Annotated in this window: 52 protein-coding genes (2 of these 52 cut by a window edge); 26 read left to right on the top strand and 26 right to left on the bottom strand. The window is 73.3% G+C overall.

What is annotated here, in order from left to right:
* From CP984_RS07240 to CP984_RS07225, 4 genes are all read left to right on the top strand, one after another.
* Positions 1-1,079 carry the 3' portion of a gamma-glutamyltransferase family protein gene (locus tag CP984_RS07240; RefSeq protein ID WP_003981974.1) on the top strand. 766 nt of this gene lie to the left of the window's left edge, so only the last 1,079 of its 1,845 coding nucleotides appear in the window; its start codon lies beyond the left edge, outside the window; the stop codon is at positions 1,077-1,079.
* A gap of 91 nt (positions 1,080-1,170) precedes the next feature.
* A complete protein-coding gene (locus tag CP984_RS07235; protein ID WP_003981973.1) occupies positions 1,171-2,067 on the top strand; it encodes an inositol monophosphatase family protein in 897 nt (298 codons plus the stop codon).
* 49 nt (positions 2,068-2,116) lie between these two features.
* On the top strand, positions 2,117-3,526 hold the full coding sequence (locus tag CP984_RS07230; RefSeq protein ID WP_031024430.1) for a phytoene desaturase family protein: 1,410 nt from the start codon (positions 2,117-2,119) through the stop codon (positions 3,524-3,526).
* Positions 3,527-3,623: 97 nt separating this feature from the next.
* Positions 3,624-4,409, top strand: a complete 786-nt coding sequence (locus CP984_RS07225) for an ArsR/SmtB family transcription factor (RefSeq protein WP_003981971.1) — start codon at positions 3,624-3,626, stop codon at positions 4,407-4,409.
* An 8-nt stretch (positions 4,410-4,417) separates the two neighbouring features.
* Here CP984_RS07225 and CP984_RS07220 read toward each other — a convergent pair whose 3' ends face one another.
* On the bottom strand, positions 4,418-5,326 hold the full coding sequence (locus tag CP984_RS07220) for a PDR/VanB family oxidoreductase (RefSeq protein WP_003981970.1): 909 nt from the start codon (positions 5,324-5,326) through the stop codon (positions 4,418-4,420).
* 24 nt (positions 5,327-5,350) lie between these two features.
* Positions 5,351-5,980 carry a pyridoxamine 5'-phosphate oxidase family protein gene (locus tag CP984_RS07215; RefSeq protein ID WP_003981969.1) on the bottom strand — a complete coding sequence of 210 codons (630 nt, stop codon included), beginning with the start codon at positions 5,978-5,980 and terminating at the stop codon, positions 5,351-5,353.
* Between the two features lie 158 nt (positions 5,981-6,138).
* Here CP984_RS07215 and CP984_RS07210 point away from each other — a divergent pair, with 158 nt between their 5' ends.
* The 3 genes from CP984_RS07210 to CP984_RS07200 all read left to right on the top strand — a co-directional run bounded on the left by CP984_RS07210 (position 6,139) and on the right by CP984_RS07200 (position 7,934).
* Entirely contained in the window at positions 6,139-6,762 is a 624-nt protein-coding gene (locus CP984_RS07210) for a TetR/AcrR family transcriptional regulator (RefSeq protein ID WP_003981968.1), read from the top strand.
* An 85-nt stretch (positions 6,763-6,847) separates the two neighbouring features.
* Positions 6,848-7,405 (top strand): GNAT family N-acetyltransferase, encoded by a 558-nt coding sequence (locus tag CP984_RS07205; protein WP_003981967.1) that lies wholly within the window; start codon positions 6,848-6,850, stop codon positions 7,403-7,405.
* A gap of 7 nt (positions 7,406-7,412) precedes the next feature.
* The gene (locus CP984_RS07200) at positions 7,413-7,934 is read left to right on the top strand and encodes an O-acetyl-ADP-ribose deacetylase (protein ID WP_003981966.1); all 522 of its coding nucleotides are present in this window, start codon (positions 7,413-7,415) and stop codon (positions 7,932-7,934) included.
* A 31-nt stretch (positions 7,935-7,965) separates the two neighbouring features.
* On the opposite strand, the gene CP984_RS07195 is transcribed toward CP984_RS07200, so the two are convergent.
* A complete protein-coding gene (locus CP984_RS07195) occupies positions 7,966-8,727 on the bottom strand; it encodes a GNAT family N-acetyltransferase (RefSeq protein ID WP_003981965.1) in 762 nt (253 codons plus the stop codon).
* Positions 8,728-9,027: 300 nt separating this feature from the next.
* On the opposite strand from CP984_RS07195, the gene CP984_RS07190 reads away from it, so the two are divergent.
* Positions 9,028-10,503, top strand: coding sequence for a DNA-3-methyladenine glycosylase 2 (locus tag CP984_RS07190; RefSeq protein WP_003981964.1), 1,476 nt, complete (start codon positions 9,028-9,030; stop codon positions 10,501-10,503).
* Positions 10,504-10,510: 7 nt separating this feature from the next.
* Positions 10,511-11,092, top strand: coding sequence for a methylated-DNA--[protein]-cysteine S-methyltransferase (locus CP984_RS07185; RefSeq protein ID WP_003981963.1), 582 nt, complete (start codon positions 10,511-10,513; stop codon positions 11,090-11,092).
* Positions 11,093-11,113: 21 nt separating this feature from the next.
* On the opposite strand, the gene CP984_RS07180 is transcribed toward CP984_RS07185, so the two are convergent.
* From CP984_RS07180 to CP984_RS07150, 7 genes are all read right to left on the bottom strand, one after another.
* Positions 11,114-11,977: a nucleotidyltransferase domain-containing protein gene (locus tag CP984_RS07180; RefSeq protein WP_003981962.1), complete on the bottom strand. Its 864-nt coding sequence runs from the start codon at positions 11,975-11,977 to the stop codon at positions 11,114-11,116.
* A 24-nt stretch (positions 11,978-12,001) separates the two neighbouring features.
* A complete protein-coding gene (locus tag CP984_RS07175) occupies positions 12,002-12,934 on the bottom strand; it encodes an LLM class flavin-dependent oxidoreductase (protein WP_003981961.1) in 933 nt (310 codons plus the stop codon).
* 61 nt (positions 12,935-12,995) lie between these two features.
* Positions 12,996-13,490, bottom strand: coding sequence for an NUDIX domain-containing protein (locus tag CP984_RS07170; protein WP_003981960.1), 495 nt, complete (start codon positions 13,488-13,490; stop codon positions 12,996-12,998).
* 51 nt (positions 13,491-13,541) lie between these two features.
* Positions 13,542-14,822, bottom strand: a complete 1,281-nt coding sequence (locus CP984_RS07165; protein WP_158182443.1) for a tyrosinase family oxidase copper chaperone — start codon at positions 14,820-14,822, stop codon at positions 13,542-13,544.
* A 143-nt stretch (positions 14,823-14,965) separates the two neighbouring features.
* Positions 14,966-15,712, bottom strand: a complete 747-nt coding sequence (locus tag CP984_RS07160) for a MinD/ParA family ATP-binding protein (RefSeq protein WP_003981958.1) — start codon at positions 15,710-15,712, stop codon at positions 14,966-14,968.
* A gap of 4 nt (positions 15,713-15,716) precedes the next feature.
* Positions 15,717-16,091, bottom strand: a complete 375-nt coding sequence (locus tag CP984_RS07155) for a CU044_2847 family protein (RefSeq protein WP_003981957.1) — start codon at positions 16,089-16,091, stop codon at positions 15,717-15,719.
* 108 nt (positions 16,092-16,199) lie between these two features.
* Entirely contained in the window at positions 16,200-17,921 is a 1,722-nt protein-coding gene (locus tag CP984_RS07150; protein WP_003981956.1) for a BCCT family transporter, read from the bottom strand.
* Between the two features lie 179 nt (positions 17,922-18,100).
* On the opposite strand from CP984_RS07150, the gene CP984_RS07145 reads away from it, so the two are divergent.
* Positions 18,101-19,225, top strand: a complete 1,125-nt coding sequence (locus tag CP984_RS07145; RefSeq protein ID WP_030179835.1) for a glycerate kinase family protein — start codon at positions 18,101-18,103, stop codon at positions 19,223-19,225.
* A gap of 165 nt (positions 19,226-19,390) precedes the next feature.
* Here the strand turns inward: CP984_RS07145 and pssA are convergent, their stop codons facing one another.
* The 9 genes from pssA to CP984_RS07100 form a co-directional block, all read right to left on the bottom strand.
* Complete coding sequence (gene pssA / locus CP984_RS07140) at positions 19,391-20,254, bottom strand: CDP-diacylglycerol--serine O-phosphatidyltransferase (RefSeq protein WP_003981814.1); 864 nt, start codon at positions 20,252-20,254, stop codon at positions 19,391-19,393.
* Positions 20,241-20,888: a phosphatidylserine decarboxylase gene (locus tag CP984_RS07135; protein WP_003981813.1), complete on the bottom strand. Its 648-nt coding sequence runs from the start codon at positions 20,886-20,888 to the stop codon at positions 20,241-20,243. The genes pssA and CP984_RS07135 overlap by 14 nt, the downstream gene beginning before the upstream one ends.
* 169 nt (positions 20,889-21,057) lie before the next feature.
* On the bottom strand, positions 21,058-22,266 hold the full coding sequence (locus CP984_RS07130) for an acyl-CoA dehydrogenase family protein (RefSeq protein ID WP_003981812.1): 1,209 nt from the start codon (positions 22,264-22,266) through the stop codon (positions 21,058-21,060).
* A gap of 1 nt (position 22,267) precedes the next feature.
* Positions 22,268-22,789 (bottom strand): MaoC family dehydratase, encoded by a 522-nt coding sequence (locus tag CP984_RS07125; RefSeq protein ID WP_003981811.1) that lies wholly within the window; start codon positions 22,787-22,789, stop codon positions 22,268-22,270.
* A gap of 5 nt (positions 22,790-22,794) precedes the next feature.
* A complete protein-coding gene (locus tag CP984_RS07120; protein ID WP_003981810.1) occupies positions 22,795-23,784 on the bottom strand; it encodes an HpcH/HpaI aldolase/citrate lyase family protein in 990 nt (329 codons plus the stop codon).
* The gene (locus CP984_RS07115; RefSeq protein ID WP_003981809.1) at positions 23,781-25,793 is read right to left on the bottom strand and encodes a protein meaA; all 2,013 of its coding nucleotides are present in this window, start codon (positions 25,791-25,793) and stop codon (positions 23,781-23,783) included. Before CP984_RS07115 ends, CP984_RS07120 begins: the two co-directional genes overlap by 4 nt.
* 31 nt (positions 25,794-25,824) lie before the next feature.
* Positions 25,825-27,162 (bottom strand): crotonyl-CoA carboxylase/reductase, encoded by a 1,338-nt coding sequence (ccrA, locus tag CP984_RS07110; protein WP_003981808.1) that lies wholly within the window; start codon positions 27,160-27,162, stop codon positions 25,825-25,827.
* Positions 27,163-27,574: 412 nt separating this feature from the next.
* Complete coding sequence (locus tag CP984_RS07105; RefSeq protein WP_030179831.1) at positions 27,575-28,387, bottom strand: TetR family transcriptional regulator; 813 nt, start codon at positions 28,385-28,387, stop codon at positions 27,575-27,577.
* Between the two features lie 136 nt (positions 28,388-28,523).
* Positions 28,524-30,386 carry a 3-hydroxyacyl-CoA dehydrogenase family protein gene (locus CP984_RS07100; RefSeq protein WP_078575371.1) on the bottom strand — a complete coding sequence of 621 codons (1,863 nt, stop codon included), beginning with the start codon at positions 30,384-30,386 and terminating at the stop codon, positions 28,524-28,526.
* A gap of 357 nt (positions 30,387-30,743) precedes the next feature.
* Here CP984_RS07100 and CP984_RS07095 point away from each other — a divergent pair, with 357 nt between their 5' ends.
* On the top strand, positions 30,744-31,370 hold the full coding sequence (locus CP984_RS07095; protein ID WP_003981805.1) for a HEAT repeat domain-containing protein: 627 nt from the start codon (positions 30,744-30,746) through the stop codon (positions 31,368-31,370).
* Here the strand turns inward: CP984_RS07095 and CP984_RS07090 are convergent.
* Entirely contained in the window at positions 31,270-31,752 is a 483-nt protein-coding gene (locus tag CP984_RS07090) for a GNAT family N-acetyltransferase (protein WP_003981804.1), read from the bottom strand. The genes CP984_RS07095 and CP984_RS07090 overlap by 101 nt on opposite strands.
* 88 nt (positions 31,753-31,840) lie before the next feature.
* Between CP984_RS07090 and CP984_RS07085 the strand changes: the two genes are divergently transcribed.
* Together CP984_RS07085 and CP984_RS07080 are read left to right on the top strand one after the other, a co-directional pair.
* Positions 31,841-32,614, top strand: coding sequence for an SDR family NAD(P)-dependent oxidoreductase (locus CP984_RS07085; RefSeq protein ID WP_043978894.1), 774 nt, complete (start codon positions 31,841-31,843; stop codon positions 32,612-32,614).
* Between the two features lie 109 nt (positions 32,615-32,723).
* Positions 32,724-33,074, top strand: coding sequence for a MerR family transcriptional regulator (locus CP984_RS07080; protein ID WP_003981802.1), 351 nt, complete (start codon positions 32,724-32,726; stop codon positions 33,072-33,074).
* Positions 33,075-33,087: 13 nt separating this feature from the next.
* Here the strand turns inward: CP984_RS07080 and CP984_RS07075 are convergent, their stop codons facing one another.
* Positions 33,088-34,098 carry an Rv2578c family radical SAM protein gene (locus CP984_RS07075; RefSeq protein ID WP_003981801.1) on the bottom strand — a complete coding sequence of 337 codons (1,011 nt, stop codon included), beginning with the start codon at positions 34,096-34,098 and terminating at the stop codon, positions 33,088-33,090.
* A gap of 309 nt (positions 34,099-34,407) precedes the next feature.
* Between CP984_RS07075 and CP984_RS07070 the strand changes: the two genes are divergently transcribed.
* Together CP984_RS07070 and CP984_RS07065 are read left to right on the top strand one after the other, a co-directional pair.
* Entirely contained in the window at positions 34,408-34,854 is a 447-nt protein-coding gene (locus CP984_RS07070; RefSeq protein ID WP_003981800.1) for an SRPBCC family protein, read from the top strand.
* Between the two features lie 350 nt (positions 34,855-35,204).
* Entirely contained in the window at positions 35,205-37,697 is a 2,493-nt protein-coding gene (locus tag CP984_RS07065) for an MFS transporter (RefSeq protein WP_003981799.1), read from the top strand.
* A 90-nt stretch (positions 37,698-37,787) separates the two neighbouring features.
* Here CP984_RS07065 and CP984_RS07060 read toward each other — a convergent pair whose 3' ends face one another.
* A complete protein-coding gene (locus tag CP984_RS07060; protein ID WP_003981798.1) occupies positions 37,788-38,633 on the bottom strand; it encodes a dioxygenase family protein in 846 nt (281 codons plus the stop codon).
* 118 nt (positions 38,634-38,751) lie between these two features.
* Positions 38,752-39,705 (bottom strand): helix-turn-helix domain-containing protein, encoded by a 954-nt coding sequence (locus tag CP984_RS07055; protein ID WP_030179817.1) that lies wholly within the window; start codon positions 39,703-39,705, stop codon positions 38,752-38,754.
* A 372-nt stretch (positions 39,706-40,077) separates the two neighbouring features.
* Between CP984_RS07055 and CP984_RS07050 the strand changes: the two genes are divergently transcribed.
* The 8 genes from CP984_RS07050 (at position 40,078) to CP984_RS07015 (ending at position 51,731) form a co-directional block, all read left to right on the top strand.
* Positions 40,078-42,594, top strand: a complete 2,517-nt coding sequence (locus CP984_RS07050; protein ID WP_003981796.1) for a SpoIIE family protein phosphatase — start codon at positions 40,078-40,080, stop codon at positions 42,592-42,594.
* 52 nt (positions 42,595-42,646) lie between these two features.
* Positions 42,647-43,369 carry a class I SAM-dependent methyltransferase gene (locus CP984_RS07045; RefSeq protein ID WP_003981795.1) on the top strand — a complete coding sequence of 241 codons (723 nt, stop codon included), beginning with the start codon at positions 42,647-42,649 and terminating at the stop codon, positions 43,367-43,369.
* Positions 43,370-43,558: 189 nt separating this feature from the next.
* A complete protein-coding gene (locus CP984_RS07040) occupies positions 43,559-44,143 on the top strand; it encodes a hypothetical protein (protein ID WP_003981794.1) in 585 nt (194 codons plus the stop codon).
* Between the two features lie 203 nt (positions 44,144-44,346).
* Complete coding sequence (locus tag CP984_RS07035) at positions 44,347-45,180, top strand: M55 family metallopeptidase (protein ID WP_151416133.1); 834 nt, start codon at positions 44,347-44,349, stop codon at positions 45,178-45,180.
* A 13-nt stretch (positions 45,181-45,193) separates the two neighbouring features.
* A complete protein-coding gene (locus CP984_RS07030; RefSeq protein WP_030179811.1) occupies positions 45,194-46,537 on the top strand; it encodes a M20/M25/M40 family metallo-hydrolase in 1,344 nt (447 codons plus the stop codon).
* Between the two features lie 72 nt (positions 46,538-46,609).
* Positions 46,610-48,604, top strand: coding sequence for a S9 family peptidase (locus CP984_RS07025; protein WP_003981791.1), 1,995 nt, complete (start codon positions 46,610-46,612; stop codon positions 48,602-48,604).
* Positions 48,601-49,566: a S66 peptidase family protein gene (locus CP984_RS07020; RefSeq protein ID WP_003981790.1), complete on the top strand. Its 966-nt coding sequence runs from the start codon at positions 48,601-48,603 to the stop codon at positions 49,564-49,566. The genes CP984_RS07025 and CP984_RS07020 overlap by 4 nt, the downstream gene beginning before the upstream one ends.
* A 263-nt stretch (positions 49,567-49,829) precedes the next feature.
* Positions 49,830-51,731 carry a CocE/NonD family hydrolase gene (locus tag CP984_RS07015; protein WP_003981789.1) on the top strand — a complete coding sequence of 634 codons (1,902 nt, stop codon included), beginning with the start codon at positions 49,830-49,832 and terminating at the stop codon, positions 51,729-51,731.
* A gap of 42 nt (positions 51,732-51,773) precedes the next feature.
* Here CP984_RS07015 and CP984_RS07010 read toward each other — a convergent pair whose 3' ends face one another.
* From CP984_RS07010 to CP984_RS07000, 3 genes are all read right to left on the bottom strand, one after another.
* Positions 51,774-51,968 carry a ferredoxin gene (locus CP984_RS07010; protein WP_003981788.1) on the bottom strand — a complete coding sequence of 65 codons (195 nt, stop codon included), beginning with the start codon at positions 51,966-51,968 and terminating at the stop codon, positions 51,774-51,776.
* Between the two features lie 49 nt (positions 51,969-52,017).
* Positions 52,018-53,205: a cytochrome P450 gene (locus CP984_RS07005; RefSeq protein ID WP_003981787.1), complete on the bottom strand. Its 1,188-nt coding sequence runs from the start codon at positions 53,203-53,205 to the stop codon at positions 52,018-52,020.
* Positions 53,206-53,492: 287 nt separating this feature from the next.
* The gene (locus CP984_RS07000; RefSeq protein WP_003981786.1) at positions 53,493-54,101 is read right to left on the bottom strand and encodes a TetR/AcrR family transcriptional regulator; all 609 of its coding nucleotides are present in this window, start codon (positions 54,099-54,101) and stop codon (positions 53,493-53,495) included.
* 44 nt (positions 54,102-54,145) lie between these two features.
* Between CP984_RS07000 and CP984_RS06995 the strand changes: the two genes are divergently transcribed.
* The 3 genes from CP984_RS06995 to CP984_RS06985 all read left to right on the top strand — a co-directional run.
* Positions 54,146-55,117 carry a DUF2867 domain-containing protein gene (locus CP984_RS06995; RefSeq protein WP_003981785.1) on the top strand — a complete coding sequence of 324 codons (972 nt, stop codon included), beginning with the start codon at positions 54,146-54,148 and terminating at the stop codon, positions 55,115-55,117.
* Between the two features lie 45 nt (positions 55,118-55,162).
* Positions 55,163-55,924 (top strand): 4'-phosphopantetheinyl transferase family protein, encoded by a 762-nt coding sequence (locus CP984_RS06990; RefSeq protein WP_003981784.1) that lies wholly within the window; start codon positions 55,163-55,165, stop codon positions 55,922-55,924.
* Between the two features lie 400 nt (positions 55,925-56,324).
* Positions 56,325-56,970, top strand: partial view of a CoA transferase gene (locus CP984_RS06985; protein ID WP_003981783.1) — the beginning only. It continues 845 nt past the right edge of the window; the window shows 646 of its 1,491 coding nt (coding positions 1-646); the start codon lies at positions 56,325-56,327; the stop codon falls past the right edge of the window.

Raw genomic sequence — 56,970 nt, 5'->3', positions numbered from 1 at the left:
CTACGTACGAGGACCCGGTGACGTACGACTGGAACGGGTGGACGGTGGCGAAGGCGGGGGGCTGGTCGCAGGGGCCCGCTCTGCTCCAGCAGCTCGCTCTGCTGCCGCCGGAGCTGCCCGCGTACGGGAGTCCCGAATATGTGCACCTGCTGGTCGAGGGGTGCAAGCTCGCCATGGCCGACCGTGAGGCGTGGTACGGCGACGCGGCCGAGGTGCCGGTCGCGGCGCTGCTGAGCGATGACTACAACGCGGCGCGGCGGGCGCTGATCGGCGAGCACGCCTCGTACGAGCTGCGGCCCGGCAGCCCGGACGGCCGTACGCCGCGGCTGAGCAAGCACGCCCTGGCCGTCGCGGCGGGCGAGGACGCCGGCGAGGCGCCGGGCGCCGCCGGTGCGGGCGAGCCGACGGTGGCGACGGCCGACCGTCCCGGCGCGGCTCCCGCCATCGCGCCCGAGGTCGACCGGAGCGGCGCCACGCGCGGCGACACCTGCCACATCGACATCGTGGACCGCTGGGGCAACATGGTCTCCGCGACGCCCTCCGGCGGCTGGCTCCAGTCCAACCCGGTGGTCCCGGCGCTCGGGTTCCCGCTCGGCACGCGCCTCCAGATGGCCTGGCTGGAGGAGGGGCTGCCCAACTCGCTCACCCCGGGGCGCCGTCCGCGCACCACGCTCACGCCCTCGCTGGCGCTGCGCGACGGGGTTGCGGTGATGGCGTTCGGTACGCCCGGCGGTGACCAGCAGGACCAGTGGCAGATGCACTTTCTCCTCGCCGCGACGCTGCGCGCGCCGGTACGCGGCGGCCTCGACCTCCAGGGCGCCATCGACGCGCCGAACTGGCACAACGACTCCTTCCCCGGCTCGTTCTTCCCGCGCGCCATGGTGCCGGGCAGCGTCACGGTCGAGTCCCGTATCGGTCCGGACGTGATCGGGGAGCTGCGGCGGCGCGGGCACCGGGTGACGGTGGGCGACGCCTGGTCGGAGGGGCGGCTGTCGGCGGTGGCGCGGGACCCGGAGACGGGGGTGCTGTCGGCGGCGGCGAACCCGCGCGGGATGCAGGGGTACGCGGTCGGGCGGTAGACGGGGCGCGCCCCTCGGTCCCGGACGCCCGGCATCCGGAGTTCACCTCCTGTCCAGGCGCCGTGTCAGTGGGGCGTGGTTCGATGGAGTCATGATCGAAGCAATTCGTACGGACACGGGAGACACGACGGACGAGACGGGCGGCGCCTCCATACACACGGCGGACGAGGTGCTGCGCGCGCTGGACGCGGCCGCCGTCGAGGACGCCGTCCGCAAGGCGGCGGCGGCCGAGATCATGCCGCGGTTCCGGCAGCTCGCCGCCCACGAGGTGGTGGAGAAGAACGGCCCGCACGACCTCGTCACGGTCGCCGACCGGCTCGCCGAGGAGCAGCTGACCGCCGCCCTGACGAGCCTGCTGCCCGGCTCGCTGGTCGTCGGCGAGGAGGCGGTGCACGCCGACCCGGCCGTGCTCGGCGCGCTGCGCGGCGACGCGCCGGTGTGGATCGTCGACCCGGTCGACGGCACCCGCCAGTTCGTGCACGGCGACCCGGGCTTCGCCACGCTCGTCACCCTGGCGCTGCGCGGCGAACTGCTCGCCTCCTGGACGTACGCCCCCGCCCTGGACCTGATGGCGGTCGCCCGCCGCGGCGCGGGCGCCGAGCTGAACGGGCAGCCGCTGCGCCCCGGCTCCCCGGCGCCCGGCGCGGTGCTGGAGGTGGCGATATCGCACTACGACTTCACCGACGACGAGCAGAAGCGGGTCCTGGCCCTGCTGGAGACCGACGGCGTCGCCCCGCGCCCCTGCGGCTCGGCGGGCCTGGAGTATCTGCACATCGCGCGCGGCGAGCTGGACGCGGTGGCCTTCAGCTGGGAGAACGCCTGGGACCATGCGGCCGGGCTGCTGCTCGTCCACGAGACGGGCGGTGCGAGCGGCACGGTCGCCGGCGAGCCGTTCCGTATAGCCGGCGGCAACGCGCTGCCGTTCACCGCGGCCCGGGACGCGGCGACGGCCCGGCGTATCCTCGGACTGCTGGCGGCCGCCGACTGATCCTCAAGGGCGAGGGTCGCAGACGAGGGGAGTGGCGCAGGTGCCGACGATGCTCGATGCCGTGGTGATCGGGGCGGGCCCCAACGGGCTGACCGCGGCCGTCGAACTGGCCCGCCGCGGCATGGCCGTCGAGGTCTTCGAGGCGCACGCCACCATCGGGGGCGGCGCCCGTACCGAAGAGCTGACGCTGCCCGGCTTCCGGCACGACCCCTGTTCGGCGGTGCACCCGCTCGCCGCGGGCTCGCCCGCCTTCACCGCCATGGGCCTGGAGCGGTTCGGCCTGCAATGGCTGCACCCCGACATCCCGATGGCGCACCCCTTTCCCGACGGCACGGCCGCGGTGCTCGCCCGTTCCGTCGGCGAGACGGCGATGTCCCTCGGCGCGCACGACGCCGGCACGTACCGCAGACTCCTCGCGCCGTTCCTCGGCAAGTGGGACTCCCTGGCCGCGGACTTCCTGCGGACGCAGTGGCTCGGCCTGCCGCGCGACCCGGTGACGTACGCCAGGTTCGGCCTGGCCGCGGCCCAGCCGGTCGCGCTCCTCGACCGGCGCTTTCGGGATCAGAAGGCGCGCGGCCTGTTCGCCGGGCTCGCCGCCCATGTCATCGCCCCGCTCACCAGCCCCGGCACGGCCGGTGCCGCCATCATGTTCGCCCTCGCCGCGCACGCGGGCGGCTGGCCGGTCCCGCGCGGCGGCTCGCAGGCCGTCCCCGACGCCCTGGCCGCGCTGCTGCGCCTGCACGGCGGTGTCGTGCACACGGACTTCGAGGTCAAGCGGCTGGACGACCTGCCCCCGGCCCGTGCGTACATCTTCGACACCTCGCCGACCGCCCTCGCCCGGATCGCCGGGCTCGGCAACGCCTATCGCGGCGTACGGTACGGCCCCGGCGTCTTCAAGATCGACTACGCGCTGTCCGGCCCGGTGCCGTGGACCTCCGCCGAGGCCCGCCGGGCGGGCACCGTGCACCTCGGCCCCACCAGCGGCGAGATCGGCACCGCGCTGCGCGCCGCCGCCGACGGCCGCGCCCCGTCCGTACCGTTCCTGATCACCTCGCAGCCGAGCCTGATCGATCCCACCCGCGCCCCCGAGGGCAAACACACCTTCTGGGTGTACGGCCATGTCCCGCACGGCTGGGAGGGCGACGCCACGGAAGCGGTGGAACGCCAACTGGAGCGCTTCGCGCCCGGGTTCCGCGACCTGGTGCTGGCCCGCGCCGTCGCCGGACCGCCCCAGCTGGCCGCCCGCAACGCGAACTACGTCGGCGGCGACATCTGCGCCGGCTCCGCCGCGGGCCTCGGCCTGGTCATCCGCCCCAAGCTCGCCCGCAACCCGTACACCACCGCCCATCCGGCGGTCTTCCTGTGCTCCCAGTCCGCCCCGCCCGGCCCCGGCGTGCACGGCATGGCGGGGCACCACGCCGCCAGGGCGGTCTGGCGGCGCCTGCGACCCGTCCGCTGACCGGGCCGGCTCTCCCACCTGCTGAAACACCTCGTTTGCCACTCCCGGCTTGACGTGCAACCAAACGGTTGCCAATCTGAAGGTGAGGGGGTTGGCAATGGACGAGGTGTTCAAGGCGCTCGCCGACGCGAGCCGCAGGCGGCTGCTGGACCGGCTGAACGAGCGGAACGGGCAGAGCCTGCGCGAGCTGTGCGCGGGACTGGAGATGAGCAGGCAGGCGGTGTCCAAGCACCTGGCGGTGCTGGAGGGCGCGGGTCTGGTCACCACGGTCCGGCACGGCCGGGAGAGGCTGCACTACCTCAATCCCGTACCCATCCACGATCTTGCCGACCGCTGGATCGGCCGGTACGAGCGGGGCCGGATGGCCGCGCTCGGCAATCTGAAACACGCCCTGGAAGGAACGGCGATGAGCAAGCCCGAGTTCGTCTACACGATCTACATCCACACCACGCCCGAGAAGCTCTGGGAGGGCCTGACCAGCCCGGAGTTCCTGAAGCAGTACCACGGCGGCTGGGCGCCCTCCTCCGACTGGAAGGCCGGCTCGAAGGTGCTGTGGCCCATCGAGGACGGCGGCGAGCCGCAGGACCTCGGCCAGGTCGTCACCGAGTCGGAGCCCGGCAAGCGGCTCGCCTACACCTGGCACACGCTGCAGCCGATGCACCAGGAGATGTTCGGCATGAGCGACGCGGAGTTCGCCGAGGCGGTCAAGGAGCGCTCGAAGGTCGCCTTCGACATCGAGCCGGCCGAGGAGCCGGAGCTGGGCGTGAAGCTGACCATCACCCACGACGGCTTCGACTCGGCCGACTCCAAGATGCTGGAGGGCGTCAGCGGCGGCTGGATCATGATGCTGTCGGAGCTGAAGACGATCCTCGAAAGGGGCTGACCCGCCGCTCAGAGGTCCAGCACCAGCCGCGGCCCCAGCGCCCGCGACACGCAGGCGTACATCCGGCCCTCGGGGGCGCCTATGTCGTCCCGGTGCTCGGGCTCCCCGTCCAGGACGCGGAGTTCGCAACTGCCGCAGACGCCCTCGCGGCAGCCGGACGGCACCGGGAACCCGGCGTGGTTCAGGGCGTCCAGCAGCGATTCGTCGGCCGGCACCGGGACGGTACGCGCCGATCGCGCGCACACCGCGTCGAACGCCGTGTTGGGCGCGAACACCCTGGGCAGCGGCTGGAACCGCTCGGCGTGCAGCCGCCCGGCGGGGAAGGCGGCCTCCGCCGCCGCGAGCATGGAGGCCGGGCCGCAGCAGTAGACCAGGGTGCCGGGTTCCAGACCCGCCGCCAGTGCGTCGAAGTCCGGCCTGCCGTGCTCGCGGGTGGCGACGATACGTACGGCATCCCCGTAGGCGGCGCGCAGTTCACCGGCGAAGGGCATGGCGTCGACCGAAGGCCCCGCGTACACGAGCGAGGCCGGTATGCCCGCCGCGGTCGCCGCGCGCAGCATCGGCAGGACGGGCGTGATGCCGATCCCGCCCGCGAGGAAGAGGTAGCGCGGCGCGGGCACGAGGGGGAAGTGGTTGCGCGGCAGGGACACGTCCAGCGTGCGGCCCGGGCGCAGGAAGCGGTGGATGTATTCGGAGCCGCCCCGGCTGAGCGGGTCGTACCGTACGGCGACGCGGTAGGTCCCGCGGTCCGCGGGGTCGCCGCACAGGGAGTACTGCCGGGTCAGCCAGTTCGGCAGGGCCACGTCGACATGGGCGCCCGGCTCCCAGGGAGCCAGCGGGCCGTCGGCGCCGCGCAGCACGAGCGAGACGACGTCGTCGGTGACCGGGTCGAGGCGTTCGAGGAGGGTCCGCTGCATCGGTGAATTCCCTTTCCGGCAGGGTCAGAAGAGCTTCCGGTACGACTCTTCGAGGACGGCTTCGAAGTGCTGCGGGTCGATGTCGCCCCCGAACTGCGCGGCGGCGATCTCACCGACCGACGGCAGCTCGTCGGCGAGGGCCTGGCTCGCCGGGTCCCACAGCCGGGACCGCAGCAGCGCGCGGCCGCAGTGGAAGAATGCCTCGGTCACCTCCACGACGATCGCCAGCACCGGCGCCTTGGCCTCGGTGCGCATCCGGGCCAGCACATCGGGCTCGTCGGTGGGGTAGGCCCGGCCGTTGACCCGCAGCGTCTCCGACATCCCGGGCACCAGGAAGAGCAGCCCCACCTCGGGGTTCTCCGCGATGTTGCGGAACGAGTCGGCGATCCGGTTGCCCGGCCGGTCGGGTATCGCGAGCGTGTGCTCGTCGAGGACCTTCACGAACCCCGGGTAGTCGCCGCGCGGCGAGCAGTCGGCGCGTCCGGCCGCGTCCGCCGTGGCCAGCGACGCGAAGGGCGAGTGCGCGATGAAGCGGCGGGCGAACGCGTCGATGTGGTCGATCTTCTTGTTCTCCAGCATGGGCTCGGGCTCACCGAGCAGGGCGCGGACCTCGTCCGGGGGCAGCCGGCGGGGGCGGGTGGCTACCTGCGTCATGAAGGCTCCTTCCAGGAGGGGCGGCACGGCGGGGGCGCGGCGCGCCCGTACGCTCGACCGGCAGCGGCAACGGCCGCTCCGCCGCAGCTCATGACACTATTGTGAGTAATTGCTCAGGTCTCTGCCACTCGCATTCGAGAGGCTGCTCAGGAGGTGTCATGGCGCCGGACCACCGGGGACTAACGCCACGTAAACAGCCACGCCAGGCCCGCGCCGAAGCCACCCGGCAGCGCATCCTCACCGCGGCTGCTCACGTTTTCGCCGAGTACGGCTACGCCGCGGGGACCACCAACCGCATCGCAGCACGGGCGCGGGTCTCGATCGGATCGCTGTACCAGTACTACCCGAACAAGGACGCGATCCTGGCGGAGCTGCTGATCCGGCACCTCGACGCCGGGGCCGCCGCCGTCGGGGAGCGGCTGGACGGGCAGCTGCCCGACTCCCTCGAAGAGACCATCCGGCTCTTCGTCCGCACCTCGATCGACAACCACCTGGACGATCCCCAACTGCTGCGCGTCATGGCCGAACAGGGCCCCCGGACCCCGGAACTCCTGGACAAGGTCGCCCGGCACCACCGGGCGCGAGTCGCCTCCGTCCAGGCGCTGTTCGAGCGCCATCCGCAGGTCCGGGTGGCGGACACCCACGTCGCCGCCCGGCTCGCCGTGGCCACGATCGAACTCCTCGCCCACCAGCTCCTGGCGGCACCCGACCCCGTGGACGTCACCCGGTTCGAGAACGAGCTGGTGGCGATGCTCACCGGCTACCTCACGACGGAACGCTGACGGTACGGGCGCCCGCGGCACCGGCGGGCGCCGCGGCAGGAAATCCCGGTGCGGTCCGTCCGCCGCGCGTGGTAATCCCCTTGCCATGAGCGATCTTCAGACGGCACGGCTGGTGCTCCACCCGCTCACCGTCGCCGAGGCGGAGCGGCTGGCGGCGCGTACCCCGGCCGCCGGGGACCGGTGGGCGCCCGGCTATCCGGCGGACGGCGACGTCGAGTCCGCCACCGACTTCCTGCGGCGCTGCGCGGCCACCGGCAACCCGCGGCCCTTCGGCGACTACGAGATACGCCGCCGGGCGGACGGGCTGGTCATCGGCAGCCTGGGCTTCAACCGGCCGCCCGCCGCGGACGGCAGTGTGACCGTCGGCTACGGCCTGGTCCCCGCGGCACGCGGCCACGGATACGCCACGGAGGCCCTGCGCGAGCTGCTGCGCCTCGCCAGGGAACGCGGCGTCACCTGCGTCAAGGGCGACGCCGACCACGACAACGTCGCCTCCCAGCGCGTCATGGCCGCCGCCGGAATGCGGCCGGCGGGCGAGGACGAGCGGGTGAAGTACTTCGAGATCGCCTGGCCCGCCCCGGCGGCGAGTCCGGCCGGGCCCCCGGACCCGTCCGCCGCCGGCGACCGGGACACCGGGCCATGATGGACGTATGACCGCATCCGCACCCGCCCTCACCCTCGTCGCCGGCGACATCACCGAGCAGCCGGTCGACGCCGTCGTGAACGCCGCCAACTCCTCGCTGCTGGGCGGCGGGGGAGTGGACGGCGCGATCCACCGGCGCGGCGGCCCGGACATCCTGGCCGAGTGCCGCGCGCTCCGCGCCTCCCACTACGGCAAGGGCCTGCCCACCGGACAGGCCGTGGCGACCACGGCGGGCCGCCTGCCGGCCCGCTGGGTGATCCACACCGTCGGCCCGGTCTGGGCGAAGTCCGAGGACCGCTCGGACCTGCTCGCCTCCTGCTACCGCGAGTCGCTGCGGGTCGCCGACGAGCTGGGCGCCCGCACCGTCGCCTTCCCGGCGATCTCCGCCGGGATCTACCGCTGGCCGCTGGACGACGCGGCCCGTATCGCGGTCGGGACGGTACGGGCCGCGAAGACGTCCGTGGCGGAGGTGCGCTTCGTCCTGTTCGACGAGCGGGCCTACCAGGCGTTCGCCGCGCAGGTGGGCTGACCGGCCGCGAAGCGGGCCCGCCGGGCGCGGCTCAGTGCCAGGCGAACCGCGCCGACACGCACGGGTCCTCGTTGCGGTACCCGAGCCGGTCGTAGAGCCGCTCGGCGGGCGCGTTGTCGGCCAGCTGCCACAGCGTGCAGAAGCCGTGCCGCCGTACGGTGTGCCGGGTCAGCCACGAGGTCAGCGCGGCCCCGAGGCCCTGGCCGCGCTGGGCGGCGTCGGTCGCGACCGACGCCATCAGCGGCGCGCCGCTGTCCCGCAGGCTGCTCATCGCGCCGCACGCCACCAGCCGCCCGTCCGCGTCGCGGATACCGGCCCACAGGCTCACGTCCGCCGAACCGGGGCCCGTCGAATGGGCCGGACTGTGCTCGTTGAGGAAGGCGAGCAGCTCCCCGTGATGGCTCTCGTCGAGCGCGACCACGCGGTCCTCCGCCGGGTGGACGGCCGGTTCCTCCAGCGTCCAGCGGAAGACCCACTCGACCACGTCCGTCACCGCGAGATGGCGGCCGACCAGCGTCTCGGTGCCGCGCGGCCCGGTGAACTCCCGTACGCCGTCGGGAAAGCCCTGCGCCGCACGCAGCACGAGACCGGCGGCGGCGTCCGCCTCGCCGACGCTCCATACGTGCCCGCGGACGGCGTCGAGCCAGGCGACGGCGCCGGTGTTGCACCAACTGGTCCGGTCGGCGGGCCGCTGCCGCGCGGCGCCGAAACGCAGGAGGGCGGCGCCCTCCTGGAGCTGAAGGCCCTGGGTGAACAGGTCCTCGGTCCGGGGGAGAAGAGTCGTTGCCTGCATCACTCTCTGAGAAGGACGTAGCGGAGGGAACGACTCCGGACACGCTGGAGGCGCGGCCGGAACCGTTCGTCTGAAGTAGGGGGTCCCGGCAGCGGCAGCGCACGCGTGCGCGCCCGGCCAACCGGGTCGCCCACTCTCGCACACCGCCCCCGGACCGGCGCAAATTCGCGGCGAGTGCCGTATGCCACGTCGGGTTGGACCGCCATTTCCGCCCTCTTATCTCCGGACCGCCGCAGGTCACCGAACACTGATGTCGGAAAACCGCCAGCCCGGCGCCCGCGGCTGCCCGATCCTGGACCCATGCACACCGACTTCGAGCGCTGTCTGCGCGCCGTCCGGTCCAAGGACGCCCGGTTCGACGGGTGGTTCTACACGGCGGTACGCACCACGCGCATCTACTGCCGCCCCAGCTGCCCGGTCGTGCCGCCCAAACCCGAGAACATGACCTTCTACCCGAGCGCCGCCGCCGCGCAGCAGGCCGGCTACCGCGCCTGCAAACGGTGCCGCCCGGACGCCAGCCCCGGATCGCCGCAGTGGGACGAGCGCGCCGACTGCGTCGCGCGCGCCATGCGGCTGATCGCCGACGGCGTCGTGGACCGCGAGGGCGTGCCGGGGCTGGCCGCCCGCCTCGGCTACAGCACCCGCCAGGTCGAGCGGCAGCTGCTCGCCGAGCTCGGCGCCGGGCCGCTCGCGCTGGCCCGCGCGCAGCGCGCCCAGACCGCGCGGCTGCTCATCGAGACCACCGAACTGCCCATGGCCGACGTGGCGTTCGCCGCCGGCTTCGCCAGCATCCGCACCTTCAACGACACGGTGCGGGAGGTGTTCGCGCTCGCGCCCACCGAACTGCGGCGGCGCGCCCGGCCGGGCACCGGCGCGGCGGCCCTGCCCGGCACACTCGCCCTGCGGCTGCCCTTCCGGCAGCCGCTGTGCCCGGACAACCTCTTCGGACACCTGGCCGCGACCGCCGTGCCGGGCGTGGAGGAGTGGCGGGACGGCGCGTACCGGCGCACGCTCGCCCTCCCGTACGGACACGGCATCGTCGCCCTCACCCCGCGCGCCGACCACATCGAATGCCGGCTCTCCCTGACCGACCTGCGCGATCTGGCGGGGGCCATCGCCCGCTGCCGCCGGATGCTCGACCTGGACGCCGACCCGGAGGCGGTGGACGGGCTGCTGGGCGAGGACCCCGTACTGGCCCCGCTGGTCCGCAAGGCACCGGGGCGGCGGGTGCCGCGCACGGTGGACGCGGACGAGTTCGCGGTACGGGCCGTCCTGGGCCAGCAGGTGTCCACCGCCGCGGCGCGTACGCACGCGGGCCGGCTGGTCACCGCGTACGGCCGGAAGATCGACGACCCGGCGGGCGGCCTCACCCACCTCTTCCCGGCCCCCGCCGAGCTGGCCGCACTGGACCCCGAGACGCTCGCCATGCCGCGCACCCGGCGCGCCACCCTCACCACGATGATCACCGCTCTCGCCGACGGTACCGTCCAGCTCGGCGTCGGCAGCGACCGCGACCGGGCCCGCGCCCAGCTGGCGGCGCTGCCCGGCGTGGGCCCCTGGACCGTCGAATGCATCGCCATGCGGGCCCTCGGCGACCCCGACGCGTTCACACCGACCGACCTGGGCCTGCGCCGCGCCGCCGCCGGCCTCGGACTGCCGGCCACCCCGGCGGCGCTGATACGGCACTCGGCACGCTGGCGCCCGTGGCGCGCGTACGCCGTCCAGTACCTCTGGGCCACCGACGACCACCCCATCAACCACCTCCCCACCGACTGAGGCCACCATGCCCACACCCGGTTCCGCACCCTCTTGCGCACCCGCTCCCGACGGCGGCACACGCCGCCACGCCCTGCTGCCCGACACGCCGTACGGCCCGCTGACCCTCGTGGCCGAGGGCGACGCGCTCGTCGGCCTCTACATGACCGACCAGCGCCACCGCCCGCCCCAGGAGTCCTTCGGTCTGCCGGAGGACATCACGGAGCCGCCCTTCGCGGCGGTCGTCCAGCAACTGCGCGCCTACTTCGACAGCACGCTCACCGACTTCGACCTGCCCCTCGCCCCACGGGGCACGCCCTTCCAGCGCCGCGTCTGGGACGCCCTGCGCGAGATCCCGTACGGCGCGACACTCTCGTACGGACAGCTCGCCGAACGCCTCGGCAAGCCCTCCGCCGCCCGCGCGGTCGGCCTGGCCAACGGCAAGAACCCGATCGGCATCATCATCCCCTGCCACCGCGTCATCGGGGCGAGCGGCAGCCTCACGGGCTACGGCGGTGGGCTGGACCGCAAGCGCCGGCTGCTGTCCTTCGAGCGGGGCGGCGCCGAGCGGGGAGACGGCGTGCGGGGGCAGGAGCCGCTGTTCGAGTGAGGCGAGGGGCCATCCGCACCCTCAGCCCGCGCTCTCCACCACCGCCCGTACGTCCGCCACCAGCTCCTCCGCCGCCTTCAGCGAACGCGCCAACTCCGGCCCCGTACGCCCCAGCCCGCCCAGCAGCGCGCTCGCCCGCTCCTCGAAGCCGGGCGGCGCGTCGGGCAGGGCAGCGGCGGCGGCGAGCGCGCCCTTCTCGTTGATCAGCCAGGTCCGGTGGTGGGCGTGCAGGGCCTGGGTCAGATCGCCCACCGCCCGCGCCAGGCACAGCGCCGCGTGCAACGTGTCCGCCGCCGCCTGCGACTTGCCCGCCATGGCTACGGAAAACCCGGCGTCCCAGACCGCCGTCCCGGTCAACGCGCCCCGCAGCGGCTCCGGATACTCCCGCATCTCCGCCTTCAACCGCCCCAGTTCACCGGACGGATCGGCCAGGACACGCGCCAACGCCAGCTCACCCGCGTACGCCGGAGACCAGAACCCCATCGGATGCCCCACCTGAGCCCCGATCTCGAACCGCCCCGCCCGGCACTCCCGCCACACCTTCCCCACCCGGTCCACATCCCGCAACAACCAGTCCACCTGCCGCCCATCCGGCATCACCAGCCAAGCCCCACCATTCACCCAGTCACCCCAGGCCCCCGGCCCGTGAATCTCCACCGGCACACCCGTGACCTCGGCGGCCAGCTCCGCGAGAGCGGCGAGATCGGGCTCACCGCGGTAGTAGAGGCCGAGATCCCAGTCGGAGTCGGGCCGGTGAGTGCCCCGGGCCCGGCTGCCGCCCAGGGTTACGCCGATGATGCCGGGGACTTCGGTGAGGGCGGGGGCTCCGTGGTCGGTCCAGTAGTTCTCGTGCGGCTCTTCGCGGCGGTCCGTGCTCTCCCTCATGCCGGGCAGCCTACGGCGCGGCGCTCACCGCAACAGCTCCCGCACCTCCGCCAGCAACTCCACCTGATCGCGCCAGTCCCCGCCCGCGACCGTCATCAGCACGCGGGAGACGCCCGCGCCGCAGTAGTTGTGCAGATGCTCGGCGGCTTCCCGGGTGCTGCCGGTCACGGGGACCTCCGCGTAGCGTTCGGAAGTGGTGCCGTTGGCCTTGGCCAGGTCCCGTGCGAGGTCGGGGCGGGTGGGGAGGTCCGGGGACGTGCCGAGGGCGCCGATGGTGCCGACTATGACGGTTGGGGCCGGGCGGGCGAGGGCGGCGGCTAGTTCGGCCAGGTGGACGGTGCTTGCGGCCACTTCGGCGGGTGGGGCCAGGGTGGGGTACCAGCCGTCGCCGAGGCGGGCGGCGCGGCGTATCGCGCTGCGGGTGTTGCCGCTGATCCAGATGGGCGGCATTGGTGCGGCGGGGAGCAACTCGGGTGTGACAGTAGGGTGTTCGGGCGGCAGTGGGTCCCGATTGCCTGCGAGGAGGCGTGGCAGCAGCCGTAGTGTCGCGTCGGTGCGGCGGCCCCGTTCCTCGTACGGAACGCCCGCAGCCGTCCAGCGCGCGCGTCCGCCGCCCGTGCCCACGCCGAGCACCAGGCGGCCGTCCGCGACGTACTGGAGGCTCGCGATCTGCTCGGCGGCCCGGGGCGGCGACTGGAGTGCCGGTGCGTAGGCCGTGCTGACGACGGTGATGTGGTCGGTCGCCGCGGACACCGCCGCCACGGCCACCGCGGGGTCCAGTGACGGTTCACCGGCCGGGGCATCCCGGTGGGCGACGAGGTCGAGTCCGGCCCGTTCCGCGTGCCGGGCCGCCTCGGTGAGGGGGAGTTTCTGCTCGCGCCGCACGGCGGGCGACGGCAGTACCACGCCCACCGCCAGGCGGCCCGGCGGGATCGCCGCATCCGGGAAGAACGTCATGCGGTGACGATGCAACCTCAAGGGGACTTGAAGTCAAGGGGAGGTGGGTGCCGGCCGGGCGTCAGGAGGCGGCCGGTGCGATGCCGTCCTCCAGCTCGACCGGTCCGCGTCCGTCCGCCAGCGCGTCCAGCGCGGCCCGCATGCGCAGGGCCATCGGGGCGGACAGCCGGGGGTGCGCCTCTTCCCAGGTCAGCAGGGACCAGGACAGCAGCTCGGTCTCCTGGAGGCGGATGGCCGCCAGTTGGTCCGCGTTCAGCACGCCGCCGTCGTACAGGTACGACACCAGCGGCGGGCGGCCGGGGCCGCGTACCCAGTCGATGGCCAGCAGCCGGCCCGGCTCGACGTCCAGGCCGATCTCTTCGGCGGTCTCCCGCCGCGCGGCCTGGCGGGGCGACTCGCCCGTGTCCGACTCGACGGTGCCGCCGGGCAGGATCCAGGTGTCGCGGTAGTTCGGCTCGACGTACAGCACCCGGTCGTCGGCGTCGCGGAAGATGACACCGGCGCCCGCGAGCACACGGGGGAGACCGGCGATATAGGTGGCGTAGTCCGTGGTCATACGGTGAGCGTAGTGGGGACGGACGGGGCGCTTGCTGGGGCGGGCGGCCGCTCAAGTGTCGTAGCGGTAGAAGCGGGTGTGGTCCAGGAGGTCGGCGGGGGTCATGGTGTGCCAGGGGGCCAGTGGTGTGTGGAGGCCGGGGACGCCGTCGGCGGGCTCCAGGGGGAGATAGTGGGGGACGTCGGGGTGCCGGCGCTGCCAGTCGGCCCAGATCTTGTCCACGAAGCAGTGGTGGAGGTAGAAGACCGGGTCGTTGGGCGAGGCGAGGAAAACCATGTGGCCGCCGACGAAGACGTGGGCGGAGCCGTGCAGCTTGCCCCAGGTCCGCTCCCACGGGAACTTCGCATAGCCCTCCAGATGGTTGCGGAAGCTGCGGTACGGAGGGGTCGCACCGCTGCGGTGGTTCCACGGCGGGCAGTCGTAAACCGGGAGTGCGAGGGCCGCCTCCAGTTGCCGGGCCGTCGAGAGGGTGCCGGGCGGGCGCAGCTCGCGGGTCAGGAAGTCCCGGTCGTCCTGGGTGTAGTAGCCGTTGGCCCACACCACGTCATGGCCGGTGGGCCGGATGTTGACGCCCAGCCGCCAGCCGTTGCGCCGGGCGAAGGGCCCCGTCGTCACCTGCCGGTCGCCGGGCCGCCCGTCACCGCCCAGGAAGTCGTCGGCCCACAGCGGCGAGTGCGGGTCGCGGTCGCTGGTCCAGTCCCAGTACGGCAGCGTGACGCCGGGGTCGACCGCGCGCAGGGCCTGCTCGAAGTAGAGGAGGAACTGCCGGTGCCAGGGGAGCAGGGAGGGCGTCAGGTGCGCGGTGCGCCGCCCGTGGTCCCGGTGGATGTAGTCGTGGGAGTTCACCATGACGTGGACGGCGACCATCGCGTCGTACAGGCCCCGCCGCTTGGTCTCCAGGACGGCGTGGACGAAGCGCCGCCGCTCCTGGGCGGTCATCGCCAGGTGGTTCTTGCGGATGTACGGGCGGGCGGGCGGCGTGAGGCCGGGCGGGACCACGGGGCCTTTCCACGTGCGGACGGGCGGGGTCGGCAGCAGCCGGGCGCCGTGCAGCCGTCGTACGGCGCGGCGCGCGGCCTCCAGCGGGGTGCGGTCGAAGCCGTAATGGCACAGGGGGGACAGGTAGGCGTTCTGCCCCATGCACATCAGCTGGAGTTCCCGGTCGTCGATCGTGACGCGGGGGACGCCGTGGGCGGCGCCGGCGCCGATGCGGATGGTCCGGCCGAGGTAGCGCTCGGTGTACGGGCGCGGGCCGTACGAGCCGGCCGCCGCGGGCAGCAGGGCCGCGGCACCGGCTGCCGTGGCGCCCAGGAACACGTCGCGTCGTCGCACCAGGCACTCCCTCGTCCGGCGGTGGCCGCCCGGCCGTCGGCGGCCGGTCCTGTCCGGAGCCTCACCCGTCCCGGGGGCCCGGATGCCTGGTCCTCCCGAATGCATTCGAACAGGGGATGGGCTGAACACAGGCCCGCCCCGGCTCACCGGCCTTCGAGGAGCAGCGCCGCCAGCCGCAGATACGCCCGGTACGTCTCCGGGGCCAGCCAGGACAGCTCCACCACGCTGCCGGTGGCCAGGTGGCTGTCGCGCGGCACCATGACCACGTCCCGGCAGCGCGAGGCGAGCGCGTGCACGGAGGCCGGGTCCAGCGTCCAGCCGGCCTCCGGGCGGCTGTGGTTGAGCACCACAACCGCGTCCGCCGCCAGATGCGGCAGGCCCGCCGTCAACAGCCGGTCCATGGCCTGCTGGGCGTGCGTCAGCCCGGCCGGGTCGGCCCGGGACACGATCACCACCCGGTCGGTGCGGTACAGCACCGCCTGCGGGAACCGGTCGGTGTCGGCGAGGACGACGGGACAGTACCGCTCCGCCGGCGCGGCCACTTGCGCATAGTCCCAGTCGGTGAACTGATCGGGCGGGCCGAACCGGTGGACGGGGTCGTTGGCCAGCACCAACAGGCCCGACCGGTGCTGCGAGACGAACAGCCTGAAGACGTCGAAGCTGTGCACCTCGCCCGCGGAGTGCGCCAGCTCCGTCAGCCGGGCCGCGGTGTTGCGGTAGACGCGCCGCGCGAGCGCGATGTTGACCACGTGGGCGCAGGTCAGCAGAGACCGGGCGGCGAGCTGGACGCCCGCGCCCGCCGTCCGGGCCGTGTCGTCGTGCACCACTTTGACCAGCGCCCCGCGGGCGTCCGCCGAGGGCGCGTCCGCGGGCACCGTGAACCAGCCCATGGCGTCAGTCCCGCACCGGGAACTGCCAGCTCGCCGAGACGGTCATGCTCGCCTGCTCGCCGGTGCCCACCACGCCCAGCTTCAGGTCCTGGCCGATCTGCACGCCGAAGGTGACGGCCAGCTCCTGGGGCGGGTCGGGCGTGGCCAGCACGGCGTCGCGCACCTGCTGGAGCACCGGCCCCAGCGGACTGAGCACGGCCCGCAGCGCGTCGGACGCCAGGGTGGTGACCCGGTCGCCCCTGCCCACCGGCGTGACACCGCCGATCCCGCCGGGCAGATCCGGCCCGTCCGCGCCCCCGGCCGGTTCGCCGACGGGTGCCAGCGCAACCCGGACCATGGCCTCGCCGAGCGGAAACTCCACGTAGTCGTAATGCGGCACAGCCTCATTGTGCTGATCAAGCCGCCCTGGGAGAAGGTGCGTTCACCGGTCGGTTCGGTTCCGGTACGCGGTGGCGGCGCCGTCCGGCGGGACGCGCCCCAGGAGCGCTCACGGACCCGGCGTGCCCTGCCCCGGCGTCTCCGGGTCGTCGCCCGACCGCTTCGCGTCGGCCGCGCGGCGCAGGCGTGGGTGGCGGGTGCGGCCGCGGTCGGTGATCTCCTCGCCGACGATGGTGCGTACGGCGTCCCGCAGGCCGTGCATCGCGGGGTGCCGGGCGGGGCCGGCACCCGGGTCCTCGCGCAGTTCCTTCAGCAGCGCCCAGCACAGCGCCAGCATCACGAACACGAACGGCAGCGCGACCAGGATCGTCGCCGTCTGGAGCGCGCCGAGCCCGCCCGCCACCAGCAGCACCGCGGCGACCGCGGCCATCAGGATGCCCCAGGTCACCACCAGCCAGGTACGCGGATGCAGCGCGCCGCGGCTGGTCAGCGAGCCCATCACCAGGGAAGCGGAGTCGGCGCTGGTGATGAAGTACGTCATCACCAGGATCATCGCCACCCACGAGGTCACCGCCCCGGCCGGCAGCGCGTCCAGCATGCCGAACAGCGACGCCTCCGCGTCCTTGGCGTTCTTCGCCAGGTCCGCCACGCCGCCGGCGTCCAGCCGGATCGCGCTGCCGCCCAGCACGCAGAACCAGATCATGGTCGCGCCGCTGGGCACCAGCAGGACGCCGATCAGGAACTCCCGTACGGTCCGCCCGTGCGAGATCCGGGCGATGAACGTGCCGACGAACGGGGTCCAGGACAGCCACCACGCCCAGTAGAAGATCGTCCAGACGCCCAGCCAGTCCGCGTCGGTGAACGCGCCGGTCCGCGAGGCCATCGGCAGCAGGTCGGCGAGGTAGCCGCCGACGCTCGCCGGGATGCTGTCCAGGACGTACACGGTCGGGCCGAGCAGGAAGACGAACAGCATCAGCAGCGCCGCCAGCACGATGTTCAGGGTGGACAGCCACTTGACGCCCTTGTGCAGGCCGGAGAACGCCGAGGCCACGAACGCGGCGGACAGCGCCACGATGATCACCAGCTGGACGGTTGTGCTGTCCGCCGTGCCCGTGGTGATGTTGAGCCCCTTGCTGACCTGGAGGGCGCCCAGGCCCAGGCTGGTGGCCGTGCCGAAGACGGTCGCGAAGACGGCCAGCAGGTCGATCAGGTGCCCCAGTCGTCCGCCGGCCCGCCGCTCGCCGATCAGCGGGACGAAGGCGGAGCTGAGCCGGTTGCTGCGGCCCTTGCGGAAGCCCGCGTACGCCAGGGCCAGGCCCGCGATGCCGTAGATGGCCCACGGCGTCAGGGTCCAGTGGAAGAACGAGTACTCCAGCGCGGTACGGGCCGCGGCGCCGGTGTGCGGTGTGACGCCGCTGGCGGGCGGCGGGGAGACGTAGTGCTGCAGCGGCTCGCCCACGCCGTAGAACATCAGGCCGATTCCCATTCCGGCGCTGAACATCATCGCGATCCACGCCAGATTGCTGAATTCCGGCTCCGCGTCGTCCGTGCCGAGCCGGACCCGGCCGAATCGGCTGAAGGCGATGAGGACGCACAGCACGAGAAAGACATCCGCCGCTACCACGAACAGCCAGCCGAAATTCCCCAGAACCCAGTTCAGCGCGGAATCGGTGACCGATTCGAAATTCTTTTTGCCCAGCGCCGCCCAGGCGACCACCGCGAGTACCGCGGCCACTCCGACGCCGACCAGAACGAGGTCGGGCGGCGGATCGTGCTCCGCGCTGCCGGGCCCGGAATGCGGCGTCGGTTCCTCGGACGTCTGCACGCTCATGACGTCCCACTATGACCGGAAAAACGGTTGTTCCGTCGGATTGGCGCGCCGCCGCTCCCTGTTCGCCGGCCCCCGCGCCGGATAAGGTTGCAGCGGCGCGACTGCCAGTTCGAAAGCAAGGGGAAACAGTGGCGGACGCAGCAAGGACACCGGCGGCAGACCGGGACCGGGCACCGCGGGTGCTGGTCGCCGCGGACAAATTCAAGGGTTCGCTCACCGCCGTCGAGGTCGCCGAGCACGTCACGGCCGGGCTCCGCCGGGCGGTACCCGGCCTGGCGGTGGAGTCCGTCCCGGTCGCGGACGGCGGCGACGGCACGGTCGCGGCCGCCCTGGCGGCGGGCTTCGCACGGCACGAGGTCCGGGTCACCGGCCCCGTCGGCGACCCGGTGACGGCCACCTTCGCGCTCCACGAGGACGGCACGGCGGTGGTCGAGATGGCGGAGGCGTCCGGCCTCCAGCACCTGCCCGAGGGGCGCTTCGCACCGCTCACGGCCACCACGTACGGCACCGGCGAGCTGCTGCGCGCGGCGCTGGACGCGGGCGCCGGCCGGATCGTCTTCGGCGTCGGCGGCAGCGCCACGACCGACGGCGGCGCGGGCATGCTCGCAGCCCTCGGCGCCCGCTTCCTGGACGCCGCGGGCGACCCGCTCCCACCGGGCGGCGGCCCGCTGCGCGATCTGGCCACCGCCGATCTGACGGGTCTGGATCCCCGGCTCGCCGGTACGGACGTGGTCCTCGCCAGTGACGTGGACAACCCGCTCACCGGGCCGAAGGGCGCGCCCGCCGTCTACGGGCCGCAGAAGGGCGCGAGCGAGCAGGACGTCGCGGCGCTGGACGCGGCCCTCTCCCATTACGCCAAGGTGCTGGAGACCGCGGTGGGGCCGCGCGCCGCGGAATGCGCCCTCGCGCCCGGCGCGGGCGCGGCGGGCGGCATCGGCTACGGCGCCCTGGTCGGCCTGGGCGCCACCTTCCGTCCTGGCATCGACGTGATGCTGGAGGTGCTGGGCTTCGGCCCGGCCCTGGCCCGCGCCACCTTCGTCGTCACCGGGGAGGGTTCGCTGGACGAGCAGACCCTGCACGGCAAGGCCCCGGCCGGCGTCGCGGCGGCGGCCCGTGCCGCGGGCCTGGACGTGGTGGCGGTCTGCGGGCGCCTGGCCCTGCCGCCCGAGGCGCTGGGCCGGGCCGGCATCCGCCGCGCCTACCCGCTGACCGACCTGGAGCCGGACCCGGCGCGCTGCATGGCCGAGGCGGGGCCGCTCCTGGAGCGCGCCGCGGAGGCCCTGGCCCGGGATTTCCTGCGGTGACGGCGGGACGGTGTGGTGACCGTACGGCGCTGACCCGAATGCCAGGGGGCGCGGCAGGCGCCTGAGCGCGCCCTGTGCACCTCCCGCGCTTCCGGATACGACAAAAGGCCCCCGCCGAGCTGCTGCGCCCGGCGGGGGCCTCTGTCGTCCGAAGGCCGGTGGCCGCTACTGGATCTGCTGTACCTGCGCGCTGCGCGCCTCGCGGCGGTTGTCGCGGAAGGTGTTGACCCGGCGGGCCGTCGCGAAGACCGGGATCATCGCGCCCAGCACGATCTGCAGGGCACAGCCGGTCTGCAGGAGGGTCTGGCCGCCGGGGGCGTCCAGCGCCCAGGCCGCCAGCATGCCCATGCTCAGCACGATCCAGCTGAGCATCGCCACCGCGAGCCGTCCCCGCGGCTTCGGGTACTCGACCCGGCTCACCATCAGCCAGGCCACGCCGATGATCGCCAGCAGCGTCGGTACGAAGGGCAGCTCCAGCAGCACGATCGCGACGACGGTCAGGGCGCCGAACGGGCTCGGCATGCCCTGGAAGATGCCGTCGCGCAGCGTCACGCAGGAGAACCGGGCCAGCCGCAGCACCACCGCCAGCAGCACCACCACCGCCGCGACCACCGAGACCCGCTGGTGCGAGTCCGGGGCGACCATGCCCCAGGTGACGACGAAGTACGCCGGCGCCAGCCCGAAGCTGATCAGGTCGGAGAGGTTGTCGAGCTCGGCCCCCATCGCCGAGGCGCGCAGCTTGCGCGCGACGAGCCCGTCGAACAGGTCGAAGATGGAGGCCAGCAGCATCAGGATCACCGCCATGGCGGCGCTGTGCCGTGCCATCCCGCCGTCGTCGTGGCCCGTCAGGTGCGGGATCAGCACGCCGGTGGTGGTGAAGTAGACGGCCATGAAGCCGCAGATGGCGTTGCCCAGGGTGAGGGTGTCCGCGATCGACAGCCGCGTGGACAGCGGCATGTCGTCGGCCACGTCCTCCTCGTCGACGTCCGCGACCCAGCCGGGCTGTGTGTCGGAATCAATCACGGTCAAGGCGTGTCACCCCCGCGGTGGTGGCCTGGCCGACCTCGACCGCGGCCTCGACACCCGCCGGGAGGTAGACGTCGACGCGCGACCCGAAGCGGATCAGGCCGATGCGCTCGCCCTGCTCCACCTTGGTGCCCTGGGGCACGTACGGGACGATGCGGCGGGCCACGGCACCGGCGATCTGCACCATCTCGATGTCGCCGAGCTCGGTGTCGAAGTGCCAGACGACCCGCTCGTTGTTCTCGCTCTCCTTGTTGAACGCCGGGACGAACCCGCCGGGGATGTGCTCCACGGACGTCACCGTGCCGGCCAGCGGCGCGCGGTTGACGTGGACGTTCAGCGGGCTCATGAAGATCGCGACGCGAGTGCGTCCGTCCTTCCACGGCATGATGCTCTGCACCACGCCGTCGGCCGGGGAGATGACCCGGCCCTGAGCGATCTCGCGCTCAGGGTCGCGGAAAAACCACAGCATGCCCGCCGCCAGGGCGGTGGCGGGCACGGCGGCGGCAGCCCAGCGTCCCGAGCGACGGGAACGGGCCAGGCTGACCGCTGCCGTCGCGACGGTCGGCAGAAGCCACGGCGACGCTCCGCGCGCGAGGCGGACGCGACCGCGTTGTGCAGAGGATTGGCTGTGGGGCATGGATGACCTTCGTAGCGGAGGATGCCGCATATGCAATGGGGGACGGCGGCTTTCCCGGGATGGTATCGGTTGCGGGCGGCAACTGGCCAAGAGCCAGAGCCAATCCGTGGCCGAACAACGATGACCGGGTGTGATCTTCGTCCTGAAGAAATCACCCCAAATCGGGCATTCACCCCTGGATTCGGTACTCCTCCAGTAGCCGCCGGCCGATGATCATTTTCTGGATCTCGGCGGTTCCCTCACCGATGAGGAGCATCGGTGCCTCCCGGTAGAGGCGCTCGATCTCGTACTCCTTGGAGAAGCCGTAGCCGCCGTGAATGCGGAACGCGTCCTCCACCACCTCCTTGCAGTACTCGGAGGCCAGGTACTTGGCCATGCCCGCTTCCAGGTCGTTTCGCTGCCCGGAGTCCTTTTTGCGCGCGGCGTTGACCATCATCGCATGGGCGGCTTCCACCTTTGTCGCCATTTCGGCAAGTTTGAACTGAATCGCCTGGTGCTGCGCGATCGGCTTGCCGAAGGTGTGCCGCTGCTGTGCGTACGAAACGCCCAGCTCGAAGGCGCGCTGCGCGACACCGCAGCCCCGCGCGGCCACGTTCACCCGGCCGACCTCGACGCCGTCCATCATGTGATAGAAGCCACGTCCGGTCGCGCCGCCGAGGACCCGGTCGGCGGGGACGCGCAGCCCGTCCATGATCAGCTCGGTGGTGTCGACCCCCTTGTAGCCCATCTTGTCGATCTTGCCGGGGATGGTCAGGCCCGGCCGCACCTCACCGAAACCGGCCTCCTTCTCGACGAGGAAGGTGGTCATCGACTTGTGCGGCGGGGTGCCCTCGGGATGGCCCTCGTCCGTACGGCACAGCACCGCGACCAGAGTTGACGAACCGCCGTTGGTCAGCCACATCTTCTGACCGGTCAGTACATAATCCCCGCCGTCCGCCACGCCCTTGGACGTGATGGCGGAGACGTCCGAACCGAGCGCCGGCTCCGACATCGAGAAGGCACCCCGGATCTCCCCGGCCGCCATCTTCGGCAGGAAGTACTCCTTCTGCTCCTGCGTGCCGTGCTGCTTGAGCATGTACGCCACGATGAAGTGGGTGTTGATGATGCCCGACACGCTCATCCAGCCGCGGGCGATCTCCTCCACCGTCAGCGCGTACGTCAGCAGCGACTCGCCGAGCCCGCCGTACTCCTCCGGAATCATCAGCCCGAAGACGCCGAGTTCCTTCAGCCCCTCGACTATCTGCGTCGGGTACTCGTCGCGGTGCTCCAGTTCGGTGGCGACCGGCAGGATCTCTTTGTCGACGAAGTCACGGACCGTCGAGAGGATTTCCCGCTGGATGTCCGTCAGGCCCTCGGTCTGCGCGAGGCGTCCGCTCATCTCACTTCTCCTTACGGGCCGGTTCCCGCAGCTCCGGGCGGCCCGGCTGCTCCCCGCCGCGCTCCTTGACGTAGGTGGCCGTGGGCACCATGACCTTGCGCCGGAAGACGCACACCAGGGTGCCGTCCTGCTTGTAGCCCTTGGTCTCCACGTACACGATCCCGCGGTCGCTCTTGGACTTCGACGGCGTCTTGTCCAGTACCGTCGTCTCGCCGTACAGCGTGTCCCCGTGGAAAGTCGGCGCCACATGCTTCAGCGACTCGATTTCGAGATTCGCGATCGCCTTGCCCGACACATCCGGAACCGACATCCCCAGCAGCAGCGAGTAGATGTAGTTCCCGACGACGACATTCTTTCCGAAGTCGGTGGTCCGCTCCGCATAGTTGCTGTCCATGTGCAGCGGATGGTGATTCATGGTCAGCAGACAGAAGAGGTGGTCGTCGTATTCCGTGACCGTCTTTCCCGGCCAGTGCTTGTAGACGTCCCCGACGGTGAATTCCTCATAAGTACGGCCGAACTGCATCGCGCTCACGCCTCCGGGGCTTCGAACTTCGAGGTACGGGTCATGCCGGCGGCGCGGCCCTTTCCGGCGATGACCAGCGCCATCTTGCGGCTGGCCTCGTCGATCATCTCGTCACCGAGCATCGCGGAGCCCTTCTTCCCGCCGGCCTCGGAGGTGTGCCACGCGTACGCGTCCAGGATCAGCTCCGCGTGGTCGTAGTCCTCCTGCGTGGGCGAGAACACCTCGTTGGCGGCCTCGACCTGGCCCGGGTGCAGCACCCACTTGCCGTCGAAGCCCAGCGCCGCGGCCCGCCCGGCGACCTCCTTGTAGCCCTCCACGTTCTTGATCTGGAGGTAGGGCCCGTCGATCGCCTGGAGATCGTGGGCGCGCGCCGCCATCAGGATGCGCATGAGGATGTAGTGGTACGCGTCGGCGCCGTACCCGGGCGGCTGCTCGCCCACCACCAGCGACTTCATGTTGATGGAGGCCATGAAGTCGGCCGGGCCGAAGATGATGGTCTCCAGGCGCGGCGACGCGGCGGCGATGTCGTCCACGTTCACCAGGCCCTTGGCGTTCTCGATCTGCGCCTCGATGCCGATCCGGCCCACCTCGAAGCCCATGGTCTTCTCGATCTGGCTCAGCAGCAGGTCCAGCGCGACGACCTGCTGGGCGTCCTGCACCTTCGGCAGCATGATGCAGTCCAGGTTCTGGCCCGCGCCCTCGACGACGGTGATGACGTCCCGGTAGGTCCACTCCGTGGTCCAGTCGTTGACCCGCACGACGCGCGTCTTGCCGGTCCAGTCGCCGGTGTTCAGCGCGTCGACGATGTTGTGCCGCGCGCCCGGCTTCGCCAGCGGCGCGCAGGCGTCCTCCAGGTCCAGGAAGACCTGGTCGGCGGGCAGGCCCTGGGCCTTCTCCAGGAAGCGCGGGTTGCTGCCGGGCACGGCGAGGCAGGAGCGGCGCGGGCGCAGGCGGTTGCCTTCGGAAGGGGCGGTGGCGGGGGACGGGCGGGTCATGCGGGGACCTCCAGAGGGTCGAGCTTGTTCGCGGTACGGATCTCGTCGACGATACGGCCGATGATCTCCGTGATACCGAAATCCTTCGGGGTGAAGACGGCCGCCACTCCGGCTTCCCGGAGGGCCGCCGCGTCGGCGGCGGGGATGATGCCGCCCACGATGACGGGAATGTCCGGAGCGCCGCTGCGGCGCATCCGCTCCAGCACGTCCGGCACCAGCTCGGCGTGCGAGCCGGACAGGATCGACAGGCCCACGCAGTGCACGTCCTCGGCGACGGCCGCCGTGACGATCTGCTCGGGGGTCAGCCGGATGCCCTGGTAGACCACCTCGAAGCCGGCGTCCCTGGCCCGTACGGCGATCTGCTCGGCGCCGTTGCTGTGCCCGTCCAGGCCGGGCTTGCCGACCAGCAGGCGCAGCCGGCCGCCGCCCAGGTCGGCGGCGGTGCGCTCGACCTTGGCGCGGACCTCGGCGAGCGGGGTGCCCGCCTCGGCGGTGACCGCGAGCGGCGCGCCGGAGACGCCGGTCGGAGCCCGGAACTCGCCGAAGACGTCGCGCAGGGCCCAGGCCCACTCGCCGGTCGTGACCCCCGCGCGGGCGCATTCGAGGGTCGCGGCGAACAGGTTGGTGTCGCCCGCCGCGGCCTTCTTCAGCTCCGAGAGCGCCTCCTGCGCGCGGCCCTCGTCGCGGTTGTCCCGCCAGGCGTGCAGCGCCCGCACCACGTTCGCCTCGTTGTCCGGGTCGACGGTCATGATGGCGGTGTCCAGGTCGGCGGTGAGCGGGTTCGGCTCGGTCGACTCGTAGCAGTTGACGCCGACGATCTTCTCCTCGCCCGACTCGATCCGGGCCCGCCGCTCCGCGTGCGAGGAGACCAGCTGCGACTTCAGGTAGCCGGACTCGACGGCCGCCATCACCCCGCCCATCTCCGCGATCCGGTCCATCTCCGCCAGGCTGCCCTGTACCAGCTCCTCGACCTTGGCCTCGACGACGTGCGACCCGGCGAAGATGTCCTCATATTCCAGCAGGTCCGACTCGTGGGCCAGCACCTGCTGGATGCGCAGCGACCACTGCTGGTCCCACGGCCGCGGCAGCCCCAGCGCCTCGTTCCAGGCCGGGAGCTGTACGGCGCGGGCGCGGGCGTCCTTGGACAGGGTGACGGCCAGCATCTCCAGCACGATCCGCTGGACGTTGTTCTCCGGCTGCGCCTCGGTCAGGCCGAGCGAGTTGACCTGGACGCCGTACCGGAAGCGGCGCTGCTTGGGGTTCTCGACGCCGTACCGCTCCCGGGTGACCTGCTCCCAGATGCGGCCGAAGGCGCGCATCTTGCACATCTCCTCGATGAACCGGACCCCGGCGTTGACGAAGAACGAGATCCGCGCGACCACGTCGCCGAACTTCTCCGACGGCACCTGCCCCGAGTCCCGTACCGCGTCGAGCACGGCGATCGCGGTGCTCATCGCGTACGCGATCTCCTGTACCGGCGTGGCCCCGGCCTCCTGCAAGTGGTAGCTGCAGATGTTGATCGGGTTCCACTTGGGGATGTGCGCCACCGTGTACGCGATCATGTCGGTGGTCAGCCGCAGGCTCGGCCCCGGCGGGAAGACGTGCGTCCCGCGCGAGAGGTACTCCTTGACGATGTCGTTCTGCGTGGTGCCCGACAGCTTGCCGATGTCGGCGCCCTGCTCCTCGGCGACGACCTCGTACAGCGCCAGCAGCCACATGGCCGTGGCGTTGATGGTCATCGAGGTGTTCATCTGCTCCAGGGGGATGTCCTGGAACAGGCGCCGCATGTCACCGAGGTGGGAGACGGGGACCCCGACCCGGCCGACCTCGCCGCGGGCGAGGACGTGGTCCGGGTCGTAACCGGTCTGCGTCGGCAGGTCGAAGGCGACCGACAGGCCCGTCTGGCCCTTGGCGAGGTTGCGCCGGTAGAGCGCGTTGGACGCCTCGGCGGTGGAGTGCCCGGCGTACGTCCGCATCAGCCACGGACGATCCTTGTGACGTTCGGTCATGTGGGGTCCCGTACTCTCGCGTCCGTCCGGGTCAGACGTTCCGGAAGCGGTTGATGGCGTCGATGTGCTTGGCCCGCATCTCCGCGTCGCGCACGCCCATGCCCTCCTCGGGGGCCAGCGCGAGCACGCCGACCTTGCCCTGGTGGAGGTTGCGGTGCACGTCGTACGCCGCCTGCCCGGTCTCCTCCAGGGAGTACGTCTTCGACAGCGTCGGGTGGATCTTGCCCTTGGCGATCAGGCGGTTGGCCTCCCACGCCTCGCGGTAGTTGGCGAAGTGCGAGCCCACGATGCGCTTCAGCGACATCCACAGGTAGCGGTTGTCGTACTCGTGGGTGTACCCGGAGGTGGAGGCGCAGGTGACGATCGTGCCGCCCTTGCGCGTGACGTACACGCTCGCGCCGAACGTCTCGCGCCCCGGGTGCTCGAAGACGATGTCGACATCCTCGCCGCCGGTCAGCTCGCGGATGCGCTTGCCGAACCGCTTCCACTCGCGCGGGTCCTGGCTGTGCTCGTCCTTCCAGAACTTGTACCCCTCGGCGTTCCGGTCGATGATCGCCTCGGCGCCCATCTTCCGGCAGATCTCCGCCTTCTGGTCGCTGGAGACCACGCAGATCGGGTTGGCGCCGCCGGCCAGCGCGAACTGCGTGGCGTACGAGCCGAGTCCGCCGCTGGCACCCCAGATCAGCACGTTGTCGCCCTGCTTCATGCCGGCGCCGTTGCGCGAGACCAGCTGGCGGTACGCGGTGGAGTTGACCAGCCCGGGCGCCGCCGCCTCCTCCCAGCTCAGGTGATCCGGCTTGGGCATCAGCTGGTTGGACTTGACGAGCGCGATCTCGGCCAGGCCGCCGAAGTTGGTCTCGAAGCCCCAGATGCGCTGCTCGGGGTCGAGCATCGTGTCGTTGTGCCCGTCGGCGGACTCCAGCTCGACGGACAGACAGTGCGCGACGACCTCGTCGCCGGGCTTCCAGGAGTTCACGCCGGGCCCGGTGCGCAGCACGACGCCCGCCAGGTCGGAGCCGATGACGTGGTACGGCAGGTCGTGGCGCTTGGTCAGCGGCGACAGCTTTCCGTAGCGCTCCAGGAAGCCGAAGGTGGACATCGGCTCGAAGATCGAGGTCCAGACGCTGTTGTAGTTCACCGAGGAGGCCATGACGGCCACCAGGGCCTCGCCGGGGCCCAGTTCGGGCACCGGCACCTCCTCCACGTGCAGCGACTTGCGGGGGTCCTTCTCCTTGGTGGGCAGGCCGTCGAACATGTCGGCCTCGTCCTTGTGCACGGTCACCGCGCGGTAGGAGTCGGGCAGGGGCAGAGCGGCGAAGTCTTCGCGGGTGCTCTCTGGCGCGAGGATCGCGTCAAGTATCTGGTTCACGGTGTGCCTCCGGCGAAGCCAGTCGAAAGCGGCTTGAGGGTACGTCGGGGGTGGTGCGGAAGGGGCCGTCGGTCCGGCTGAGGGGTGTTCCGGCTGCGCGGGTGAGCGCGGTGCGGGTGCCTGTGACGCAGGCGTCCGGGCGGGCAGGCGCGAAGGGCTTGCTGGGACAGCCGGCGCGCGGGGGTTTTCCGCGTGCCGGCCGCCCGGACAACATCAACGTATGACACCGCGTGCCAGCCGACAAGACACTGAGTGCCAACAATTTCTCTCAGATGTCATCTGGGGGGCACGCATGAGCGGCCTGGTGGCCAGCTGAAATGGTGAAATGTCGCCCTTTGTGGGACGTAATGGTTGGCAGGACGCCCGCCCGGGGGTGGTGCACGCCACCCCCGGTGCCAGGGCGTTGCGTAGCTCAGGAGCGCTGCTTCAGCGCCTTCTCGATCGTGCGCATGACCTCGTCCAGCGGGGCGTCCGTACGGGCCACGGTCACCAGGACCTCGCCCTGCCGCGCCGCCCGCGCCGGGGGCTCCTGGCGCGCCTCGCCGCCCCGGCCGCGGCCCGCGCCGATGCCCGTGCCGAAGGTCGCGCGGACGATCGCGAAGGCGTGGTCGAGCTGCGCCTCCACGTCCCCCTCCGCGCCCGCCCGCAGCCAGCGCCGCAGCACGTGGTTGTGCGCGGTGACGACGGCGGACGCGGCGACCTCCGCGAGCAGCGGGTCGTCGTCGCCCTCGTGGTGGGCGCCCTCGTCGAAGTGGCCGAGGAGGTAGCGGGTGAAGAGCCGCTCGTAGCGGGCCACCGAGGCGATCTCGGCCTCGCGGAGGGTGGGCACCTCGCGGGTCAGCCGGTAGCGGGCCACGGAGACGGCGGGGGAGGCCGCGTACATCCGCATGACCTCCTTGATGCCGCGGCAGACCGTGTCGAGCGGGTGCTCGTGCGGCGGCGCCGCGTCCAGGACGGCCTCGGCCCGTACGAGGGTGTCGTCGTGGTCGGGAAAGATCGCCTCTTCCTTGGAGCGGAAGTGGCGGAAGAACGTGCGGCGGGCGACACCGGCCGCGGCAGCGATCTCGTCGACCGTCGTCGCCTCGTAGCCCTTGGCAGCGAACAGTTCCATCGCGGCGGCCGCCAGTTCGCGGCGCATCTTCAGGCGTTGGGCGGCGGCCCGGCGGGTGCCGGGGGTGGTCGGTTCGGTTCCGTCGGACGGCTGCGTACGGGCGGGCTGGGACATGTGGGGACGGTACTGCATATTCCCGCTGCCTGCGGCATCAGCCGTCGCTCGGGCCCCTCCCGGGCGCGGGCCGCCGGAAGGATCCAGCAGCCCGCCCCATCCGCCGCCGGCCGGCGGCCGGGCCGTCCGCCACGCGTCAGCGCCGGGCGTACTCACGGAAGCCGCGGCCGGTCTTGCGGCCCAGGCAGCCCGCGGCGACGAGGTGTTCCAGCAGCGGGGCCGGTGCCAGGCCCGGGTCGCGGAACTCGGCGTGCAGCACCTTCTCGATGGCCAGCGACACGTCCAGGCCCACCACGTCGAGCAGTTCGAACGGGCCCATCGGGTAGCCGCCGCCGAGCTTCATCGCGGCGTCGATGTCGTCCGGCGTCGCGTAGTGCTCCTGCACCATCTTGACCGCGTTGTTCAGGTACGGGAACAGCAGGGCGTTGACGATGAACCCGGCCCGGTCGCCGCAGTCCACCGGGTGCTTGCGGACCCGGGCGCACACCGCGCGCACGGTCGCGTGCACATCGTCCGCGGTCAGCACCGTCCGCACGACCTCGACCAGCTTCATGGCCGGCGCCGGGTTGAAGAAGTGCATCCCGATCACGTCCTGCGGGCGCGAGGTGGCCCGCGCGCAGGCCACCACGGGCAGCGAGGAGGTCGTGGTGGCCAGGACGGCGCCCGGCTTGCACACCTTGTCCAGCGTGGCGAACAGCTGCCGCTTGACCTCCAGGTCCTCGGCGACCGCCTCGATCGCCAGGTCCACGTCGGCCAGCGCGTCCAGCGTCCCGGCGGGGGTGATCGCGTCGAGGGCGGCCTGCCGCGCCTCGGCGGTCAGCCGCCCCTTCTTCACCGAGCGGTCCAGCGACTTGGCGACGCGCGCCTTGGCCGCCTCGGCCTTCTCCAGGCTGCGGGCCGCCAGCACCACCGGGAAGCCGGCCTTGGCGAAGACCTCGGCGATCCCGCTCGCCATCGTCCCCGACCCGGCCACGCCGACGCCGCGCACCGTGCGCCCGGCGGTCGGTTCGTGGGTCCCGGCGGGCGAGTGGACGTCCGGCACGACGGCCGCGCTGCCCGGCGCCTCGTACGTGTAGAAGCCGCGGCCCGCCTTGCGGCCGGTCAGCCCCGCCTCGGCGAGCTGGCCGAGGATCGGCGCGGGCGCGTGCAGCCGGTCGTGGGAGGCGGCGTACATGGCCTCCAGGACCGTACGGGCGGTGTCCACGCCGATCAGGTCGAGCAGCGCCAGCGGGCCCATCGGCAGGCCGCAGCCCAGCTTCATCGCGGCGTCGATGTCCTCGCGGGTCGCGTACCGGGACTCGTACATCGCGGCGGCCTGGTTCAGGTAGCCGAACAGCAGCCCGTCGGCGACGAAGCCGGGCCGGTCGCCGACCGCGATCGGGTCCTTGCCCAGCTCGCGCGCCAGCTCGGTGACGGCCGTGACGGCGGTCGGCGCGGTCAGCACGCAGGAGACCACCTCGACCAGCTTCATGGCCGGCGCCGGGTTGAAGAAGTGCAGGCCCAGGACGCGTTCCGGGTGGCGGGAGTCGGCCGCCAGGCGGGTCACGGACAGCGCGTTGGTGCCGGTGGCGAGGATGGCGTCGGGCCGCACGATGCCGTCCAGCTCGGCGAAGACCTGCCGCTTGAGCTCGTAGTCCTCCGGCACGACCTCGATGACGAGGTCCGCTTCGGCGGCGGCCTGGAGATCGCGGAACGTACGGAAGCGGGCCAGGGCGTCCTGCCGCTCGCGCTCGGTGACGCGCTCCCGGCGCACCGCCCGCGCGGTGGACGCCTCCAGGGTCGCGACGGCGCGGCGGGCGGCGGTGTCGTCGATGTCGATGCCGATCACCTCGCGGCCGGCGCGGGTGAGCACCTCGGCTATGCCGGTGCCCATCGTGCCGAGGCCGACGACGGCCACGGTGGCGGGCGTTCGGGGCGCGGCGGGGGGTGAAGAGGTGGGGGAGACCTGGGAAACGGTGGCGGCGTCGGCCGTGCGGCCAGGTGTGGACTGAGGGTCCATCGCGAGACTCCAGGGAGTGGATCCCGTGCGGACAGAGGTTCCCGAGGCAGGAGGGCCCATGTGCGCAGGGGTGAGTGACGACTGAGGAGGGGCCGGGCACATGCAGAACATGCATGACCCTAGCGGATGTTGATCGACAGGGCCCTGTCCCCGGGTCCCGTCGTGAAGACGTGCTGAACGCCGAACCGACTGCACGTTGTGGCGGCTGCGTCACCAGGCCGCCGGGGCAGGGGTACTGCCCGTGCTCAGCACCTTAACTCGTCGGTAACCAGCAGCGCCAGGGGTTGGCACGGGATTTGGGCTGTGGCTCTGGCCACGTCGCACGTACCGTGGGAATTCCGCGGGAGGGAGCGGCAAATGGAAGATGAATTCCACGAGTTGACGGACCGGGTGCGCGCCGAACTCCGCTCCCCGCAGGATCTCGTCGCCTACGAGCGGCTCCTCGGGCTGGCGCGCAAGAACACCCCGGCGGGGCGCGAGGAACTGGCCCGGGTGCTCACCGCGGTCGAGCGCCCGCTGTGGGCGCGGGAGATCGCGGCGTTCATCCTGGGGAGTGCGGGCGACCGCCGGGCCTTCGAAACCCTGATCCTGCTCCTCAACTACCGCGACCCGGTGCGCTGCGCCACCGCCGCGCACGCCCTCGGCCGCCTCGGCGACCCGCGCACCGCCCGCGCCGCCGCCGCCCTCGCCACCAACCCCCTGCGCACCGCCTACGCCCTGCACCCGGTCCGTCTCCTGGCCGAACTCCGCGCCCCCGAATCCGTCCCCGCCCTGATAGCGACTCTGGAACGTCTCCTCACCCCGCACAACCCGTACTGGCGCGTCGCCCTGGCCTGCGTGGAGGGCCTGGGCGCCCTGGGCGACCGACGCGCGGTCCCGGTCCTCACCGCGGCCCGCGATCACCCACGGCTGGCCGCGGCGGCAGCGGCCTCGCTGGCGCGGCTGGGGGTGCAGGAGGAGCCGGGGGAGAGGGCGGGGTCCTGAGGGTGGGGGTGCCGTCCACCTCGGGGAACCCCTGCTGCGCGGCCCGCAGCAGACAGGCGTCCATCAGCGCGTGGCCGATTCCCGTTCCGATGTGCTCCGGAGACAGGTAGAGGGCGTACAGCTCGCCCCCGGGCGGTCTCCGCGGGCCTTCGTCCTGCCCGCGGGCCGGTCCGAAAGCGGCCCAGCCGACGAGGCCGCCGTCCCGCTCCGCCACGAGATCGACCACCTCGGGCGGTGCCGCGGCGAAGAGCGCGCGCCGTCGTTCCGCATCCTCGGCCGGGTTCAGCCCGTCCAGGTACGCCTGCGGTATCAGCCCCGCGTAGGCGGCCTGCCAGCCGCGTGTCCGGATGACCGCCACCGCGTCCACGTCGTCCGCTGTCATGTCCCGTATGCGTAAGCGCTCCACCACCATGAGCGCGACGCTATGCGTTTGACCTTGTCACTGGCGGCAACGTTTCAGGCTGTGGCCCATGAGGACGCAACAGCCGCGTGGGCGGCAGCAGGAGCGGGGCCGTGTCGTTGTGGTGACGGGCGCGGGGACCGGGATCGGGCGGGCCACGGCGCGGCGGTTCGCGGCAGGAGGGGACCGGGTGGTCGCGGTGGGGCGGCGGTCCGGGCCGCTGGCCGAGGCTGCTGAAGGGTACGGGGCGATCGAGCCGTACGTCGCCGACATCACCGCCGACGGGGCCGCCGAGGAGATCGTCGGGCACGCGGTACGGCGCCACGGGCGGGTGGACGTGCTGGTCAACAACGCCGGGATCGTGGGGAGCGGGGGCCTCGGGACGCTGACCCGGGAGCGGATCGAGCCGCAGCTCGCGACGAACCTGGTGGCGCCGGTGCTGCTGACGCAGGCGGCGCTGCCGCACCTGGAGGAGACCGGCGGCGTGGTGGTGAACATCAGCACCTCGGTCGGGCAGCGGGCCTGGCCCGGGAACGCGGTCTACGGCGCCACCAAGGCCGGGCTCGAACTGCTCACCCGCAGCTGGGCGGTGGAACTGGCGCCGCGCGGCATCCGGGTCGTGGGCGTCGCTCCCGGCGCGGTCGACACCCCCATCGGGGAGCACCAGGGGCTGACCGCCGAGCAGCGGGCGGCGGTGCGGGAGTGGCAGGTCGGGCACACGCCGCTGGGACGGGTCGGGCGGCCGGAGGAGGTCGCGTGGGCCGTGGTGCAGCTCGCCTCGGCGGAGGCGTCGTTCGTGACCGGAGTGATCCTTCCGGTGGACGGCGGGGCGGTGGTGGCCTGACGCCGGCCCGGCTCCGCGGCCCGGTCGCTTACCAGGGGATTCCCTGGGATCCGCCCTCCGGCGCCCTTGTCAGTGCCTCCTGCTACAACAATGGCGGGAGGTGGGGCCGGTGCGGATCGGCGAGCTGGCCGCGGTGACGGGGGTGTCCTCGCGGGCCTTGCGGCATTACGAAGGGGCGGGACTGATCACATCGGTCCGCGCGGACAACGGCTATCGGGTGTACGACGCGGGCGCCGCCGTCCGCGTGCGCAACATCCGCCATCTGCTGGACGCGGGACTGACCCTGACCGACGTGAGCTGCTTCACGGCCTGTCTGGACGGGGACATGACGACGGCGCCGCCGTCGGCGGAGGGGCTGCGCATAGCCCGTGAGCGGCTCGCCGTCATCGACGAGCGGATAGCCGCCCAGACCCGGGCCCGGGACCGGCTCGCCCAGGCCCTCGCCACGGCGGAGGCGTAGGCCACGGCAGCGATCACAGCAGCGCGAGCTGCGTGTGCTCGGGGGCGGGGCCGGGAGCCGGCCGGTCGATGCGCCGGGCCTCCCCGGCGCGGGCCGGGCCGATGCCGTACTCGTCCGCCAGCTCGTGCACCTGGCGGGTGATCCGGCGCTGGTACCACTTGGGGGCGTATGCGCCGTCCGCGTACATCCGCTCGTAGCGGCGCACGAGATGCGGGTGGTGCCGGGCCAGCCAGGCCATGAACCACTCGCGGGCGCCGGGGCGCAGGTGCAGGACGAGCGGGGTCACGGAGGTGGCGCCGGCGGCGGCGACGGCCCGCACGGTCGCGCGCAGTTGGCCGGGGGAGTCGCCGAGGAAGGGGATCACCGGTGCCATCAGCACGCCGGCCGGGATGCCGTGGTGGGCCAGGGTGCGCACGACGTCCAGGCGGCGTTCCGGCGCGGGTGTGCCGGGCTCGACGGTGCGCCACAGTTCCCGGTCGACGAAGCCGACCGAGACCGAGACGCCGACGTCGGTGACCGCTGCGGCCTGCCGCAGCAGGTCGAGGTCGCGCAGGATCAGCGTGCCCTTGGTGAGGATGGAGAAGGGGTTGGCGCGATCGCGCAGGGCCGTGAGGATGCCGGGCATGAGCTGGTAGCGGCCCTCGGCGCGCTGATAGCAGTCGACGTTGGTGCCCATGGCTATGTGCTCGCCGCGCCAGCGGGGCGCGGCCAGCTCGCGCCGCAGCAGCTCGGGCGCGTTGACCTTCACCACGATCTGCGAGTCGAAGCCCAGCCCGGTGTCGAGGTCGAGATAGCTGTGGGTCTTGCGCGCGAAACAGTAGACACAGGCATGGGAGCAGCCCCGGTACGGGTTCACCGTCCGTTCGAACGGCATGCGGGAGGCGCCGGGCACCTGGTTGATGATCGAGCGGGCGCGCACCTCGTGGAAGGTGATCCCCCGGAATTCGGGGGTGTCGACCGTACGGCTGACGACATCCGTGCCGAAGAGGGCGGCGGACTGCTCGCCCAGATTCTCCCAGTGCATCGCGCTTCCTCCTGAGTCCCTCGGCCCCCCGGCGGTGTTCCCTCGGCTGTGTCCCGGCGCTCCGGCTCCCCGCTCGGGCGCTGTCCCCGGGGCTCTCGGCGGCCCCGCTGTTCGAGATAATAGAACAACTGTTCCCATGGAGTCTGTCAAACCCTGCCCGGGCGCGTCGCGGAGCCGCGCCCGTCCGTACGGCGGCCGGGCGCCCGCGGGTCCGGGCCACGCCTAAGGTGGTGTTCCCGCGGCGCGGCACGGCGCCGGTACGGCCCGCGGGCCGCGGGAACAGCAGACGAGCACCGGAGGAAGAGACACATGGGCCAGGTCGAGGCCACCACGCAGCGCGAGATCGCGGCGGACCCGGAGGACGTGTTCGACGCGCTCGCCGACTACAGCGGCACGCGCGGCAAGCTGCTGCCCGAGCACTTCAGCGAGTACGAGGTGCGCGAGGGCGGCGACGGCAAGGGCACCCTCGTCCACTGGAAGCTCCAGGCGACGAGCAAGCGGGTGCGCGACTGCCTGCTGGAGGTCGACGAGCCGACCGACGGGCAGCTGGTGGAGAAGGACCGCAACTCCTCCATGGTGACGACCTGGGTGGTCACCCCGGCGGGCGAGGGCCGCGCCAAGGTGGTCGTCACCACGACCTGGCAGGGTGCGAGCGGCATCGGCGGCTTCTTCGAGCGGACGTTCGCGCCGAAGGGGCTGGGCCGCATCTACGACACGGTGCTCGCCAACCTCGCCGCGGAGACGGAGAAGAAGTAGCCGGCACTCCCGGGTGACCGGCACCCCGCGTAGCCGGCACCCCCGCGTAGCCGGTGTCCTCGTGCGGCCGGTCGTTCCGGCTGTCGCCCCGTCGGCCGGCCCGACGCCGCCGCGGCTCCTCCGGGGGCCGCGGCATGCTCACCGGTTCGAGTGGTTTCCGTAGACCTGCCGTCCGTGCCGGAACGTACCGCCACCTCCGGGAAACCCCTGATGGGCGCCCGACGGACGCGCCCGGAACCGTAGTTGGGGCCGGTGTCGCCCCCTGCGGCCCCGTCTGCCGCGCTTGAACGCCCTCGTCGCCCGGTGCAAGAAAAGGAGCGGCGGCGCAGGCGTGACGAGGGGAGCAGTACGTGGGCGGTACCACCCTGATCGAACAGGGGCGGCGGGAGGGAGCACCGGGCCCGCGTCCGGTCTGGCCGGGCGGTGACGGCCCGCCCCCGGACACCCGCCGGACGCCGGGGCTCCCCGTCGCCCTGCCGCTGGCCCTGCTGCCCGCGGCCCTCGGCCCGACGGTCGCCGTCACCGCGCTCCCGGAGATCGCCGGCGAGCTGCGCGGCCCGGAGCCCGTGTCCTGGCTGCTGACCGCGTTCCTCTTCGCCGCCGCGGCCGGCCTGCCCCTGCACGGCAAGCTCGGCGACGTCATCGGCCGCCGGGCCGCCCTCGTCCTCGCGGCTCTCCTGTTCACCGCGGGCTCGGTACTGGCCGGCCGCGCGCACACGATGGGCGAACTGACGGCCTTCCGCGCCCTTCAGGGCGCCGGGGCCGGGGGACTGGTGGTCGGCGTCCAGGCGGTTCTCGAGGGGCTGGTTCCGCCGGGAGTACGGGGCCGGGCCCTGGGGGTGACGGGCGCCGTCTGCGGACTCGTCGGCGCGGCGGGGCCGTTGCTCGGCGGCTACCTCACCGATCACGCCTCCTGGCGCTGGTGCTTCTTCTCCGGCGTGCCGTTCGGCGTCCTCGCGCTGCTGGTGACCGCGTTCGTACCGAGGCTGCCGCGGCCCGCCGTGCGGCGCACGGCGGACCTGACGGGTGTGCTGCTGCTGGCCGGGTGCGCCACCTGCCTCGTGCTGCTGGTCAGCTGGGGCGGTACGGAACACGCCTGGACCTCGCGGACGGTCCTCGGGCTCGGGCTGGGCGCGCTCGGCACCGCCCTGCTCTTCGTCGCCGTCGAGTACTTCGCCGCCGACCCGCTGCTGCCGCTGCACCTCTTCCGGGACGCGGTGTTCGCCGTCACGGGGCTGGTCGGCGCGGCCCTGGGCGCCGCGCTCTACGGGATCGCGGGCTATCTGCCGACCTTCCTGCCGGTGACCGAAGGCGCGTCGCCCACCCGGTCCGGGCTGCTGATGCTGCCGCTGACGGCGGGGCTGGTGCTCGGCGCGGCCCTGAGCGGACTCCTTGCCCGCCGTACCGGCAGCCACCGCCTGTTCCCCGTCCTGGGCTGCGCGCTGGCGGGCGGGGCGATGTGGCTGCTGTGCCGGGTGCCGCAGCACGCCGGACGGCCGGTGCACAGCCTCGGGACGGGCGTGCTGGGCCTGGGCGTCGGCTGCGTGCTGCCGGTGCTCGTGCTGGCCGTACGCAGCTCCGTACGGCGTGCCGGGCCCGCCCCCGCCCCGGGCGCCACGCCGCGGCGCCTCGGCGGCAGTGTCGCCGCGGGCCTGTTCGTCACTTTCCTCGCCGACCGGCTGGCCGCGCACCTCGCCCACCACCCGGCCGGGACCGGCCGGCACGCCGAGCCGGAGGCGCTGGTTCCGGGGCTGATGAGCGCGGTGCCCGCGGCGCTGCACGGCAGCCCGGCCGCGGCCTACGCGCACACCGTGCCGCGGGTCTTCCTCTACCTCCTGCCGGTGCTCCTCCTGGGCCTGCTGCTCGCCGTCTTCCGGAAAGAGAACCCCCTGGTGTCCCACACCTCGCACGTCCCACCCGCCCCGCACGCCCCGCTTCCGCCACCCGCCGGGCCGCGGGAGGTGGCCCCGGTCCCGCAGGCACGTACGGAGACGGCCGTCCCCCGCGCGCCGGAGCGTCCGGACCCGGCCCCAGCGCCGTACACACCGGCCGCCGCCCCGTCCGTCCCCGACGACCCGTCCGTCCCCGGCGTCCCGGTGAGCGGCACGGTCCGGCACCGCGACGGCAGCACGGTGCCCAGCGCCGCCCTCACGCTCATCGACACCGGCGGACGCCAGGTGGGGCGCGGCGCGACCGGCGACGACGGCCGGTACGCGCTCAGCACGCCGGGCTCCGGCTCGTACGTACTGATCGCGTCGGCGGGCGGGCACCGGCCGCAGGCGGTCGCGGTCACGGTCGGCGAGCGGCCGGTCGGCCTGGACGTGGTGCTCGGCGGGGCCGGGCGGCTGGCCGGCGCGGTCACCACCGCCGACGGCATTCCCGTACGCGATGCCACGGTCACACTGACGGACGTGCGCGGCGAGGTCGTCGCCACCGCCCGCAGCGGACGCGAGGGCGGCTACGTCCTGACGGAACTGGTGGCCGGCGACTACACGCTGGCCGCCGGCGCCCCCGGCTACCGCCCCGTCGCCCTGCCGGTCACCGCCCAGGCGGCCCGAGAGACCCGGCAGGACATCGAGCTGTCGGGCGGCGCGGTGCTGCGCGGCACCGTACGGGCCGGTGACGGGCGCCCCGTCGGGGACGCCCGGGTCACGCTGCTGGACGCGGCCGGCAACGTGGTGGACACCGCGACCACAGGACCGGACGGGCTGTTCCGCTTCGTCGACCTGTCGGCGGGCGAGTACACCGTCATCGCGGCGGGTTATCCGCCGGTGGCGACCGTACTCCAGGTCACGGGCGGCGGCCGTACCGAGCGCGATCTCCAGCTCGGCCACGGGGACTGACCGCGCGCCCGCGCGGCCGGTGCCGGTCACGCGAAACCGGCACCGGCCCGACCGGTCCCGGTTCGCGGACCGGTCACCGGACGTCCCGGCTCAGGTGCGGCGCCACAGCGCCGGGACGGCCGGCGGCTCCCACCCGTCGCGCGCGGTGTGCGGCTGCAGACACGTGTACGCGGCGCCGCCGTACGTGACCTGGTCACCGGTGCGGTAGTCGGTCCCGGAGGCCCAGGTGCCGCCGGGCGCGGTCGGCTGATCCGTGGGGGACGGGCCGGACCCGCCCCGCACCCGCAGGACGAAGTCGAACGACGCTTCCTTGGCCGGCCCGTTCTGCCGCACGTTCATCAGCAGCGCGGGGTTGAAGAGCGGGTCGGTGTTGTTGCGCGGCTCGCCGGGGAAGTAGAGCTGCGTGGTGAGGATCGGCTGGTTCGGTGCCTGCACCTTGACGTGCAGGTGGCGGGTGCGGCCCGGGTAGAGGCCCGGCACGATCGTGGTGAGCTTGAACGCGCCGCGCTGGTCGGTGAACTGGTGCCCGCGGAAGCGGAAACCGACGTTGTCGTAGTTGCCGTTGGCGTCCGCCTGCCACCAGTCCAGCAGGACGTGCGACAGCGGCTGGCAGGTCAGCCCGAAGACGAAGCCGCTCACGGTGAGCCGGGTGCCCTGCGTGCCGGGCTGGACCAGCGAGTCGCGCAGCGGCGAGTTCGGCTTGAAGTACGGGCCCTCGATCTGCGGCGGCGTCGGGTCGTCGCCGTCGTCGCAGTACGGGGTGGGGGTGAGCGGACCGCCGGAGGACTTGCTGTCCCGGGCCAGTGCGACACCGCCGAGCAACAGGGGTATCGGCACCGCCGCGACGGCGGCCTTGAGCACGTTCTTGCGGGTGATGCCTCTGCGCGCGCCGTCTTCCTGCGCGGTCTCCGTGTGGTCCGTGTGTCCGTCTTCCATCGCAGTCGCTCCTGTGTACAGGGGGGAGGGGGACAGGGCAGGGCGGAACCCGGGTGCGGGGGTGGGCAGGAGCCGGGCGTCCGCGCCGCCGGTGCTGGCTGAGCGGCCGCGACAGACGCTATTCGGGCCGCGCGGGCCCTTCGATGGACTCGGCGCGGAGTTCATGGTGAATTCCTCCGGCGCCGCCCGCCGCGCGGCGGAAGTCGCCGGGGCTCAGTCCCGTCTCCCGGCGGAAGAAGCGGCAGAAGTACGCGGGGTCGGCGAACCCCACCCTGCGGGCCACCTGAGCGACCGTCAGCCGGGAACCGGACAGCAGCCGCTTGGCCTCCACGGTCTGCGCGTGCCGGATCAGACGGCCCGGAGTACGGCCGGTGCTGCGCTTGACCAACTCGGTCAGATGCCCTACCGATACGCCGAGTTCGTCGGCGTAGGACCGGACGGAACGGCCCACGGAACCCGGTTGGGCCAGTAACCGGGTGAATTCCCGGGATACCAGGGCGGCCCGGCCCGGCACGGGCTCCGTACGCCGTACGCCGGGCCGGCCCGCCGCGCCGTCGGAACCGCCCGCGCCGTACGGGCCCGGCGCGCCGTACGGGGCGGACAGCCGCAGCGCGCGGGCGATCAGGATGTGCAACTGCGCCTGGAGCACCGACCGGAACGACGGGGCCCGCTCGCCGTACTCCCACAGCATCTCCCGCACCAGGCCGGCCATCCGCGCCGCGTCCTTTGGTCCCGGCCGCATCCACGGGCGCTCGCCCAGCTCCGTCAGCGCGTCCCGGTCGCCGGGGTGTGCCAGCAGGAAGTCGTCGGTGAACAGGATCACCCAGCCGCGCAGGCCGGCGACGCGGTCCCAGTAGTGCACCTGGCCAGGGGCGATGAAGCACAGGTGGGGCGGGCGCAACGGCCACCGGTCCTCGTCGAGGACGTGGCTGCCGGTGCCGCCCGTCACGTACACGATCTCGTGGAAGGAGTGCCGGTGCGGGAAACCGGCCCGCGACAGGGGCCCGATGGTGTCGAACGAGCCGATGGCGAAGGGCAGGAGATGCGGTGCGGGGACGTCCAGGCGGTGCAGCGGCACCGGCCCTTCGGCCTGGTCGTTGCCGCCGCGCGGGGCGAAGACGTCCGGTGCGGGGCCGGCCTGCCGCCCGGCCCGGGGGGCGGCGGCCCGGCGGGCCCCCGCGGTCACCTGTTCGGTCCGTCTGGGCACGCCCTCACCATACGGGCGCCCGCAAGACCCCAACCGGGGCCGCCCGTTCCGCTTCCGGCGGGACGGCGCCGTGGTGCCGGCGGGGCGGTGGCGCCGCGCGGGACGACCGATCGGCTTGCGCCATGGTCGTTCGCGCGGGGCGCACCACCTATTCGGTGAATGCGGCCCCCGCTGTCACCAAGCGGTCGTACCGTGGTAGCGGTGGTGCAAGATCGGTGTACGAAGGAGCAACCGCCCATGGAGCGTGGCCCGTCGCACGGCGACGACAGGGTGGGCGCGGTGCCTCGGGTGCCGGCGCCACGGGACCCCGTGCCCGGCCGGATACCGCTCGCCGTCGTGGTGGTGGACGCCGACGGACTGGTCTCCCACTGGAGCACGGGCGCACGCAGGCTCTTCGGACCCGCCCGGGAGGAAGCGGTGGGCACGCCCGCCGTCGATCTGATGCCGGTCTCCGGCGCGCTCGGGCAGGAGTGGTCGGCGCGCGACTGGGACGAGGAGGAGGGCGAGCGGCTCGACGGGCCCGACCTGGAGGCATCGCTCGGCGGCCGGGCCGCCTACCCCACCGCGGGCCGCGCCCGCATGGCGGACGTGCAGCGCGGCACGGTCGACCTCCTGTGGTGGGCGTATCCCCTGGTGGGCCCCGGCGCGGAACGGCTGCTGGTGCTCGCGGCGGACGCCGACCAACTGCACCACCACGGCGGCACGGACGACACCACCGAGGAGAGCGAGCGCTTCGCGCCGGGATTCGCCCTGCACACCGACTTCCCCGGCTCGGAGGTGCTGGCCGCCCAACTGCCCCAGATACTGCCGAGCATGAGCCCGCAGGAAAGCGCCCGGATCGTCTCCCAGGTCCTGGAACTGGGCTACCCGGTGCTGGAGATCAGCCAGCAGGAGCGCTTCCCGGTCACCCCCGACTGGGGCGTGCCGCGCCGGGTGGAGCGCCGCGCCCGGCTGCTGCGCGCCGCGGACACCGCCACGGACGCGCAGTCCGCCGCCGAGGCCGCGGCGGAGCTGGAATCCGACCTCGAATACGCCGCCGTCCGCGAGCGGTTGGAGTTCCTGAACGAGGTCAGCGGCCGGATCGGCTCCTCCCTGGACCTGGCCCACACGATCCAGGAGGTCAGCGAGGCCGTCGTACCGCGCTTCACCGACGTCGCCGGCACCTATCTGCGCGAACAGGTCGTCGCGGGCGAGGGCTTCCCCGACGGCCCGCCGGACGCCACGACGATGTGGCACCGCGTCGCGGTGGAGCACAACGACGAGCCGGGCCGGTGGGACGACGTGGTGCCGGTCGGCGAGTCGATGCCGTTCCCCGTGCACACCCCGTTCTTCCAGTGCATGACCACCGGCGAGCCGGTGCTGATCCCGCGCATCAGCGAGGAGCTGGGCAACGCCATCGCCGCGCAGTTCGAGAAGCGGGACATCAGCCCGCTGATCAACCGCCGCTCGCTGCTGGTGGTGCCGCTCAAGGCGCGCAACGTGGTCCTGGGCTTCATGATCCTGCTGCGCCACCCGGAGCGCATGGAGTTCAACGACATGGACCGGGTCACCGGCGCCGAACTGGCCGCCCGCGCCGGACTCGTCCTGGACAACGCCCGCATGTACACCTACCAGGAGAACGTCGCCGAGACGCTCCAGGACAGCATGCTGCCGCACATCGAGCCCCGCATGGCGGGCTGCGACACGGCCACCCGCTATCTGCCCGGCACCCGCCTCGGCCGGGTCGGCGGCGACTGGTTCGACACCATCAAGCTGCCCGGCTCCCGCACTGCCCTCGTCGTCGGCGACGTGATGGGCCACGGCCTGAACTCCGCCGCGATGATGGGCCAGCTGCGTACCGCCGTGCAGACCATGGCCGCCATCGACATGCACCCGGCGCAGCTGCTGCGCAGCCTGGACGACCTCGCGCAGCGCCTCGGCGACAACTACCTCGCCACCTGCCTGTACGCGGTCTACGACCCGATCGGCCAGCAGGTGATGATCGCCAACGCCGGGCACATCCCGCCCGTCCTGGTGCGGGCCGTGGACGGCCGCAGCGAGCTGCTGGACCTGCCGACCGGCGCGCCCATCGGCGTCGGCGGGGTGCCGTTCGAGGCGGTCACGCTCCCGGTCGCGGCCGGGGACCGGCTGGTGCTGTGCACGGACGGCCTGGTGGAGGTGCGCGGCGAGGACATAGGCGTCGGCCTGGCGGCACTCGCCGAGTCCGCCGCCCACCCGGCCGCCTCCATGGACGACGCCTGCGACGCCATCATCCGCGCGCTGAACGTCCGCGGCGGCCGCAAGGACGACGTGGCCCTGCTGATGGCGCGGCTCAACGGCATCGCCCAGGAGGACGTGGCCGAATGGCGCCTGGCCATCGACGCGCGCGAGGCGGGCCGCGCCCGCCGCCTGGTCCGCGCCCAGTTGGCGCGATGGGGACTGCGGGCGGCGTCGGAGACCGCCGAGCTGCTGGTCAGCGAGGTCGTCACCAACGCGGTACGCCACGCCCACACCCAGCACGTACTGCTGCGCCTGGTCCGTACGGAAGCCCTGCTGTGCGAGGTGTCCGACGACGACCACGCCCTGCCGCAGATGCTCAGCGCGGCGGACGACGACGAGTTCGGGCGCGGGCTGCGGGTGGTCAGCAGGCTCGCGCGGGAGTGGGGTACGAGCCGGACGGCGACCGGCAAGACGGTGTGGTTCGAGCAGAACCTGCCCCGTCGGGACACCACCTGGTCGCGCGACGGACAGGAATCGGACTCGAACATCGCGTGAAACAACGGTCGGCGGCCTTGCGGGGGACCGGGTACGGCAGTAGCAATTGGCCATGAGCGGTTCGAGCCAGTATCTGCGCGCATGGGAAGGCTTCTGGCGCGACGCGCCGGCGGGCGAGGGCGAGGTGTTCTGGGACTCCGACCCGTCCCTGACGGCCGAGCTGCACCTGCCGCTGTTCGCCGGCCACTTCGACGCCGCGCTGCCCGTCGTCGACCTGGGCTGCGGCAACGGCACCCAGACCCGCTTCCTGGCCGGCCGCTATCCGCGTGCGATCGGCGTCGACCTCTCGGCCGCCGCCGTCGCGCACGCCCGCGCCGACGATCCCTCCGGGGTGGCCGAATACCGGTGCCTGGACGCGTCCGACCCGGCGTCCGTACGGGCGCTGCACGGCGAACTGGGCGAGGCGAACGTGTATCTGCGCGGCGTTCTGCACCAGTGCGCGTCCGAGGACCGGCCCCGGATCGTGGCGAACATCGCGACGCTGCTGGGCCGGCGCGGCCGGATCTTCGCCGTCGAACCGGCCGAGGCGTCCCGGGACGTCTTCGCTTCGCTGGCGCAGGGCCCCGGGGGCCCGCCCGGCAAGCTGCGGGCCGTCCTCGCGCACGGCATCGCGCCCGGCGAGATGGCCGACTCGGTCGTCCCCGAGCTGCTGACGGCCTACGGGCTGCGGGTGCTCGGCACCGGCCGGCTGCCGCTGCTGACGACCGAGTACCGCCCGGACGGCTCCCGTATCGAGATCCCGACGAACTGGCTGGTCGCGGGGGTGGCGGGCTGACCGCCGCGGGCACGCGCCCCGGGGCCGCGCGCATCGGCCCCGGGTACCGCCGCGCTTCCCCCGTACGGCGGAGGCGCCCCGGCCTGAAGGGCGATGCGGGGCACGGGCGGCGGACGGCACGGTGGTGCACGGCCGGGGCAACCGGCCGCCGGTGGGGAGCCACCGGGCACCACGTCCTCAGGAGGAAACATGCCGCGCGTCCGCCGTCCTTCCGCCGCCGTCGCCACGGCCCTCGCCCTCTGCGCCGGAAGTGTGCTGACACTCGGCGCGGCGGCCCCGAGCGGGGCGGCCACGGCCGGTGCCCGGGCTGCCGGGGGTACGGCCGAGCCCTCGCTCACCGGCGCGGGAAAGCTCCAGCGGCGCCCGGGCGACGACGTGCACTTCGCCTTCAACGCACACGGTTTCGCCGACAAGGCGAGCGGCACGTTCTACGTCAGCCACCACATGGACAAGAAGTGGGGCGGGCACTTCAAGGGCCGTATCGACTGCCTGCTGACCGGCGGTCCGGTCGCGGTGGCCACCGGCGTGGTCACCGAGGTGGACTTCACCGGCGCTCCCGGCTATCCCGATCTCGGCGACATCAAGGGCAAGCGCTTCGGCTTCACCGTGCTGGACGACGGCAGGAAAGACCGGCTCGGCTACAGCTGGGCCATGGACGGCCTGCCCCGGAACAGCGTCGGGAAGTGCCAGAGCAGCGCGCCCTTCGAGACCTTGGAGAAGGGCGATTTCCGGGTCCGGCACTGGATGCCGCCCCGCCCGGCGGCCCGGGGCTGACCCGCGGCAGGGTGCCGGGCCGTCACGGGGGTGTGGCCCGGCACCCGGCAGGACACCCCGGCCGCCCCCGCCCGGACACGCCCCGGCCGCCTGGCGTCGCCCCTGGTTATGGTGGGAATCCTGCCCGGTGACGCGCGCGACGGCGCGGCCCCGGGCCGGTGCCGGAGCGGTCCGCCTCCTAGCTGCGATGGGACGGGTGCATGGTGAAGATCCTCATTTCCGCCGACATGGAGGGCGCCACCGGAGTGACCTGGCCGGACGACGTCCTGCCGGGCCACGCCCAGTGGCAGCGGTTCCGGCCGGTGTTCACCGGCGACGTCAACGCGGCGGTCGCCGGGTTCTTCGCCGGCGGCGCCGACGAGGTCCTGGTCAACGAGGCCCACTGGTCGATGCGCAACCGGCTGCTGGAGGAGCTGGACGAGCGCGCGCAGCTGCTCACCGGCAAGCACAAGGCGCTGAGCATGGTGGAGGGCGTCCAGTACGGCGACGTGGACGGCGTCGCGTTCATCGGCTACCACGCGGGCGCCGGTACGGAAGGCGTGCTGGCCCACACCTACCTGGCCAACTCCCTGACCGGCGTGTGGGTGAACGGCACGCGGGCCAGCGAGGGCTACCTCAACTCCCTGGTGGTGGCCGAATACGGTGTGCCGGTGGTGCTGGTGACCGGCGACGACCGGACCTGTGACGACGCCGCCGGGTACGCGCCCGACGCGCGGGCCGTGGCCGTCAAGGACTATGTCTCGCGCTACGCCGCCGTATGCCGCCCGCCGGCCCGTACCGCGGCCGACATCAGGGCGGCCGCGCGGGAGGCCGCGGCGCTCGCGGTGCGCACCGAGCCGGTACGCGGCGGCCCGTACACGGTGGAGATGGAGTTCGACGCCGAGCACCTGGTGGGCCAGGCGACCTGCGTGCCGGGTGTCGAGCGGACCGGCGAGCGGCGCGTCGCGTATACCAGCGAGAACATGTACGAAGCGATCCGCTGCTTCAAGACGGTCACCACCGTCGTGTCGTCGGCGGTGGAGGAGCAGTATGGCTGACAGCGCCGACGACATGGCGGACCGCGCCGGCGACGCGGTGGACGGACAGGCCCTCGACGAGGTCGTACGGTTCACCTCCGACCTGATCCGTATCGACACCACCAACCGCGGCGGCGGCGACTGCCGGGAGCGCCCGGCCGCCGAGTACGTCGCGGAGCGGCTCGCGGAAGCCGGCCTGGAGCCGGTGCTGCTGGAGCGCACCCCGGGCCGTACGAACGTGGTCGCACGCGTCGAGGGCACCGACCCGGACGCCGCGGCCCTGCTGGTGCACGGGCACCTGGACGTGGTGCCCGCCGAGCCCGCCGACTGGACCCGGCACCCGTTCTCCGGCGAGGTCGCGGACGGCGTCGTATGGGGCCGGGGTGCCGTGGACATGAAGAACATGGACGCGATGGTGCTCGCGGCCGTACGGCAGTGGGCGCGCAGCGGCGTCCGGCCCCGGCGCGACCTGGTGCTGGCCTTCACGGCCGACGAGGAGGCCAGCGCCATCGACGGCGCGGGCTTCCTCGCCGACCACCACCCCGGCCTGTTCGAGGGCTGCACGGAGGGCATCAGCGAGTCCGGCGCCTTCACCTTCCACGCGGGCGGCGGGATGCGGGTCTATCCGGTCGCTGCGGGCGAGCGCGGCACGGCCTGGCTGAAGCTGACCGCCGAGGGCCGGGCCGGGCACGGCTCCAAGGTCAACCGTGCCAACGCGGTCAGCCGGCTCGCCGCGGCCGTGGCCCGCATCGGCGAGCACCGCTGGCCGGTGCGGCTCACCGACACCGTGCGCGCCGCGCTCACCGAACTGGCCGCCCTGCACGGCATCGAGGCCCGCCTGGACGCCCCGGACTTCGACGTGGACACGCTGCTCAGCAAGCTCGGCCCGTCGGCCGCGCTCGTCGAGCCGACGGTCCGCAACAGCGCCAATCCGACGATGCTGGAGGCCGGTTACAAGGTCAACGTCATCCCGGGCAACGCCGTCGCCCACGTGGACGGGCGGGTGGTCCCCGGCGGCGAGGCGGAGTTCCGCACCACCATGGACCGCCTCACCGGGCCCGACGTCACCTGGGCGTACGACCACGGCGAGGTGGCCCTCCAGGCCCCGGTCGACTCGCCCGCGTACGCGGCGATGAAGGCCGCCCTCCAGCACTTCGACCCGGGCGGCCACGTGGTCCCGTACTGCATGTCGGGCGGCACGGACGCCAAACAGTTCTCCCGCCTGGGCATCACCGGATACGGCTTCTCGCCGCTCAAGCTGCCGGAAGGTTTCGACTACCAGGCGCTCTTCCACGGGGTGGACGAATGCGTTCCGGTGGAGGCGCTGCACTTCGGCGTCCGGGTTCTCGATCACTTCCTCAGGTCGGTCGAAGGGTGATACGTACGGGTTGATGCCCGGCCGCGCGTACGACAGGCTTGGCGGCTCCAGCGACTGAGGAGGAACGCCACGATGGTGACCACGGCCCCCTACGGAGCCTGGCCGTCCCCGATCGACGCCCGGCTGGTCGCCGAGCACGACGGCCGCCCCGAGTACGTCGGCGTGGTAGGGGCCGAAGTGTGGTGGACCGAGGCCCGCCCCGCGGAGGGCGGCCGCCGCGCGCTGGTGCGCAGGGGGCTCGACGGCACGGAGGAGACCGTGCTGCCCGCGCCGTGGAACGTGCGCAGCCGGGTCATCGAGTACGGCGGCCAGCCCTGGGCCGGCGCGGTGGACGCCGACGGCCGCACGGTCGTGGTCTTCTGCGACTTCGCCGACCAGCGGCTGTACGCGTACACGCCGGACGACGGCGCCGCGCCCCGCCCGCTGACCCCGGTCTCGGCCGTCGGCGGCGGACTGCGCTGGGCCGACCCGGTGCTGCGCCTGGACCGCGGCGAGGTCTGGTGCGTCCTGGAGGAGTTCACCGGGCCCCGGCCGACCGATGTGCGCCGGGTGATCGCCGCGGTGCCGCTGGACGGCTCGGCGGCCGAGGACCGTACGGTGGTGCGCGAACTGAGCGACGACCGGCACCGCTTCGTGACGGGCCCGCGGATCTCGCCGGACGGGCGGCACGCGGCGTGGATCGCCTGGGACCATCCGCGGATGCCGTGGGACGGCACGGTCGTGCTGCTCGCCGGCATCACCGGCGGCGGCGCGTTCACCGGCGTACGGGAGTTCGCCGGCGGCCCCGAGGAGTCGGTGGCGCAGGTCGAGTGGGACGCGGACGGCACGCTGCTCTACGTCTCCGACGCCGACGGCTGGTGGGAGCTGCGCCGCGCCGACCCGGCGGAGCCGGACGGCACGCCCGGCAGGCGCCTGTGCCCGCCCCGGCAGGAGGAGTTCGGCGGTCCGCTGTGGAAGATCGGGATGCGCTGGTTCCTGCCGCTGGACGGCGGCACGATCGCCGTCGTGCACGGCCGCGGTGCCACCTCGCTCGGCATCCTCGACCCGGTCAGCGGCGACCTGGTGGACGCGGCCGGGCCGTGGACGCAGTGGGCGCCGTCGCTGGCCGTGCACGGCAGCCGGGTGATCGGCATCGCCGCCGGCCCACGCAGCGCCCACGAGATCGTGGAGCTGGACACCTGCACCGGCCGGGCCCGGGTGATCGCGGCGCGGCACACCGACGCCGTGGACCCGGCGTACTACCCCGAGCCGCAAAGCCGCACCTTCACCGGCCCGGACGGCCGCGACATCCACGCCCACATCTACCCGCCGCACAACCCCGGCCACCGCGCCCCCGACGGCGAACTGCCGCCCTACGTGGTGTGGGCGCACGGCGGCCCCACCGGCCACGCGCCGCTCGTCCTGGACCTGGAGGCGGCCTACTTCACCTCCCGCGGCATCGGCGTCGCCGTGGTCAACTACGGCGGTTCGACAGGCTACGGACGGGCCTACCGCGAGCGGCTGCGGGGGCAGTGGGGCGTGGTGGACGTCGAGGACTGCGCGGCCGTCGCCGAGGCGCTGGCCGACGAGGGCACCGCCGACCGCCGCCGGCTGGCCGTGCGCGGCGGCAGCGCGGGTGGCTGGACCGCGGCGGCCTCGCTGGTGACGACCGGTCTGTACGCCTGCGCCACCATCAGCTACCCGGTCCTCGACCTGGTGGGCTGGTCCGAGGACGGCACCCACGACTTCGAGTCGCAGTACCTGGAGAGCCTGATCGGCCCGCACGACCAGGTGCCGGACCGCTACCGCGAGCGGTCCCCGCTGCACCACGCGGACCGGATCTCGGCGCCCTTCCTGCTCCTCCAGGGCCTCGACGACGCGGTCTGCCCGCCCGCCCAGTGCGACCGCTTCCTGCGCGCGGTCGCCGGCCGCGGCACCCCGCACGCCTATCTGGCCTTCGAGGGCGAGGGCCACGGCTTCCGGCGCGCGGAGACCATCGTCCGCGCCGTGGAGGCGGAACTGTCGCTGTACGCGCAGACCTTCGGCATCGCCCGTACGGACGTCCCGCCGCTGGAGCTGACGAAGTGACAGGTGCCGGTTCCGCCGTCGCCGGGGACCGCCCCCGGCGGCTGGTCCCCGGCGACCGGGTGCGTATCGTCGCGCCGAGCGGTCCGGTCGCGCCGGAGCGGCTGGACGCCGGGGCCGACCTGCTGCGCGGCTGGGACCTCGATCCGGTCGAGGCGCCCCACGTACGCGGCCGGCACGCCACCTTGCCGTACCTGGCGGGCACGGACGAGGAGCGCGCCCGCGATCTCCAGGAGGCGCTGTGCGACCCGGGCGTCGCGGCGGTGTTCGCGGCGCGCGGGGGGTACGGCGCGCAGCGCGTGGCCGACCTGCTGGACTGGGCGGCGGTGCGGGCCGCCTTCCGCGCGCACGGACCCAAAGCGCTGGTGGGCTTCAGCGATGTGACGGCCCTTCACGAGGCGTTCGCGGTGCGCGCCGGGGTGGCGACGCTGCACGGCCCGGCCGTCGCGGGCGAGGTGTTCCTCAAGGACGAGCCGACCCGCGAGCACCTGCGGCGCACCCTCTTCGCGCCCGGCTCGGTCCGGGTCGTCACCTCGCCGGCCGCCCGGCCGCTGGTGCCGGGCCGGGCGCGCGGCGTCACGCTGGGCGGCTGCCTGTCCCTGCTCGCCGCCGACCTCGGCACGCCGCACGCCCGCGCGGTCGCCGCCGGGGGCCTGCTCCTGCTGGAGGACGTGGGCGAGCCCCCGTACCGCGTGGACCGTGCGCTGACCCAGCTGCTGCGCGCCGGGTGGCTGGACGGCGTCGCGGGCGTCGTGCTCGGTTCGTGGGCCCGCTGCGGCCCGTACGAGGACCTCCGCGCGGTGCTGCTGGACCGCCTCGGGCCGCTCGGCGTGCCGGTGGTGGAGGAGTTCGGCTTCGGGCACGGCGACTCGGCGCTGACGATGCCGCTGGGGATACGGGCGGAGCTGGACGCGGCGGCCGGGACGCTGACGTACGACGTACCGGCGCTGCGCGAGGGCCCCTGAGGGCGGGCGCCTCTGAGAGGGGGCGCGCCACCCGGACGAGCGACCCGGTCCTGCGCGACAGGTCCCGTACCGCTCTCGAACGGGTGGTCCGGCGGGCCGGGATCCGGCTGTTCGTGCAGCCCATCGAGTGGTTCGGGCGGAGCCTTCCGGACGGACCCGGCACGGCCGGGAGACAATCCGCGTTGACACCTCTGTTACCCGTGTCACACCATGAGCCGGCCGTTACCGACCGCTTGGTACGGCGTGCCGTTGTGGAGGTCTGCGTGCCCAGCGTGTCCAGTGCCCTGCCCGGGGCCGCGTCCCGGCCCGTCCGGCGCGCGGCGCGCACCCGTTCCGCGCGGCTGCCCGTCACCGCCTCCGTGTGCCTCGCCGCGTGCGCCGCCCTCCTCGGGCCGGTCACGGCCGCCGGTCCGGCCGGCGCGGCGGGCCCCCGGCAGCCCGGTTACGCCGTCACCCCCCTGAAGCTGCCGGTACGGGCCGGCGGCCGTGACTGCAATCTGGACGCCGACCTGTACCGCCCCACCGGGGTGGACGCCTTGCACCCGGCACCCGCCGTCGTGACCACCAACGGCTTCGGCGGCAGCAAGTCGGACGGCTCCACCGACGCCATCGCCCGCGCCTTCGCCTCCCGCGGCTATGTCGCGCTGGCCTACTCCGGCCTCGGCTTCGGCCGGACCGGCTGCCCGATCTCCCTGGACGACCCGCGGATCGACGGACGGGCGGCGAGCCAGATCCTGGACTTCCTCGCCGGGCAGCGGGCGGCCAAGAACGGCGTCCGCGTCGACTTCGTCACCAAGGACGGCCCGCGCGACCCGCGGGTGGGGATGTTCGGCGGCTCGTACGGCGGCGCGATCCAGCTGGCCACCGCGTCGGCGGACGAGCGCCTGGACGCCCTGGTCCCGCTGATCACCTGGCACGACCTCACGTACGCGCTGGCGCCGAACAATGCCGATCGCACTTCCGGCGTCGCGGGGCCGGCCCCGGGGGCGTACAAGCACCAGTGGACCAACGGCTTCTACCTCATCGGCGAGGCCCAGGGCCTGCTGCACCCGCGTCTGGACCCGTCCCGGGGCGGCGGCGCGGGCTGTGTGCACTTCGTCGCGCCGGCGTGCGAGCTGAAGAAGCGGCTGAACTCCAACCGCTATCCGTCCGCCCCCACGGAAGCCGCGCTCGACTATGCGCGCAGCGTCTCCCCGACCTCCTACCTCGCCACGGTCCGCACGCCCACCCTGCTCGTCCAGGGGCAGGCGGACACCCTCTTCAACCTCAACGAGGCCGCCGCGACGTTCGAGACCCTGCGGGCCCAGGGCACCGACACCGCGATGATCTGGCAGTCCTGGGGCCACAGCGGCGGCATGACCGACCCGGCGCCCGGAGAACTCGACCTGGGCAAGGGGAACTTCGACACCAGTTACGTGGGCCGGCGCACCCTCGCCTGGTTCGGCCGCTATCTGCGCCGGGAGTGGGACACCGACACCGGCCCGGCCTTCGCCTACTACCGCGACTGGGCGGCCCATGGCCCTGCCTACGCCGCCTCGGAGGTCTACCCCGTCGGCATCCCGCGGCGGCTGTACCTGTCCGGCGACGGCAAGCTGGTGGACAACCCGGCGGACGTGGCCACCGGCAGCCGCCACTACCGCAACTGGCGGGTCGCGTCGAGCCATTCGGAAAGCTCGCTGGCCGCCCTGATGAAGCTGCCGAACCCCAAGCCGTACGACACCCGGGGCACCTACCTGGACTGGGCGTCCGAGCCGGTGCGCGGGCGGCCCGTGGACGTGGTCGGCTCGCCCCGCGCCACCCTCCGCGTCCATTCCCCCGACGCCGAACGCACCCAGCACTCCGACGACGCGGCCGACCGGCTGCTGCTCTTCCTCAAGCTCTACGACGTCGCACCGAACGGTGGCAAAACCCTCGTGCACCGCCTGGTGGCCCCCGTCCGGGTGCCCGACGTCACCAGGGAGTTCACCGTCAACCTGCCCGCAATCGTCCACCGCTTCGCGCCGGGCCACCGGCTGCGGCTGGTCATGGCCGCCGGCGACACCGCGTACTTCGGCAACCGGGGCAGCAAACAGGTGACCGTAAGCAGCACGCGCGCACGGACGGGCACGCTGGATCTGCCGGTGGTGGGGGAGGGGGTGGAGGGGCTGGACGACGACCTGCCGTAGTGCGGGCCCGGCTTGGCGCGCCGGGCCCGGGTGCGGTGACCGTCAGTCGTCCGTGACCGCGATCGCCTGAACCGGACAAGCGCGGGCGGCCTCGCGTACGAGCGGGTCGCCCGTGCCGTCCTCGCGGCCGGGCAGCAGGGTGCTGAAACCGTCGTCGTCCTGGGTGAACACCCCCGGCGCGGTCAGCACGCACTGGCCCGAGCCGATGCACACGGACGTATCGATGTCGATCTTCATGGTGGCTCTCCTCCGTTGACGGGTACAGGGTGTGGGCGGCGGTCCGCCGCTACCAGGTGACGGGCAGTTCGACCAGGCCCTGGAGGGCGTGGGCGGGTTTGACGGGTATCTCGGCGGCGGGCACCGCCAGGCGCAGACCGGGGAAGCGGGCGAAGAGCGCCCCGAAGGCGATCTCCATCTCCGCGCGGGCCAGGTTCTGGCCCAGGCACTGGTGGACGCCGAAGCCGAAGGCGACGTGGTGGCGGGCGGAGCGCTCCCAGTCCAGGGTGTCCGGCGAGGCGTAGGCGGCGCCGTCCCGGTTGACGACCGAGGTGGAGAAGATCACGCCGTCGTCCGCCCGGATCGTCACGCCGCCGATCTCGATGTCCTCGGTCGCCACCCGCACCATGCCGTCGGCGATGGACAGGAACCTCAGCAGCTCCTCGACCGCGGCCGGGAGCAGCGACGGGTCGGCGCGCAGGGCGGCGAACTGCTCGGGGTGTTCCAGCAGCGTGAAGGTGCCCAGGGACAGCATGTTGGAGGTGGTCTCGTGGCCGGCCACCAGCAGCAGCATGGCCATCCGGACCAGTTCGCGGTGGCCCAGCTCGCCGGAGTCCAGCCGCTCGGCGATCAGCTCGTCCAGCAGGCCGTCGCCCGGCTCCTTCCGTTTGCGCTCCACCAGGGCGGTGAAGTAGTCCTCCAGCTTGTCGCGGGCCTCGGTGACCTCCTGCGGGTCGGCGCTCTGCAGGAGCGTCCGGGACAGGCCCTCGAACAGCTCGTGGTCGGCGTACGGGACGCCGAGGAGCGCGCAGATCACCATGGACGGCACCGGCAGCGCGAAGGCGGACACCAGCTCGGCGGGCGGGCCCTGCTGCTCCATGGCGTCCAGCAGCCGGTCCACGATCTCCTGGATGCGGGGGCGCAGCGCGGCGGCGCGCTTGACGCTGAAGCTCGGTATCAGCATCCGGCGCTGGGTGTTGTGTTCGGGGTCGTCGACGCCCAGCAGCGGGGTCCGCACCTTGCGCAGCGTCTCGAAGCGCGGGGCGGGGGAGGGGAACGCCGGATTCTGCCGGTCGGCGGACAGGCGCGGGTCGGTGAGCAGCGCCCGCGATTCGGCGTGCCCGGTCACCACCCAGGCGGGGCGCCCGTCGTAGAGCGTCACGCGGGACAGGGGGCGGCTGTCGCGCAGGGGCTGGTAGCCGGCGGGCGGGTCGTAGGGACAGGTCCGGTCCTGCGGGAAGGGCAGCGCCTCGGTCATGGGACCTCCAGGTGGGAAGGTGCGTGGCGGTGCGGCCGTCGGACTCCTTCGACAAGGCTGGCGGACGGTGGGTCGGGAGGAGATAAGGGCTGGGGGAGGAGAGGCGGGAGTGAGGGGTGGGAGTGGGGGGTGGGGCGGGTGGTCCGCTCCGGACCACTCCACTTCATGCCCCATGCACGTAATACGTCTACGCGCAGACCGGCCAATTCCGGCCGCGCGACGGCGTGCCGCGGGGCATCGGACCGCGGCGGGCGGAGAGCATCGTTCCACCGCCGGCGGACACCGGATCAGTCCTGGTGGAGCAGGGTGTCGAGCACCGAGTCCAGGTAGCCGTCGCGGTCGGGCCCCTGAGGGAGACTTCCCGGGACGGCGTGGCTCAGCTGGGTGTGGCCGAGATACGCCGTATACGCGAGCAGGCCCCGGCGGCGGGCCTCGGCCTCCGGGAAGCCCAACGCGGCGAACAGTTCGGCCAGATGGCCGACGCGGCGGTCCGTCACCCGCCGCAGGGCCGCCGCCACGCGCGGGTCCGCGGCCGTGGCCAGCAGCGCGACCTCCAGCGGGTCGTCGGCCGACGCCGCGGTCGCGTACGCGAACAGGGCGCGCAGCCGCCGCTCCGGGTCGGGTTCGGCCGCCAGCTCCGTGATGACCGCTTCGGTGTGCGACTGCTCCCAGAGCTCCAGCGCGGCGTCGACCAGCGCCTCCCGGTTGGCGAAGTGCCAGTAGAAGCTGCCCTTCGTGGTGCCGAGGCGGGCGGCGATCGGCTCCACGGCCACCGCGGCCAGGCCGCCTTCGCCGATGGCCGCGAGGGCGGCTTCGGCCCAGTCCCGCGCGGTCAGCCGGCGGCGGGTGCCCTTCGGCTTCGTACGGTCCCCGGTTCGCTGTGGCGCCATGACCATACGCTACCGTACGGTCAACATACGCAACCGTATGGAGGTGCCCGATGCGCACGGTCCGCGATGTCCACGCACGCACCATCGACGCTCCGGCCGGGAAGGTCGGCGCCCTGCTCGACCGGCTGGCGGGCGACGACGACCCGCTCTTCCCGGTGCCGGTGTGGCCCGCCATGCGTTTCGACCGCCCGTTGGGCACCGGCGCGACCGGCGGCCACGGCTTCGTCCGCTATCGCGTCACGGCCTATGAGCCGGGGCGCCGCGTCCGCTTCGGCTTCCCCGACGGCGGCCACCACGCCTTCGAGGTCACCCCGCTCGACGCCAAGAGCTGCCGGGTGACGCACGTCCTGGAGCACGGGCACCGGGGCGCCCGCCGTCTGGCTTGGCCGCTGGCCGTCCGGTGGCTGCACACCACCGTCGTCGAAGAGGTCCTCGACAACGTCGAGCGCGCGGCCACCGGCACGGTCAGCGCCCCGGTCCGCCGGTCCCCGTATGTCCAACTGCTCAATCGCCTCCTGTGGGACCGCCCCACCGCCGTCGGCCTCCCCGCCGGCGCCCGGCTGGCCCGTACCGCCTTCGCGCGCACGGACTTCGAGGACGCCTGGCAGCTGCCGCTGCCGCCCGGGATGCCGCGCGACCCGGCGGCCTGGAAGGGCGTGCTGCGCGGCGCGTTCCCCGAGCAGGGCCGCGCCACGACCGCGGACGGCGGCGAACTCCTGCTCGGCAAGGACGCCCGCCACCTGGACTTCCGGGCGTCGATCCTGGTCGAGAGCCCCGCCGCGGGGGTGGACGGGCGCACGGTGGGCCACGGCGGCCGGGTGACGCTGAGCACCGTCGTGCGGACCCATCACGCGGGCGGGCGGCTCTACTTCGCGCTGGTCCGGCGTGTGCACCCGGTCCTCGCGCGTGCGATGCTCCGCCGTACGCACCGCCGGCTGGCGCTGGCCGCACCGAGCGCGGGGGAGCGCGAGTGGGCCGCGCGCGCCCCTCGGGCCGGGTACGGTCACCGGACACGGCCGTAACGGTGCCGGGCGGACGGGCGACATGAGAACGAGGGAGTACGACCGATGACCACGGGCGATACCTGGGCCCCGAGTGACGAGTGCGGCGCCGCGCGGCCCGCCCTGATACCCGAGGTGTACGACTCGGCCGCGCTGCCGGGGCCGCTGCCGGCGGACGGCCCGCCGGCGGTGTCGCTGTGGCTGGTGCGCACCGTGCCCGAGGCCGGGCTGCACGACACCGCGGTGCTGGACGCGGGCGAGCGCAAGCGCACCGCCGCGTTCGTCCGGCCCGGCGACCGCGACACCTACGCCACCTCGCACAGCGCGCTGCGCCGCCTGCTCGGCGCGTACCTGGACCGCGACCCGGCCGCGCTCCGTTTCGTACGCGAACCCTGCCCCTGCTGCGACGAGCCGCACGGACGGCCCGCGCTCGCCGGTGCCGGGATGCCGCTGCACTTCTCGCTCTCGCACACCGGCGACATGGCGCTGATCGGCTTCGCGCGCACGCCCGTGGGCGTGGACATCGAGAAGCCGGCGTCGCCCCGGACCGTGGCCGAGGTGTCGGGCATGCTGCACCCGCAGGAGCGCGCGACGCTCGACGCGCTGCCGGAGGCCGGCCGCCCGGCCGCCTTCGCGCGCTGCTGGACCCGCAAGGAGGCGTGCCTGAAAGGCAAGGGCAGCGGCCTGGCGGGCGACCTGATGACCACGACGCTGGTCGGCGCGGGGCCGGTACCGATCCCGGTGCCCGGGTGGGAGATGGCGGACGTGACGGTACCGGACGGGTACGCGGCGGCCTGCGCGGTCCGTACGGGGGGCGTCGGGGGCTGACCGGGGGCGGCGGGATCGGCGGGATCGGTGGGTCCCGTCGGCCCGCCGTGTAGTTGGGCCGTTTTGGCGGCCTGCGGTGGTGGTGCGTAGGGCGAGCGGCGGGGCTGACCGGGGACGGCAGATCTGTGGGTCCCGTCGGCCCGCCGTGTAGTTGGGCCGTTTTCGGTGGCCTGCGTGGTGGTGCGTGTGGCGAGCGGCGGGGCTGACCGGGGACGGCGGATCTGTGGGTCCCGTCGGCCGGCCGCGCAGTCGGTCCGTTTTCGGCAGCGCACGCGGTGGTGCGTATGGCGGGCGGCGGGACCGACCGGGATGCCGGGGATCACCGGGACCCGTCGGCCCGCCGCGTAGTTGGGCTGTTTTTGACCGACGCCGTACCGCACCGGATGCCACACTTTCGTGCATGACGCACATACATCCGGGCGGTACGGCGGACGGCGCGGAAACCGGCGTTCCGGACCAGGTCGCCCGTGGCGGTGCCGCCGCCACGGGCCTGGTCTGGGCGGCGCTCGGCGGAGACCCCGCCCTGCCGGAACGCGTCACCTACGGCGGCCCGTCCGACGCGGCCGAGGACCTGCTCGCCGCCCGGCTCCCCGTCCTTCCGGCGGCCCGCTCGGCCGTCGCCGTCTGCGCGCTCGCCGCCGCCGAGCTGACCGCCCGCCGCACCGGGCGCGCCGTGCCGCACGTACACGTGGACGACGGCGCCGTCACCACCGCCTTCCGCAGCGAACGCCACCTGCGGATCGACGGCCGCGCCCCCTCGGCCTTCGCGCCGCTCTCGCGCTTCTGGCGGACCGCCGACGGCTGGGTCCGCACCCACGCCAACTACCCGCACCACCGCGCCCGGTTGCTCGCCGCACTCGGACTGCCCGGGACGGCGGACGCGGCGGACGTGGCGGCCGAACTCGCGGAGCGGCGCGCGGCGGAGGCCGAGGAGACCGTGTACGCGGCGGGCGGGCTGGCCGTCGCCGTCCGTACGCCGGGCGCGTGGGCCGCCCACGCGCAGGGCGCCGCGATGGCCGCCCGGCCCCTGCTGACCCTGGAGAGCA

Origin of the sequence: Streptomyces rimosus (assembly GCF_008704655.1) — a bacterium.
GTDB classification, from domain to species: domain Bacteria; phylum Actinomycetota; class Actinomycetes; order Streptomycetales; family Streptomycetaceae; genus Streptomyces; species Streptomyces rimosus.
The sequence above is the reverse complement of the archived record's forward strand: the minus strand, read 5'-3'. Positions and strand labels throughout refer to the sequence as shown.

Coding starts and splice junctions, on each gene's coding strand:
- CP984_RS07235 (WP_003981973.1), top strand. CDS start 1,171: ATGATCGAAGCAATTCGTACGGACACGGGAGACACGACGGACGAGACG.
- CP984_RS07230 (WP_031024430.1), top strand. CDS start 2,117: ATGCTCGATGCCGTGGTGATCGGGGCGGGCCCCAACGGGCTGACCGCG.
- CP984_RS07225 (WP_003981971.1), top strand. CDS start 3,624: ATGGACGAGGTGTTCAAGGCGCTCGCCGACGCGAGCCGCAGGCGGCTG.
- CP984_RS07220 (WP_003981970.1), bottom strand. CDS start 5,326: ATGCAGCGGACCCTCCTCGAACGCCTCGACCCGGTCACCGACGACGTC.
- CP984_RS07215 (WP_003981969.1), bottom strand. CDS start 5,980: ATGACGCAGGTAGCCACCCGCCCCCGCCGGCTGCCCCCGGACGAGGTC.
- CP984_RS07210 (WP_003981968.1), top strand. CDS start 6,139: ATGGCGCCGGACCACCGGGGACTAACGCCACGTAAACAGCCACGCCAG.
- CP984_RS07205 (WP_003981967.1), top strand. CDS start 6,848: ATGAGCGATCTTCAGACGGCACGGCTGGTGCTCCACCCGCTCACCGTC.
- CP984_RS07200 (WP_003981966.1), top strand. CDS start 7,413: ATGACCGCATCCGCACCCGCCCTCACCCTCGTCGCCGGCGACATCACC.
- CP984_RS07195 (WP_003981965.1), bottom strand. CDS start 8,727: ATGCAGGCAACGACTCTTCTCCCCCGGACCGAGGACCTGTTCACCCAG.
- CP984_RS07190 (WP_003981964.1), top strand. CDS start 9,028: ATGCACACCGACTTCGAGCGCTGTCTGCGCGCCGTCCGGTCCAAGGAC.
- CP984_RS07185 (WP_003981963.1), top strand. CDS start 10,511: ATGCCCACACCCGGTTCCGCACCCTCTTGCGCACCCGCTCCCGACGGC.
- CP984_RS07180 (WP_003981962.1), bottom strand. CDS start 11,977: ATGAGGGAGAGCACGGACCGCCGCGAAGAGCCGCACGAGAACTACTGG.
- CP984_RS07175 (WP_003981961.1), bottom strand. CDS start 12,934: ATGACGTTCTTCCCGGATGCGGCGATCCCGCCGGGCCGCCTGGCGGTG.
- CP984_RS07170 (WP_003981960.1), bottom strand. CDS start 13,490: ATGACCACGGACTACGCCACCTATATCGCCGGTCTCCCCCGTGTGCTC.
- CP984_RS07160 (WP_003981958.1), bottom strand. CDS start 15,712: ATGGGCTGGTTCACGGTGCCCGCGGACGCGCCCTCGGCGGACGCCCGC.
- CP984_RS07150 (WP_003981956.1), bottom strand. CDS start 17,921: ATGAGCGTGCAGACGTCCGAGGAACCGACGCCGCATTCCGGGCCCGGC.
- CP984_RS07135 (WP_003981813.1), bottom strand. CDS start 20,888: ATGCCCCACAGCCAATCCTCTGCACAACGCGGTCGCGTCCGCCTCGCG.
- CP984_RS07130 (WP_003981812.1), bottom strand. CDS start 22,266: ATGAGCGGACGCCTCGCGCAGACCGAGGGCCTGACGGACATCCAGCGG.
- CP984_RS07125 (WP_003981811.1), bottom strand. CDS start 22,789: ATGCAGTTCGGCCGTACTTATGAGGAATTCACCGTCGGGGACGTCTAC.
- CP984_RS07120 (WP_003981810.1), bottom strand. CDS start 23,784: ATGACCCGCCCGTCCCCCGCCACCGCCCCTTCCGAAGGCAACCGCCTG.
- CP984_RS07115 (WP_003981809.1), bottom strand. CDS start 25,793: ATGACCGAACGTCACAAGGATCGTCCGTGGCTGATGCGGACGTACGCC.
- CP984_RS07105 (WP_030179831.1), bottom strand. CDS start 28,387: ATGTCCCAGCCCGCCCGTACGCAGCCGTCCGACGGAACCGAACCGACC.
- CP984_RS07100 (WP_078575371.1), bottom strand. CDS start 30,386: ATGGACCCTCAGTCCACACCTGGCCGCACGGCCGACGCCGCCACCGTT.
- CP984_RS07095 (WP_003981805.1), top strand. CDS start 30,744: ATGGAAGATGAATTCCACGAGTTGACGGACCGGGTGCGCGCCGAACTC.
- CP984_RS07090 (WP_003981804.1), bottom strand. CDS start 31,752: ATGACAGCGGACGACGTGGACGCGGTGGCGGTCATCCGGACACGCGGC.
- CP984_RS07085 (WP_043978894.1), top strand. CDS start 31,841: ATGAGGACGCAACAGCCGCGTGGGCGGCAGCAGGAGCGGGGCCGTGTC.
- CP984_RS07075 (WP_003981801.1), bottom strand. CDS start 34,098: ATGCACTGGGAGAATCTGGGCGAGCAGTCCGCCGCCCTCTTCGGCACG.
- CP984_RS07070 (WP_003981800.1), top strand. CDS start 34,408: ATGGGCCAGGTCGAGGCCACCACGCAGCGCGAGATCGCGGCGGACCCG.
- CP984_RS07060 (WP_003981798.1), bottom strand. CDS start 38,633: ATGGAAGACGGACACACGGACCACACGGAGACCGCGCAGGAAGACGGC.
- CP984_RS07050 (WP_003981796.1), top strand. CDS start 40,078: ATGGAGCGTGGCCCGTCGCACGGCGACGACAGGGTGGGCGCGGTGCCT.
- CP984_RS07045 (WP_003981795.1), top strand. CDS start 42,647: ATGAGCGGTTCGAGCCAGTATCTGCGCGCATGGGAAGGCTTCTGGCGC.
- CP984_RS07040 (WP_003981794.1), top strand. CDS start 43,559: ATGCCGCGCGTCCGCCGTCCTTCCGCCGCCGTCGCCACGGCCCTCGCC.
- CP984_RS07030 (WP_030179811.1), top strand. CDS start 45,194: ATGGCGGACCGCGCCGGCGACGCGGTGGACGGACAGGCCCTCGACGAG.
- CP984_RS07025 (WP_003981791.1), top strand. CDS start 46,610: ATGGTGACCACGGCCCCCTACGGAGCCTGGCCGTCCCCGATCGACGCC.
- CP984_RS07010 (WP_003981788.1), bottom strand. CDS start 51,968: ATGAAGATCGACATCGATACGTCCGTGTGCATCGGCTCGGGCCAGTGC.
- CP984_RS07005 (WP_003981787.1), bottom strand. CDS start 53,205: ATGACCGAGGCGCTGCCCTTCCCGCAGGACCGGACCTGTCCCTACGAC.
- CP984_RS07000 (WP_003981786.1), bottom strand. CDS start 54,101: ATGGTCATGGCGCCACAGCGAACCGGGGACCGTACGAAGCCGAAGGGC.
- CP984_RS06995 (WP_003981785.1), top strand. CDS start 54,146: ATGCGCACGGTCCGCGATGTCCACGCACGCACCATCGACGCTCCGGCC.
- CP984_RS06990 (WP_003981784.1), top strand. CDS start 55,163: ATGACCACGGGCGATACCTGGGCCCCGAGTGACGAGTGCGGCGCCGCG.